This window comes from Kitasatospora sp. NPDC008050, from assembly GCF_042957465.1.
Lineage (GTDB): Bacteria > Actinomycetota > Actinomycetes > Streptomycetales > Streptomycetaceae > Kitasatospora.
Genome location: NZ_JBIBIJ010000010.1, coordinates 145774 through 202412, shown reverse-complemented (window position 1 = coordinate 202412; position 56639 = coordinate 145774). Strand labels below are relative to the sequence as shown.

Sequence of the window (56639 nt, the reverse complement as noted above, 5' to 3'; positions counted from 1 at the left end):
CTTCGAGGAGATCATGGCCCTCGGTCTGGAACTGGGCGGCACGATCACCGGTGAACACGGGGTCGGGCTGCTGAAGCGGGAGTGGCTGGCCCGGGAATTGGGACCGGTCGGACTGGAGCTGCAAAAGCAGATGAAAGGATTGTTCGACCCGCTGGGAATCCTCAATCCTGGCAAGCTGTTCTGAGTCATTCCTGGGGTGGCGCGGTGGGGTGGCGCAGCCTCAGAAAGCCGTGGAACGCCGCTGGTTGCCGGCCCGCGTGGCCGAGATCGACCTGTTGATATCGGCTCGTTCCAGGTTCGGGTTTAGCTTTCCGGAGTCACGCGATCGAGCGAATTGCCCGGTGGACTCTGGCGGATCGGTGCCCGGGTGCGGAGTCTTGATCTCGGCGTCGCAGCCCGCAGGAGTTCGTCTGGCCGCGAACTCCCGCAGAAATAAGTCCACTTCGGGTTCTCTGGAGGATTCCATGGCTCGCATCCGCACCGCCCGGCTGGTTGTCGCACTGGCCGCAGCACCACTCACCGCAGGCCTGCTGCTGGCCGGCGCCGGCGCCGCCTTCGCCGACAACGTGGCCGGCTCGGGCGACGGCTCGAACAGCAGCGTCGTCTCCGACACGGGCAGCGGCAACATCTTCGGTGGCGTCGACGGCAACTACAACGCCACCCAGCAGACGGCAACCGGCAACGGCGCCTCGAACCAGAACAACACCCTTGGCGTGAAGGGGAACTCCGGCCTGGTGCTGGCCGATCAGTCCAACAAGAACCTGCACATCGACTTCGCCCCCATCGGCGGGTGAGCCACTGAGCCAGTGAGCGCGCCCCACCGAGGGCGGGCGAGGGCGAGTCGGCCATCCGTGGGCGAGTCGGCCGTCGCCGGAGACGGAAAGGGTCACCGGGCTCCGGTTCGTGGGCGGTGTCGGCAACGGCACCGCCCACTGGCATGTCGTCGCTCAGGGCCCGGCGGGCTGCGCCGAGCGGGTGGCTTCGGTGCGCGCACCGGCGCGTCCGCCCCCGGCTCGGCCGAGGCGACCTCGGCGCGGCACAGGATCGGAGGATGGTCCGCTACCTGCGTCCGGCGGCGTTCTCGGCCGCCGCCCTCGTCCTGCTGCTGGCCACCGACACCAGCGCCGCGCCCGGCGGCCGCCCCGGCCTGGCGGGGGTGGCGGGCCGGCTGCCGCCGGCCGGGTGGGCGGCAGCCGCCACCGCGGCCCGTGCCGCACCGCCGGGCCCGACCCGGGCCGCGGCCCCGGCCGCGCCGCCCCCGCCGCCGACCGTGCTGCCCGATCCCGGCCGGGACAAGCTGGCCGATCCGACCCGCGGCGTCTTCACCGGCAGCGGCTTCGACGCGTGCAGCGCCCCGCCGCTGGACACCATGCGGGCCTGGCGCGGCGCTTCCCCCTACGGTGCGATCGGCATCTACTCCAGCGGCCGCCAGCGGGCCTGCGACCAGCCCCGGCTGACCGCCGACTGGGTCCGCCAGGTCCGGGCGCTCGGCTGGCGGCTGCTGCCCATCCACGCCGGCCGGCAGGCGCCGTGCGCCGCCCCGGGTGACCGGCAGTCGCAGCCGCCCAGCCGGCCGCAGCTGATCGACCCGGCGCACGCCGTCCAGCAGGGGCGGGAGGAGGCGGGCGAGGCGGTCAAGGGCGCCCGGCGGATCGGGATCGGCCAGGGCGCGCCGATCTACCTGGATCTGGAGGCCTACCCGCCGGGCAACGCCGGCTGTGCCAAGGCGGTGGTCGACTTCACCCTCGGCTGGACCCAGGCTCTGCACACCGCCGGATACTTCGCCGGCTTCTACTCCAGCCTCGACTCCAGCATCACCGACCTGGCCGCCGCCGCCCGGGCCGGGGCGGCGCCGCTGCCGGACGCCGTCTGGTACGCCCACTGGGACGACCGCGCCAGCACCGACGGCGGCGGGGTGCTGGGCGCCGACCAGTGGGCCCGGCACCGCCGCGCCCACCAGCAGCACGGCACCGTCCAGGAGACCCACGGCGGTGCCCGGCTGGAGATCGACCGGGACCAGCTGGACACCCTGGTGGCACGCTGAGCCGGACCCGGTTCGGCACGCCACCAGCCCGGTTCGGCTCGGCTCGGCTCGGCTCAGCCCAGCCCAGCCCAGCTCAGCCCAGCCCAGCAACGCGCCCAGGTAGCGCCCCGCTCGCCGTCGCCGCCCGCGACACCCTGCTCGCCCTCGGGGGCCTGCTGCCCGACGCCACCGTGGTCCGGGCCGCCGCCCCGATGCTCGACTGGCACCCGCCCACGGGCGCCGGTGCCGCGCGTGCCACTCGCGGCTTTTGAGCTGATCGTCTCATTCGGCCGGGAGCTGCTGACAGCCACCGCGCGCGGGGGCCAGAATCGGCAGCGGGCCACCCGGCTACCAGTGGGTAGCAAGCGCGGTGGCCGACAGCCAGGCAGCCCGGTCAAGGAGGACCCCGCGTGTTCAGCACCATGCAGGACGTACCGCTCACCGTCGCCCGGATCCTGAGCCATGGCGCGACGATCAACGGCCGGGCCACCGTGACCACCTGGACCGAGGCCGGGCCCGAGGCGCGGACCTTCGCCGAGGTCGGCGCCCGGGCGGCCCAGCTCGCCTACGCGCTGCGCGACGAGCTCGGCGTCACCCCGGACCGGCTGGTCGCGAGTCTGATGTGGAACAACGCCGACCACCTGGAGGCCTACCTCGCCGTCCCGGCCATGGGCTCGGTGCTGCACACCCTCAACCTGCGGCTCCCGGCAGCGCAGTTGGCCTTCATCATCAACCACGCCGCCGACCACGCGATCATCGTCAGCGGCAGTGTGCTCCCGCTGCTGGCCGGCGTGCTGCCGCAGCTGGCGCCCACCCTCAAGCACATCGTGGTCAGCGGCGCGGGCGACCGCTCACTGCTGGCGGGCTTCGCCGGCACGGTGCACGAGTACGAGGAGCTGATCGCGGGCCGCCCCACCGCGTACCCGTGGCAGGAGGAGCTGGACGAGCGCAGCCCGGCGATGATCTGCTACACCTCCGGCACCACCGGCGACCCCAAGGGCGTGGTCTACAGCCACCGTTCGATCTACCTGCACTGCCTGCAGGTCAACTCGGCGGCCACCTTCGCCCTCACCTCGCGGGACATCGCGCTGCCCGTGGTCCCGATGTTCCACGTCGGCGCCTGGGGCATCCCGCACGCCGCCTTCATGTCCGGCGCGAGCCTGCTGATGCCGGACCGCTTCCTGCAGCCGCAGCCGCTGGCCACCATGATCGACCGGATCCGACCCACCGTCAGCGCCGCCGTGCCGACCATCTGGAACGGCCTGCTGGATGAACTCGACCATCCGACCAACCGTCAGACGCCGTACCACACCGCCTCGTTGCGGCAGGTGGTGATCGGCGGTTCGGCCTGCCCGCCGGCCCTGATGCACGCCTTCCAGGAGCGGCACGGCATCCGGGTGGTGCACGCCTGGGGCATGACCGAGACCTCACCGCTGGGCACCTACGCCCTGCCGCCGGCCGGCCTGAGCGAGGGCGAGGAGTGGGCCTACCGGGTCACCCAGGGCGTCTTCCCGGCCTCCGTGCAGGCCCGGCTGACCGGCCCGGGCGGCGAGCGGATGCCGCACGACGGCGTCGCGGCCGGCGAACTGGAGGTGCGCGGCCCCTGGATCGCCGACGCCTACTACGGCGGCGCCGGCCGTGAACCCGAGCGCCCCGAGGACAAGTTCACCGAGGACGGCTGGCTGCGCACCGGCGACGTCGGCACCATCACCCCCGACGGCTTCCTCACCCTCACCGACCGGGCCAAGGACGTGATCAAGTCCGGCGGCGAGTGGATCTCCTCGGTGGAGCTGGAGAACCACCTGATGGCGCACCCGGAGGTGGCCGAGGCCGCCGTGGTCGCCGTCCCGGACGAGAAGTGGGGCGAGCGCCCGCTGGCCACCGTGGTGCTGCGCCCGGACGCCACCGTCGACGTGCGCGGCCTGCGGGCCTTTCTGGCCGAGCGGGTCGCCTCCTGGCAACTGCCCGAGCGCTGGGCGCTGGTGGCCTCGGTGCCGAAGACCTCGGTGGGCAAGTTCGACAAGAAGGTGATCCGCGCCTCCTACGCCGCCGGTGAGTTGACCGTCACGGTGGTCGGCAAGGAATGAGTCTGACGGTTCGTCAGTGATGCGCCGGGCCTCACAGGGCGCGGCGCATCGCCAGCCGCGGCCACCGGTCCAGGCCGTGCGCGGCCTCCCGGGCGCGGATCTCCCGCAGCCCGGGTCCGAGCGCCGCCTCCGCCAGCGGCAGGAACCCGCAGCGGGCGTAGTACGGCGCGTTCCACGGGACCTCGGCGAAGGTGGTCAGGGTCAGCGCGGGCGCACCCTGCGCGGCGGCCGACGCCGCCAGGTGGTCCAGCAGCGCACGCCCGATGCCGCGGCGGGCGTGGTCGGGGTGCACCGAGACCTGCTCGACGTGGAGGTTGCCGTCGACCTGCTCGGCGAGCAGATAGGCGACCGGTCCCCCGGTCGCGGGGTCGGCGGCGGCCCAGGCCAGCCCCGCCCGCTGGTAGCGGGCGAGTTCGTCCAGCGGCAGCGGCTCGTCCTCGGCGATCTCGGGCATGCCGACCTCGTGGAAGCAGCGCCCGGCGGCGCGTTCGAGCTCCTGAAGGGCGGTCAGTTCGTCCGGGTGAACCAGTCGGATGATCATCAGGCCATTCTCCCGCCGGTCAGCCGGCGGTGGTGACCTCGCCCAGTGAGCCGATCCGTCCGAGCAGGTCCACGATCCGCGCCTGCACGTCCGCGCTGGTCGAGCGCTCCGCCAGGAAGAGCACCGTCTCACCGGTGCGCAGCCGCGGCAGCTCGGCCGGATCGAGGTCCACCGAGGTGTAGACGACCAGCGGCGTGCGGTGCAGACGGTCGTTGGCGCGCAGCCAGTCGAGCAGCCCGAGCCGGCGGCGGCGGATCTGCAGCAGGTCCATCACCACCAGGTTCGGCTGGACGCTGCTGGCCTTGGAGACCGCGTCGTTCTCCGAGACCGCGTGCTCGACGTGCATCCCGCGCCGTTCCAGGCTGCTGGTCAGGGCGGCGGCGATGTCCGGGTCGCTCTCGACCAGCAGCACCCGGGCGGCGTGGTTCTCGCTGTCCCGCGGGGCCAGCGCCCGCAGCAGGACCGCCGGGTCGGCGCCGTACGCGGCGTCCCGGGTGGCCTGGCCGAGGCCGGCGGTGACCAGTACCGGCACCCGGCTGTTGAGCGCGGCGGTGCGCAGCGACTGCAGCGCGGTGCGGGTGATCGGCCCGGTCAGCGGGTCCACGAAGAGCGCGGCCGGGTAGGCGGCGACCTGGGCGTCCACCTCCTCGCGGGAGCGGACTATCACCGGTCGGTAGCCGCGCTCCTGGAGCGCCTGCTTGGTGGACGGGTCGGGCTCGGGCCAGACCAGCAGCCGGCGCGGGCGGCCGTCGACCGCCGGGCTGACCATGGTCGGGTAGTCCGGGTACTCGGGCACCCGCGGTGCGCCGCCGCCCGGCCCGGTGACCGGGTCGTCCTCGCCGGAGAGCCGGGGCAGGCTGCTGTCGACGTCCGGCCCGCCGGCCGACTCGCCGTGGGACGGCGCTGCGGCCATCGCCCGGGGCAGTTCGGCGATCGCCCGTGGCGCGGTCCGCGGCTCGGCCTGCGCCGGCACCGCCACCTCGCCGGACTGGGTCGGGAAGGCGGCCGGGAAAGCGCTCGCGAACCCGGAGGGACGCGGCGGCGCCAGCTCGCCCAGCCCGCTGCCCACCGGCACTTGCTGGGGCGCGGCCGGCTCACCACCGGTGGCCGGTGGCGCGCTCGGCACCGGCGGCACCGGGGCGGCGGCCTGCGGCAGCGCGAGTGCGCCGCCCGCGGACGGCGGCTGCTCGGCCGACCGCCCCGACTCCAGCGCGAACGGGCCGCCCTCGGGCTGCGGGTTCTGCGTCGTGCCGGGGATGCCGAGCCGGCGGCGGCGTCCGGTGGGCTGCTCGGCCGGCGGCGCGGGTTCGGCCGGCGGCTGGCCGGCCACGGCCGGCAGCGCGTGCTCCAGGCCGGGGTAGAGGGGAGTGCCGGGCTCGGGCACCCCCGGCAGAGCGAGCGCGGCCGACGGTTGCTCGCTCGGCGTGCCCTGCGCGGGCAGCGCCCGGCGCCGCCGGGACGGCTGCCCCTGGGCGGCGGGCCCGCTCTGGTCGGTGGGCTGCTCCTGGGGCATGGACCGGTCCTGGACGGCCTGCGGGGCGTCGCTGCCCGGGCCCAGCGCGATCGGGCCGCGCTCGGCTGCTCGGGGCGCCGATGACCCGCCGTCAGCCGACCCGCCCTGGCCGCCGGGCGAGCCCGCGCCCGCGCCCGCCCGCGCCTTGCCCTCGCCGCCGCCCGCCGCGCCGGTCGGGCGCTCCACCGGCTCGGGGCCGCCCGCCATGCCCGGCAGGTCCGGCAGCACGGCCGTGTCCGTCTCCCGCGGCACCTGACGCCCGCCGTTGGTCGCCGCGCGCGCGGCCGCGGCCTGCGCCGCCGCCGCGTCGAGCGGCAGTTCCACGACATAGGTGGTGCCCGCGTGGTTGGGCAGTTCGTGCGGCTGGAGCACCCCGCCGTGCCGCTCCACCAGGCCGCGGGCGATCGGCACATGGACCTTGCTGCCGCCCCGCCCGGGGCCGCGCACCTCGATCCGGGCCACGTCGCCGCGCTGCGCCGCCGCCAGCACCACCATCGGGGCCTGCCCGCCGCTGGTGCCGGGGCCGTCGCTCAGCGCCGTGCCGCTCACGTCGGCCACCAGGTGCGCGAGCGCCTGGGTCAGCCGCTCGTGGTCGGCGGTCACCGCCACGGGGGCGGCGTGCACCGAGAAGCGCAGCTTGCCGGGGCCGACCAGCTGCCCGGCGTACTCGACCGCGCCGGACACCAGCTTGTCGAGCGTGGTCTGCCCGCGGTTGAGCCCCTCCGCGTCCTCGCGTGCGTCCCGGCCCTCGGGTGCGTCCCGGTTGTCGCGTCCGTCCCGGTTCTCCCGGCCCTCGCGCGTCTCGGCACCGCCGGCCGCCTCGCGCTCGTAGCGCTGGTGGGTGAGCACGCCGTCGATCAGCAGGCCGAACCGCCGGCAGTCGTCGGACAGGGCGCGCAGCATCCAGTTGGCCTCGGGCCACAGCTGCCCCGCCGGGTCGCCGGCCAGTGCGTCGATCCGCTCGCGCAGCGCCGTGAGGGCGCCGCTGACCTCGGTCTCCAGGACCGCGGTCAGGTGGTCGGCGCGTGCGGTCAGCGCCAGCTCCCTGGTCCGGTCGGTGAAGGTCATCACCGCGCCGACCAGCTGGTCGCCGTCGCGCACCGGAGCCGTCGTCAGGTCGACGGTGACCGGGCGGCCGTCCTTGCGCCAGAGCGTGGCCCCGCGCACCCGGTGCTTGCGGCCCGAGGTGAGGGTGTCGAGCAGCGCGGACTCGTCGGCGGCCACCGGGGTGCCGTCCGCGCGCGAGTGCTGGACCAGCGGGTGCAGCTCGCGGCCGCCCAGCTCGCTGGCCCGGAAGTCCAGGATGTGCGCGGCGGCCGGATTGACCAGCACGACCCGGCCCTCCAGATCGACGCCGAGCACGCCCTCCGCCGCCGCCCGCAGGATCATCTCGGTCTGCTTGTGCTGGCGGCGCAGCTCCGCCTCCACGCCGAGCCGGCTGGAGAGGTCGCGGACCAGGAGCAGCAGCAGGTCGCTCGGGCTGGAGGCGCCGCGCGAGCCGCGGTCCCGGTACGGGTCGTACGGGACGACCGGGGCGAACGCGTAGCCGCGGCCCTCGCTGCCGTCCTCGTTGGCGAAGTCGTTGCCGGACACCTCGACCGGGAAGGTGCTGCCGTCGGTGCGGCGCGCGGTCATCCGCACCGGCTTGTCGGCGTCGTCCTGGTCGCGCGGGGCGGGCCGCATCGAACCGGGGATCCGGCTCGGATCGAAGTCGGGGAGCAGGTCGAGCACGCCCATCCCGACCAGGGAGGTGCCGGGGGTCTGCAGGCTCCGTACGGCGGCGTGGTTCGCGTCCACCACGGTGCCGTTGCTGTTCACCAGCAGCAGCGCGTCGGGGAGCGCGTCGAGTATCGCGGCGAGGCGAGCAGCGCCTCGGATCGGCCTGCTGCTCACGTCGACAGGTCTCCTCACGACTTACGACTTGCGGTTCGCGACTCACGCTCGCGGACCGGGCTGCCTCCCGGGGGTTGGAGTATCCCATTGTTTTTGCCGAGAGGACGACCTGCCTAGTAACGTAACCGGTGGTTGGTGCCGGAGCCCCGAGCTGTGGCATCATCACTGGCACGCGGACCGCATCGGCGACGATGAGGCCCGGGTGGATGGAGGCTTCGCCTAGTCCGGTCTATGGCGCCGCACTGCTAATGCGGTTTGGGTCTTAAAGCCCATCGAGGGTTCAAATCCCTCAGCCTCCGCCTGATCGAGAGCCCCGCCGACTTCGGTCGGCGGGGCTCTCGTCGTTCCGGCTCCCGCCCCGGGGCCTGCCCGAACCCACCGGGATCAATCGATTTCACCCCAGGTCGGCGTTCATGTAATGTTGTCCCCGCACCGCCCCGGAGGCCAAGCAGCCAGGGCGAGCGCTCATAGCTCAACGGATAGAGCACTTGACTACGGATCAAGAGGTTGCAGGTTCGAATCCTGCTGAGCGCACCGCGAAGACGAGGCCCCAGGCTCCGGCAGGGGGCCTCGTCGCTTGCGAAGTGCGCGATGGTCAAGCCGATACCTGGTATCGGGTAAGCTGTCGGAGTACACCACAGGGGAGTTCCGATTCCCCTGAGGGCGCTCATAGCTCAACGGATAGAGCACTTGACTACGGATCAAGAGGTTGCAGGTTCGAATCCTGCTGAGCGCACCACCTGATCGAAGGCCCCTCCTCGGAGGGGCCTTCGTCGTTGTGGGCCGGCTGCGGCTGTCCGGGTGGTTCCGGGGGTGCTGCGTGAGTCGCGGGGGTGACTGGGCGTTAGATCGTGATTCCTTTTTGTCACATCGTGTGCACAGGAGGGTCTCATGCCCGCGAGATCGCCACGGAGCAGCCGCCCCGGCCGTCCCCACCGGCACCGCAGCGCTCCCAACGCCCGTCACCGCTCCGTGGTGGTCGCGGCGGCCCTGGCCCTCGGACTCACCGTCGGCTGGCTGCCGACCGCATCGCAGGCCCAGCAGTCGCCGGACACCTGGTCGGGGGACCAGCGCGCGGTGCTGCGCTCCGGCCTGACCGTCGACCTCGATTTCGCCGCCGACCCCGGTGTCACCGCGCACCCCGCCGCCGGCCGGCTGGACGAGCGCACCGCGGCCTCCTACACCGACGGGGTCCGCCCCGGTGCGGCCGCCGAGACCGTCCGGTTCAGCCAGGACCGCCCCGCGCCGGACGGCAGCTGGCGCACCCTCGGCACGCTGCAGCTCAGCTTCTCCCGCCCGGTGCGCAACCCCCGGCTGCACATCAGCGGCCTGGCCGGAGTGGCGAGCGGACCGGGCGGGAGGACCAGCTCCGCCCTGCGGCTGAGCGTCACCGGCGGCAGCCCCGGCGGCCCGGCGCTCACCGCCCGCTCGCCCTGGGACGGCTGGACGGTGGGCGGCGGCGTGCTCGGTCCCGGCACCGCCGACGGATCGGGCGACGCGAGCGCCGACCCGGCCGGCAGCCTCGAACTCGACGGCACCTTCGACACCGCGGTCCTGCGGATCGAGCGGCGCGACACCGCCGCCCCCGGCAGCACCACCGCGCCCCCGGACCTGCGCCAGGCGTTCACCGTCACCCTGGACGAGACGCTGGGCAGCGCGCCGACCGGCTACGGCAACGCCTCGCACGTGGTCTCCGACCTCTTCCTGGGCAGCGACGCGCTGGGCGCCACGTCCGTGTCCGGGCCCGCCCGCCGCAGCAGCGGGCTCGAACCGCTGCCGCCCGAGCTCCAGCCGGGCCGGGTCGACCACGTGGCCAACGACCCCGCGATCAACTTCCCGCAGGAGGCGGCGATCGGCGGCTACTACGACCTGACGGTGCCGGTCAGCCCCGGGCCGAGCGGTGCGACGCTGGCCGGCTGGATCGACTTCGACCGCGACGGCCGGTTCGATGCCACCGAGCGGGCCCAGGTCGACGTCCAGGCCGGGGCGACCAGCGCCACCCTGGAGTGGGTCGTGCCGCCGGACGTGGCCGCCGGCGACACCTGGGCGCGGCTGCGTCTCGCCCGCGACCCGTCCCAGGTGGTGGCGGCCGACGGCTTCGCGGACGCCGGCGAGGTCGAGGACCAGGCGATCCAGCTCTCGGTCGGAGCGGCCACGCCCGAGATCACCAGCCCGCTCCCGGGCGCGGCGGTCAGCGAGGTGCGACCGCGGTTCGGCGGCGACCGCGGTGTGCCCGGCGCCACCGTGGCCGTCCAGGAGGACGGGGCGACGATCTGCCGGGCCACCGTGGACGAGAACGGCGGCTGGAGCTGCCGGGCCACCGGTGCGCTCGCCCCGGGCGCGCACACCGTGCGGCCGGCCGAGACCACCAGCGGCGGCGTGCTGCGGACCGGGGACCCGGTGCGGATCACCGTGAGCACCGCACCGCCCACGGCCCCGGTGTTCACGCTGCCCGAGTACACCAACGACCCCGAACTGCTGCTGACCGGGACGGGCGGGCCGGGCAGCACCGTCTCCGTGACGGAGGGGAGCCCGGCCACCGAGCTGTGCCGCACGGCGGTGAAGGCGGACCGGACCTGGTCCTGCCTGCCGGTGGAGGAGCTGGCGGAGGGCCCGCACGTGCTGACGGCCACCGCGCTGGACCCGGCGGGCAACCGCGCGGCCGGGCACCCGCGCACGCTGATCGTGCGCACCGTGCCGCCGGCCGAGCCGGTGATCACCTCGCCGGGGCCGGGCGAGGAACTGCACCTGGTCCGCCCGCGCCTGACGGGCCGGGGTGACCCGGGCGCCACGGTGACGGTGGTGGCGGGCCGGGACGGCGCGCTCTGCTCGGCGGTCGCGGCGGTGGACGGGAGCTGGGTCTGCCACGCGCTGCGGGACCTGCGGGAGGGGGAGCAGCTGCTGACGCCGACGGCGACGGACCGCGCGGGCAATGCGACGACGGGGGACCCGGTGCGGGTGCGGGTGGTGATCGCGGCGGTCGCGGGGAAACCTTCGCCGAGCGCGAGCGCGAGCGCGAGCCTGGGTGCCAGCCCGAGTGCGAGCCCGAGCCCGAGCCCGAGCGCGAGTGTCACCTCCAACCCCACCCCCGCGCATGTCGCCGCCCCGCAGAAGTCGACCTCTCCGACTTCTGCGCCCAGCCCCACCTCCCCGGTCGCGGGTTCGTCCTCTCCCACCCCGGTCACCCGACTGCTCGGACCGCCGCCCGCTGCCGAGGCGCCCGTCGTCCGGCACACCTCGCTCGGCGGTTGGCGGGCGGCGAGCTGCGGGGTACTGCTGATCCTCACCGGGCTGACCTTGATCACCAGGCGGATGCTGGCGCGCGGATCGGGCAGCCGGCGCCGCTGATGCGGTGCGCGACCTCGGCCGACGGCGTGTCAGGAAAAGCCGACACACCATCGGCTAAATGTCGCATTTGCAGACTTATGTACTTAACCTGACTCCGCGTGACACATCGACCTGAGGAATCCCGCATGGACGCCCCCCGCGATACCGCCCGCCGCACCCTCGCCGGGGCGACCCCTCTGCTGAAGAAAACGCCCACGGTCGGCCCCCCATCGGACCCGGCCACCGAGTCGCTGCCGCTCGCGCTCCCCGCGCCGAGCGCCCCTTCACCGGCCGCCCCGGCGACGGTCTCCGTGCAGACGATCCATCCACAGCCTGTGGACAGTCGCGCCGAGATCGCCGCCCGCCGCCCTCCGAAGGCGGATCCGGAGCTGCGTGAGCGGGAGGCGCTCGCGCTGGCGGGGTGGGTGGCGCTGGTCGCTCTGCTGCTGGCACTGGCCTCGATCGCCCTGGTGCTGGCCCAGGTGGGGCTGATCCCGCACCTCGCCGACGGGCTGCCCGACCTGCGCAGCGAGGCCGTCCGGGAGGCCGGCGGTCCGGTGGTGACCGGGTGGGCGCTGGCGGCGGTGACGGTCGGCGGCGGTGTGGCGCTGGTGGCGCTCGCGGGGCTGCTGGCCAACGCGGGCGGTGAGACCAGGGTGCTCAGCCGCTGGGGCCGCTACCGGGGGACGGTGCGCCGCACCGGGCTGCTCTGGGTCAACCCGCTGCTGCGCCGCCGCCGGGTGGACGTCCGGCTGCGGCACTGGCGCAGCGAGGCGGTCCAGGTGACGGACCGTACGGGGATGCCGATCGTGGTCCGGCTGCTGGTGGTCTGGCGGATCAAGGACACGGCACGGGCGTCGTTCGCGATCGGCGACCACGAGGAGTACCTGCGCGAGCAGATCCACGCCGTGCTCACCCGCACCGCGAGCACGCTGCCCTGCGACAGCAACGCGGCACCGGGACCGGCGCTGCGCGACGGTCAGTGGTTCGCCGACGAGCTCACCCGTTCGCTGGCGGCCGAGGCCGCGCCGGCCGGGCTGGAGGTGTTCTCGGCCCAGCCGCTCGCCCTGGAGTACGCGCCGGAGGTGGCCGACTCGATGCGCCGGCGCCGGCTGGCCGACCTCGACGCGGGGCTGCGCACGGTGCTGGTGGACGACGCGGTGGAGGCGGCGGCCCTCGCGGTGCGGCGCCTGGAGCGGGCCACCACCCATGAGCTGGACGTGGCGGCGCGCAGCGCCCTGATGGAGCAGCTCCTGGTGGCGTTCCTGGCCCCGGCCGGTGTGCCGAGCGGGCTGCCCGCCACCGTCCCGGCACCGGCCGGCGCCAACGCGATGACGAAGAGCGGCAAGGCCGGCCGGGAAGGCAATCGCGCATGAGGATAGCCACCGGTCCCGCCCTGATCCGCTTCGACGAGCAGCTCGGTGAGCCGCCGACGTCACTGGACTGCGCGTGCCCGCCCTGCACCGCCCGAGCCGGCTCGCGGGAGCTGCTGCGCCGCAGCCGGGCCGTCGCCCGGGCGGGTCGAATACCGCAGCTGAACCTGACCGTCCGGGGGGCCTGCCTGGCCACCACCGTCCTCGCCGGGGCCGGTGTGCTCGGGCTCAGTACGGCCGCCGGTACGGCCAGTGCCGAACCGGCACCGAGTGGCCCGGGGTGGGACGGTTCGAAGTACTGGTTCAGGAACGCGGCGGGGGAGTGGCGGTACACCAGCCACTACGACGTCTACCTGAGCCGCACCGGGGCCGGGAGCACCACGGATGCGGACGCCGACGGGATGCGGCAGGGGTGGGACGGTTCGAAGTACTGGTTCAGGAACGCGGCGGGGGAGTGGCGGTACACCAGCCACTACGACGTCTACCTGAGCCGCACCGGCGGCGGCGACACGGCCGGCACCCCGTCCTCGCCCGCCGGCGGCACCACCAGCACGAGCACCGGCACGAGCACCACCGCCGGCACCGAGCCCGCCGTCGCCTACGCGCTCGCCCAGCTCGGCAAGCCCTATGTCTGGGGCGGCAACGGCCCGGCCGGCTACGACTGCTCGGGCCTGGTGCAGCAGGCCTACCGCCGCGCGGGGATCGAACTGCCCCGGGTGGCCGACGACCAGTACGCGGCCACCACGCCGATCAGCTCGGGCCAGCTGCGGCGCGGCGACCTGATGTTCTGGTCGGACAGCGGCCGCCCCTCGGGCATCCACCATGTGGCGATCTACCTGGGCGACGGGCAGTACGTCGAGGCCCCGCGCCCGGGCAGGAACGTGCGCGTCTCGACCCTCAACGCCGGCTACTACCCGACGCAGCTGGGCCGCCCGTCCTGAGGGGCGGCCAAGCGCCGCGGCCGCCGTTGTCCACAGGCGGTGGACAACGGCGGCCGCGCGCGGCTCAGGCGGAGGCGGTGTCCAGCAGCGCCAGCTCCTCCGCGGTCAGCCGCAGGGTGGTGGCGGCCAGCAGCGGGGCGAGCTGCTCGACGGTGCGGGCGCTGGCGATGGGCGCGGCGACGGTGGGCTGGGCGGTGAGCCAGGCCAGCGCGATGGTGGCGGGCTCGACCTGGTGGGCGGCGGCGACGGTGTCCACCGCGGTGAGCACCCGCACGGCGCGCGGGTCCGCCAGGTAGCGGTTGGCGCCCTCGGCGCGGGCACTGGGCACGCTCGGGCCGCCCGGGCGGTACTTGCCGGTGAGGAACCCGGCGGCCAGCGCGAAGTAGGGGATGGCGGACAGGCCGTGCTCGGCCACCACGGCGGACAGCTCGCCCTCGTAGGTGCCGCGGGAGACCAGGTTGTAGTGCGGCTGGACGGCGACGTACCTGACCAGGCCCTCCTGCTCGGAGAAGGCGAGCGAGGCGGCCAGGCGTTCCGCGCTGAGGTTGGAGGCCGCGATCTCGCGGACCTTGCCCTCGCGCACCAGCTCGTCCAGCGCGCCGATGATCTCGGCGACCGGGGTCGCGGGGTCGTCGCGGTGGGTGTAGAGCAGGTCGATCCGCTCGACGCCGAGCCGGCGCAGCGAGGCCTCGGTGGCCGAGCGGATGTTCGCGGCGCGCAGGCCCTGCGCCTCGGGGTGCTGGCCGACCTTGGTGGCCACCACGATCTGCTCGCGGTTGCCGCGGGAGCGCAGCCAGTTGCCGAGGATGGTCTCGGACTCGCCGCCCTGGTTGCCCGGTGCCCAGGCCGAGTAGACGTCGGCGGTGTCGACGAAGTCGCCACCGGCGGCGGCGTAGGCGTCCAGGACGGCGAAGGACTGGGCCTCGTCCGCGGTCCAGCCGAAGACGTTGCCGCCGAGCGAGAACGGGAAGACGGTCAGCGAGGAGCGGCCGAGCGGAACGGCGGCGGCTACCTGGGAGAAGTCGGTCATGCTCTTGGACAACGAGCGGTGGGCGGCGGCCATTCCGGGGCGAGCGCCCTGCCGCGGGGGCGACGCGCTCGGCCGGCAGGGGTCCGGACTGTCCTGGGTGGGGCTGGATTGGTTAGAGTCCCATGCCATGGCTGAGAACTATGAAGACCCTGCCGGCAGCACCCAGATGTTCCGGGCCTTTGTGGAGACGCCGGCGGCCCAGGCCCCGAGCAACGTCTCCGTGCACCGCAGCGGCGGTGGCCGCGGCGGCATGATCGCCATCGGGGCGATCGTGGCGCTCGTGGTGGTCGTCGCGGTGGTCTGGCTCGCCGTCAAGTAACGCACGGACTGCGGTCACTCAGGTCGCGTGGCGCACCACGGCCGTCAGCACGGCTGGCGCCACGCGTCCAGTTCAAGGTGCTTCTCCATCGAGCTGAACCGCAGCCGGTCGGACTGCGCGCAGAACTGACTGGTCGGCACGGTGTACTCGACGTGCAGGACGGCCTTGTTCTGCTGGATGAACGGCGTCAGTTCGTCGCACTCCTGGTACTGGGCACATTGCTCGTCGACGGCGAAGTCGAAGGAGTCGACGAGCTGGGGCACCTGGTCGACGTCGTTCTTCAACGCCACGCCGAGGCCCAGGCCGTGGGCGAGCTGGGCGATCATCTTGTTGTAGGCGATCTGCTCGTCCGCGGTCAGCGGGAAGCCGGAGTTGTTCTGGTAGGCGTCCAGCAGGTCGGGTTCGATGGCGTCGAAGCCCTTGTCCTTGCACATCTGGAAGCGCTGGGCGAGCAACGGACGCAGCACGTCGATCTGGCGGATGTCGAACCAGTTCTCGCCCTTCCAGCCGTCGCCCGAGCCGCGTACCGAGCTGGGGAAGGCGGCGGCGTCGGGACGGAAGCTCTCCCAGGCGCCCGCGTTGACGTAGCAGATCACCTTGCGGCCCTTGGCGTGCAGCGAGGCGACCACGGAGGCGTCGTTCTCGAACCCGTCGATGTCGTACACCGGCACGTCGACGGACTGGTCGACGGTGCCGCTGAGCTGCCACTGCCAGGGGGTGCCGGGGGTCGGGTGCCAGTAGGCCTGGCTCGCGCCGCCGGTGGAGCCGGACGGCGAGGGGAAGCCGCTGGTTGAGGGGGAGCCGCTGGTCGAGGGGGACGCCGAGCCTGCCGGGGACGCCGCCGGGGCCGTCGGTGAACTCGCCGATCCGCTGGGCGAGTTGGCCGCCGAGCTGGCCGGACCCGGCTCCGGCTGGTCGGAGTCGTCGCCGCCGTCGCCGGCGCAGGCGCTCACCAGCATCGCGGTGGTCAGGGTCAGGGCTGCCAGCAGGGCGGTGGCACGACGGGTCACGTGGGGCACTCCGAGAGCTTCGGTGTCGACGGTGGAGTGGCGGGGTTTCCCGTGGCGGCGGGTGGTGCGGTGGCGAGCCCGTGCGGCAGCGTCGCCCAGGGGTTGTCGCCGCCCCCGGGCACCGTGCAGCCGACGCCGGCCCGGCGGGAGGCGATCAGCGCGCCCGCCGCCTCGGCCGCCCGGGCGGGGACCTGGTAGACCAGGTGGCAGAACCGCTCGGCCGGGTGGTGTCCGGTCCAGAGCGGCAGGGCCAGTGCGTCGTACTCGGCCCAGCTGCCCTCGAAGGTGACCAGTAGATCACCCAACTCCGGTTCGGCGAACGATGGTTCTGGGTGCGCTCCGTGGCCCAGGACGACCGTTGAACAACCGGCCGCGCGGGCCGCGGTGGTGAGTCTGCGGTAGTGCGCCAGGGCCGCCGGGTGACCGGCGGCCTGGTCGAAGTAGACCCCGGTGGTGCCGTACCACTGACGGAAGGTCAGCAGATCGGCCACCACCTCGCCATGTGGGCGGCCGCCGTAGGCGGTGTCCACATAGCCGAGCAGGGGGATGCCGGCCTCGGTCAGTTCGGCCGCCGCCTGTTCGAAGGCGGGTTCGGGCGCGGGGCCCGGCCCGTCCGCGATGTTGAGCACGACGGCGCGCACGGTGTCGGGGCCGGCGGCCGCGACCGCCTGCCAGGCCGCCGGGTCCACCGCGGGGTGGACGTACAGCGGCACCAGCAGGCGGGCGGCGGGGGTGCTGATCATCGGCTGCCGGCCACCAGCGGGTCGGCGCCACCCGGGTCGGGCACCGGGGCCTGGTCCTGCGCGTCCGACCAGAGGTCGCGCAGGCTCTGCTCCAGCGCGATCCGCGGCCGCCAGCCGAGCGCCCGCTCGGCGGCGCCGATGTCGGCCTGGTGCCAGGAGACGCCGGCCGAGCGGGCCGAGCCGGCCCCGCTCTCCTCGATCCGGCCGGTGAAGCCGGCGGCCGCGACCAGCCCCTCGGCGATCGCCCGCACCGGGCGGGCCCGGCCGCCGGCGATGTTGAGGATCCGGGGCAGTGGCGTGGCGGCCAGCGCGGCGGCCACCACCGCGGCGGCGACATCGCGGGCGTCCACGAAGTCACGGTACGCGGACAGGTCGCCGACCGTCACCACGCCGCCCGGGTTGGCCGCGAGTTCGGCGGCCAGCCGCCCGGGCAGCGAGGCGGCGGGGGAGCCGGGGCCGACCGGGTTGAAGATCCGCAGCACCACCGCGTCCAGCGCGGACTCGGCCACCGCCAGGGTGCCGGCCAGCTTGGTCACGCCGTAGATCCCGGTGGGGCTCGGCTGGTCCGTTTCGGCCAGCGAGCCGCCGTCCCGACCGGGACCGTACTCACCGCCCGACCCGAGGTGGATCAACCGCGCCGTGGGACAGGCGAGTTCGAGGGCCTCGGCGAGGACCGCCGGGCCCCGGGCGTTGACCTCGCTCTGGTGGCGGGCGCTGCCGGCCACCGCCCCGGCGCAGTTGACCACCACCGCGGGCGCCAGGCGCGCCAGATCGGCGGCCAGCGGCTCGACCTGACTGGACGTCAGATCGAGGCGCAGGTCGTGGTCCGGGCGTCGTCCCGCGGTCGCCAGCTCGGCCGCGGGCAGCGCCCGCAGCGCGGTGGCGGCGTGCCGGCCGAGGAAGCCGTCGCCGCCGAGCAGCAGGATCCTCACGCGGCCCGCCCTTCGGCGCCGACCCGGGCCGGTTCGGCCGCGGGCACCGGCTCGACGCCGGGTGGCGTCTGGACCGGCAGCTCGGGCAGTTGCTCGCCCAGCGCCCGCTCGGGGCGGTCGTCGCGCAGCAGCATCGAGCGGCGGGTGGCGAACTCGGCGTTCGCCCGGTCGTAGTCGTCGGGGCGGCCGATATCCAGCCAGTAGCCGTTGAACTCGTAGGCGGCCGGCGGGGTCTGGGCGGCCAGCAGATCGAGGACCAACTCGTCGAAGCCGAGCGGGAGTCCGGGCGTGTAGTTGGCCAGCGCGGCCCGCGAGACGCCGTAGACGCCCATCGAGACGCGGTAGTCCATGCTCGGCTTCTCGCGGAAGGCGGTGATGCTGCCCTGCTCGGTGGTCAGTACCCCAAAGTCGATCTTGACCTCGCGTGCGTAGGTCGCGATGGTCAGCGGTGCGCCGGCCTCCTCGTGGTGCCGCAGCACCCCGGCGAAGTCCAGGTCGGTGAGGATGTCACCGTTCATCACCAGGAAGTTCTCGGGCAGCCGGTCGAGCATGGTCAGAAGCGGACCCATGGTGCCGAGCGGGGTGTCCTCGACGGCGTAGCCGACCCGCAGGCCCCACTGCGAGCCGTTGCCGACGTAGGCGCGGATGATGTGCCCCAGGTGCCCGATGGCGAGGGTCACGGTCGTGAAGCCCGCGGCGGCCAGTTGCCGCATCACGATTTCCAGAATGGCGTGCTGGTCGCCGATCGGAACCAGCGGCTTGGGCAGGGCGGTGGTGTAGGGCCGAAGCCGAACGCCCTTGCCCCCGGCCAGAATCACTGCGTGCATGGTTGGTCTCCCCCAGGAAGTCGAGGTGGACGTGCTCAGACGGAGTTGACGTGGACGGGCTCAGACGTTGTAGATGTCGGTCTTGTAGCGGGCCAGGTTGGCCGGGTCGCGGAAGAACGCGATGGTCTTCTCCAGCCCCGCCTGCAGCGAGTGCGCGGGCGCCCAGCCGGTGGCGGCGCGCAGCCGGCTCGCGTCGGCGACCAGGCGCATCACCTCGGAGTTGGCCGGCCGCAGCCGCTGGGTGTCCTCCCGGACCGTCAGCTCGACCTCCATCAGCTTGCCGACCAGGGTGACCAGGTCGCCGACCGAGATCTCGCCGCCGGTACCGGCGTTGAAGGTGCGCCCGACCACGGCCTCGGCCGGCGCGGTGCCCGCCGCGTGGAACGCGGCGGCGGTGTCCTTGACGAACAGGAAGTCACGGGTGGGGCGCAGGTCGCCCAGGGTGATCTCACGGGCCCCGGCGGCGATCTGGGCGATCACGGTGGGGATCACCGCGCGCATCGACTGGCGCGGCCCGAAGGTGTTGAACGGCCGCAGGATCACCACCTGGGCGTCGAAGCTGGCGTGGTACGCGTCCGCCAGCCGGTCACCGCCGGCCTTCGAGGCCGAGTACGGGGACTGGGTGTTGATCGGGTGGTCCTCGGTGATCGGCACGGTCTGCGCGGTGCCGTAGGTCTCACTGGTGGAGGTGTGCACCATCCGCGGGATGTCCAGGTGGCGCACCGCCTCCAGCACGTTGAGGGTGCCGTTGACGTTGGTGTCGATGTAGGAGTGCGGGGCCTGGTAGGAGTACGGGATGGCGATCAGCGCGGCCAGGTGGTACACCGCCTCGGTGCCCTTGACCAGGCCGTTCACCGAGCCGGGGTCGCGGACGTCACCGAGCACGATCTCCACGGAGTCCAACACGTCCGCGTCCAGGGTCTCCAGCCAGCCGAAGGAGGAGAAGGAGTTGTACTGGACCATGGCCTTCACCCGGTGCCCGTGGGCGACCAGGTGCTCGACCAGGTGCGAGCCGATGAAACCCTCGGCCCCGGTGACTGCGACAGTGTTCATCTGGGAGAACTGCCCTCTCTGAGTGGTGGGATGGCGCGGTGGCGGTGCTGGTGCAGCGGTGCTGGTTCAGCGGTGCCGGGTGGTGCGGCCGAGGACGATCACGGCCAGCGGTATCAGCAGCACGGCGGCTGCTCCGCAGCCGTACAGCTGGAGTTCCTGCGGGTCGCCGCCGGTCAGCAGGGCGAGGACCTCGTACCCGGCCGCCGCGAGGCAGAGGCCGGCGGTGCGCCAGGTGACCGAGAGGGCCTGCAGCAGCAGAGCCGTCCACAAGGTGGCGGCGAGCAGCAGCAGGTCGGTCAGCTGGGTCGTACCGATCGGGGGTGTGTGCGCCCACAACGCGTCGGCGCCCAGGGCCAGCCCGGCCACGACGAGCAGGTAGCCGAGCAGGCAGCCGGCGAGCACCAGCGCGGTGCGCCGGCGGAAGGCCGCGGGGCTGGCACTGGTGCGCAGCGCCGCGGTGGCCAGGCTGCGGTAGCGGTAGAGCAGCCACTCGGCCAGGCCCAGGCTCAGGGTGAGCGCCACCAGGCAGGGCCCGGTGGCCGAGGGGGCCGGCGCGGGGCCGGTGGCCCGGACCGCGTGGTGCAGGGTGGGACCCAGCCCGGAGATCATGGTCAGCGTGCCGACCGCCAGCCCGAACAGCCCGGCGGCGCCGGTGACATGCCAGGCCGGGCCGCCGCGCCCGCTGCCGCCGGGCTCGGCCAGGCAGAGCCGGAGCTCCCAGCCGGCCAGCCCGAGCGTGCCGGCCAGGGTGGCGAGCAGGATCACGACCTTGACCCAGCTGGGCAGCTGGACTTCGAGGACCAGTCCGGCGCCGACCGCGGAGGGCGCCAGCGCCGCCAGCAGCAGCCGCTCCTTGCCGAGCACCAGCAGCGCGGTCGCCGCGCCCAGGTAGCCGGACTGGCCGATGGTGAAGAGCAGCGCCGCCAGCGGCCCGCCCAGCACCCAGCCGACGCCGGCCGCGAGCACGGCACCGACCGGGGCGCCCAGTGCCAGCGCCCGGGCGGCCGAGCGGCGCTCGCCCAGGCTCAGCCAGCCATAGGCGCGGTACGCCAGCGCCTGGTTGAAGGCCCAGCTGAGCAACGTGGCGGCGGCCAGGGCGGCCATGCCCGAGGGCATGCCGAAGCGCGTCCGGTGGGTGTTGAAGAAGTCGGCGCCGAGCAGGTAGCCGAGCCCGGGCAGCGCGAAGACCAGGCCGCGCACCAGGCACCGCCACGGGTCGGCCCGCCAGGGGTCGGCGCCGGCCGAAACCGGCCCCGGGTAGCGGCGGGCGACCTTGTCGAACAGGTCCTCGGCCAGGGTGAAGGAGTCGGGGCGGCCGTAGACCAGCGCGGCCTGCTCGTCGGTCAGACCGTCCGACTCCAGGAACGCGGCGATCTCGTAGGGGTGGACCGCGTCGGCGCACAACTCGGCCAGACGCTCGGCGAGTTCGTCCAGCGGGTCGGGTGAGATCTCGGGGGTCGGCTGGTCGGCGGGCCCAGGGCGGCGGCGCGGCACGGTGCGCAGCCGCATCGCCTCCTCGGCCCAGCCCGGGGTCCCCTCATCGGGAACGAGCCTGAGAGGCCCACTCATGTGCCCACCTCTCCCCCGGCCTCGGCGGCCGGGGGGTGCCCCCACCGCTCGGCGGCCGCTGAGTGGAACACGCCGCCCTTCATGATGAGCTCGCTTCGCTCGCTCATGCCGCACCCTCCGCGGCGGGCTGGAGCTTGGCCGACTGCCCGGCTGCGCCCAGCAGTTCGGCGTAGATGCCGCGGAAGCCGTCGATCGTCTGTCTCAGGGTGAACTGCTCGACCACTCGCACCCGGGCGCCGGCGCCCATGGTGGCGCGCAGCTCCGGGTCGCGCAGCAGGGTCAGCGCGGCCCGGGCCATCGGCTCCGGCTCGCGCGGCGGGACCACCAGACCGGTGTCACCCACCGCCTCGCGCACCCCGCCGACGTCGGTGGAGACCGTGGCCCTCCCTGAGGACATCGCCTCGATCAGGGTGAACGGGAAGCCCTCGCTGATGCTGCTGAGCATCACGATGCTGCCGGCCGCGTAGGCGTCCTTGATCTCCTCGACCCGGCCCTCGAAGACCACCGAGTCGCCCAGCCCCAGCTCGGCCGCGAGCTTGATGCAGCCGTCCCGGTAGCCCTCCGCGCCGCGCGCGGTGCCGCCGAACAGGCGCAGCCGGGCCTCCGGTATCTCGGCCCTGACCAGGGCGAAGCAGCGGATGAGGGTCTCCAGGTCCTTGATCGGGTCGACCCGCCCGGCCCAGCTCATGGTGGGCAGCTCCGGTTCGGGCCCGGCGGCGGGGAAGAGGTCGGGGTCCACGCCGTTGTAGACGGTGCGGATGTTGGCCGAGGGGGTGCCGCCGCGCTCCTCCCAGCGCCGGTTGTAGCGGTTGCCCGGGGTGACCAGGGCGGCCCGCGCGTAGCTCTCCTCGGCGAGCATCCGGTAGAAGCCGAGCAGCAGCGCCTTGACCGGCCAGCGATAGGGCCCGGTCCGGTAGCCGAGGTAACGTTCCCTCAGGTAGATCCCGTGCTCGGTGAGCAGGAACGGCACGTTGTGCTGCTGGGCCGCGATCAGCCCGGGCAGGGCGGCCAGCCCCCCGCTGACCGCGTGCGCCACCCCCTCGGTGGGCACCTCGACGGCCAGCGGGCGCAGCGCGTGCTCCAGCAGGTCGGTGGCGTGCAGCGCGTCGTGCAGGCTCGGTTCGGCCTCGGCGGTCGGCAGGTAGGGCCGCCGCCAGACCTCCTGCAGGGTGCGCAGCGCCCCTTCACCGCGCAGGGCCGGGCCGAGCAGGCCGCGCCGGGCGAAGTCGGCGAAGCCGTAGAGCTCGGTGCCGAAGTGCGCGGCGTAGACCGGGTCGAGGATCGAGTGCAGGAACCGCTCGTAGGCGTCCAGGAAGCGGCGCAGCTCGCGTCCGCGCGGCGCTCTTCCCGGGGCGGGCGGGCCCCAGAGCGGGGCGGTGGTGACGGAGCGGACCCAGGGGGGCAGCTCCCACGCCAGGGGTTCGCTGCCGGTACCGGTGACCGCGATGACGTCGAACTCCACGTCGGGCATGCCCTGGACGAGCTGGTCGCACCAGACACTGACGCCGCCGTGCGCGTGCGGATACGTCCCCTCGGTGAGCAAGGTGACACGCATCTTGCTTCCCTTCCCCCCAAATCGGCTGCGCCCGGTGGCGGCCGGGCGCAGCGCAGGTACGGGCTCGCGCGGGGTCGCCGCGGAACCCGTACCGCCGCGTTGTGGTGCCGGTGGTACGCGTGGTGCTGGTTGTTCTGGTCCTACCGGTGGTGCCGGTGGTGCCGGTCGCCGCTCACTTGCTGCTGGTCGGAACCAGCGACGGCGACTTGGTGCGCTGGGTGTTGCCCGGTGCGAGCGGGACGGCCTTGGCGGTGCCGGCCGGCACCGTGGTCCTCGGTGCCTTGGCGGTCTTCTGCGCCGCGGTGGCGGCCGCGGCGACCGTGGCGGCCGGCGCCTTGACCGAGCTCGGCGTGGCAGCGGTGGCCAGCTGGAGCGTCACCGAGCCCTGGAACGGACCCGGGGCGACCCAGCCGGAGAGCGTGCCGGCGTAGGCGGTGCCGAAGGCCGAGCTGCCGAGCAGCTGCTGCTGGGTGGTGCCGGCCGGCATGGTGGCCTCGACCTGCACCCCGGCGGGCGCCTGCACGGTGACCGTGTTGCCGATCCGGTAGGCGGTCACCTTCCCCGCCGCGACCGCCGCGCTCCAGGCGGAACGTTGCTGCAGCTCGGTGCCGATCTGGCTCTCCCGCATGTTCACCATGGGGGTGTTGGCCGCGTAGAGGCTCTTGTAGGTGCCGAGGATCGAGTTGAGCACCGGGTAGGCGATCTGGTCCTCGGCGAAGTTGGACTGGTGGATGAAGTTCGGCCGCGGGTCGTTGTTCGTCACGTAGCCGAGGTCGATCTTGGTCTGCATCGGCACGATGTACGAGGCGTAGCCGGTGGTGGTGTCCAGCGGGGCCGGCAGGCAGGTGGAGTTGCCCGAGGTCTCGCAGATGCCACTGCCGCCCTGGGCCTTGCTGGTGTAGATCCAGTTGTACTCGTCCACCTCCTCGTTGGTGTGGCCCGCGTTGTAGAACACGTTCATCGGGTACCGCGGCACGGTCAGCGTCGAGGAGCCCACCGCGCGCTGGTTCGGCTCGCGGGAGGCGTCCGAGGCGGTCCACCTGATGCCGTCGGCGGCCAGCGCCGGGGCGAGGTTCGGGTTGTCGGTGGGCTGCTGGGGCAGCGTCACCAGGCCGGAGTGCTCACCGGTGATCAGCTCGGTCGGGTCGGTCGGCAGGCCCTGCTGCCTGGCCCAGGCGGTGTTCTCCTGGACCTCGTTCTGGATGGTGGCCTGGTCGACCCAGACGTCGCTGCCACCGGCGTTCGTGGTGCACTGCCACGGCACCACGGTCACGTTCTGGACGCAGCCGAGGAACGGGTGGTCCCAGGTGTGGTTGATGAACCGGAACGAGCTGGAGTTGGCCTTGAAGGCGTTCAGCAGCGGGTCGGTGGTGGTGTTGTTGTCCTGCTCCCAGTCCGACACGCCGCCGCCGTTGAAGGCGAAGTCGACGGTGAAGTTGTTGGCCTTCTCCCACGCCACCAGGGAGTTGACGTCGGAGGGGGTCATCCGGATCGGGTCGGTGTCCGTGTTGTCGCTGCCCGGCGGGCAGGTGACGTCACCCGGGGTGCACTTGAGCGTGGTGTTCCAGCGGTCGTCGGAGAGGAAGAGGTCGTCCACGTGGACCGCGAAGTAGTTGCGGTCGTAGCCGAGGTGGACGCCCTGGGTCAGCCAGTCCACGAAACCGCGGGCCAGCAGCCGGTACTGCTGCTGGTACTGGTTGTAGACGAAGGTGACCACCAGCTCCTTGCGGCTGTCGTGGTCGTACTCGCCGACCAGCGAGCCGCGCTCGCTGGTGCCCGGGATCGGGGCGTCCACCAGCGGGGTGAAGGAGGCACCGGTCGGCAGCGAGGCCAGCGGGGTGGCCAGGTAGCCGTAGCTGGTGGAGACGCCAGGCTGGGGCTGCTCGAAGGGGACGCTACCGGTCAGGTAGTCGAAGGGGCCGCTCAGGCCGGCCTGGGTGACCGCGCCCCGGGTTCCGTCCAACGAGCCGATGTAGCCCGGGTTCTGAGCCCAGTTCAGCCCCACGTTGGGGTTGGCGTAGGTGTAGGCGTCGATCTGGCGGATGCCGAACGTGGCCTCGTAGGAGGCGAGCGTGGTCATCTCGGCTGAACCGGCGCCGAAGGGGTTCTCGTTAGGTAGTACGACACCCTGGAACTTCGCCCGCGGGGCACCGTTCACGGTGTCGCTGAGGAAGGCCGGGGTGATCGTCGCACGGTTGGGGTCGGACAGCTTGAGCACGGTGTACGGGGTGCCCTCGCCGGCCAGTTCGGCGGTGATCGCGGCGGTGGCGGGACCGCCGTCGTCGACCACCAGCACGGTGAGGTCGATTCGGTTCTGCGGTGCGGCGAAGGCAGTGGTGGTCTGCAGGCCTGCGGCCAGCAGACCGGCTGCCGCGCAGGCGGCAGCACGACGGGTCGCTCGACCCATGTTCGGTGTTCCTCCCTGAGAAGGGTGGACTGCCCCCGCGTCCACCCCTGTGACCTTGATCAACCCCCAGCGCCGGAGACGGTCGACCGTGCTCGGCGCTGCGGACCATGGTGCGGCAGAACTATCTGCTTTTTACGCCGGTTGGGTGAGAGTGCAGCGAATCTGTCAGAGACGTTCACTTCCGAGCCACGTTGGTCACCCGTTAGTCGTTAAGGTGGCTTTAAGGTGGCATAAAACGATCAGATCATGACAATTTTCGTTTTATGAAGATGTCTCACCTGTCGGAATATGTCGTATACGGTCACCGCACGGGTGCGCCCGGCTGCTCACCGGGGCCGCGAGCTTCGTACCCTTGGTCGGACCACGACCGTCAGCAGCGCAGGAGGAACCCGTGACCGAGCAGCCCGAGCGGACCGGCACGGCCGCCGCCGAGGAGTTGGCCGCGCGCAGCCTGGGCCTGACGGGCGCGGTCAACGCCCGTGACCTCGGTGGCTACCGGACCGTCGACGGGCGGGTGCTGCGCTCCGGCGTCGCGCTGCGCAGCGACGGGCTGAACCGGCTCGCCGAGCAGGACCTGCCGGCCTTCGCCGCACTCGGCGTGCGCCACGTGGTCGACCTGCGCAGCCTGGACGAGGTCCGCGAGGCCGGCCCGGACCGGCTGCCCGGCCTGCCGGTGGCCGACATATCGGCCGTGGAGCTGTCCGCCGAGCCGCTCCGCGTCAGCGCCGCGGACCCGGACGGCATCACCCTGCACCACCTGCCGGTCTTCGCCGCCGACTTCGACATCTACGTCGCGCTGCGCGACGCGCTGGCCGACCGCGACCCGGTCAAGCAGCACGCGCTGCTCGGCGACGGGCGGGCCGCGCAGATCATGGTCGGCCTCTACCGCTGGTTCGTCACCGATCCGGTGGCCCGGGAGCGGTTCGCCGCCGTGCTGCGGCTGCTGGCCGGCCCCGACAGCCCGCCGGTGCTCTTCCACTGCACCGCGGGCAAGGACCGCACCGGCTGGACCGCCGCCCTGCTGCTCACCGCGCTCGGCGTCGACCGGGAGACGGTCTACGAGGACTACCTGCTGACCAACGTGCGCTCCGCCGCGATCGTCGAGCACATCGTGGACAGCTTCGGCACCCGCGGCCTGATGGCGGACCCCTCGCTGCTGCTGCCGATGTTCACCGCCCACCGCGAGTACCTGGACGCCGCCTTCGCCGAGGTCGAGTCCGGCTGGGCGGGCTTCGCCGAGTTCTGGCGGCAGGGCCTGGGCCTGGACGAGGCCGTGCTGGCCGGGCTGCGCAAGAACCTGCTGGGCGACGAGGGCAACTGACCGCGCGGGGCGGCGCACGGTTCGGCCCGGCGCCACCCCTCACCGGGATCGGCGCTACCCCTCGCTGGTGAGGCCCTCGCGCAGCTGCGTGAGGGTCTTGGTCAGCAGCCGGGAGACGTGCATCTGCGAGATGCCGATCTCCTCGCCGATCTGGGACTGGGTCAGGTTGCCGAAGAAGCGCAGCATGATGATCCGCCGTTCCCGCGGCGGCAGCTTGGCCAGCAGCGGCTTGAGCGACTCGCGGTACTCCACGCCCTCCAGCGCCAGGTCCTCGTAGCCCAGGCGCTCGGCGAGCGGCCCGTCGCCGTCCTCCTCGCCGGGGGTGGAGTCCAGCGAGCTCGCGGTGTAGGCGTTGCCGACGGCCAGGCCCTCGACCACGTCCTCCTCGCTGACCCCCAGGCACACGGCCAGTTCGGCCACGGTGGGGGAGCGGTCCAGGCGCTGGGCGAGCTCGTCGCCCGCCTTGGTCAGGGCCAGGCGCAGCTCCTGCAGCCGTCTCGGCACCCGCACCGACCAGCTGGTGTCCCGGAAGAACCGTTTGATCTCGCCGACCACGGTGGGCATCGCGAAGGTGGGGAACTCCACCCCGCGGTCCGGGTCGAACCGGTCGATCGCCTTGATCAGGCCGATCGTGCCGACCTGGACGATGTCCTCCATCGGCTCGTTGCGGCTGCGGAAGCGGGCCGAGGCATAGCGCACCAGCGGCAGGTTCAGCTCGATCAGGGTGTCGCGCACGTACGCGTGCTCGGCGCTGTCAGCCGACAGGGTGGCCAGGCGCCGGAAGAGCGAGCGGGACAGGGTGCGGGTGTCCAGACCGGGCGATGTCGCCGCTGCCGCTGTCGCCGCTGCCACCGCTGCTCCAGCCTGCGGCGGCGCCGTGGCGGCCGCTGCGGGCACGGCCTGGTGCGGCAGCTGCGCCGACGGCTCCGGAGCGTGCTCGGCGACCGCCGTACCACCGTGGATCTCTGTGCTGCCCAGCTCTGCGGACATGCACCCACCCCCTCGTGACTGGTCCAACGGGAGCCTCCACTCGGCGGTTCCCGGTACGCGCCGAGTGATCGGCACCCCCCACCGCTTGCTTACCGGAACATCGCCCCCGGCAAACCCCGACATCGCGAGTTGTCACGCCGCGGTAACGCGCAGCGACCCGCGGCCGGGGCTCACTCCTCCCAGGAGTTACCGGTGCGCAGCCTGGTGAGGATGCGCGCCAGGAGGCGGGAGACGTGCATCTGGGACATGCCCAGTTCGGTGGAGATCTGGGACTGCGTCAGGTTGGCGAAGAAGCGCAGTATGACGATCCGGCGCTCCCGCTCGGGCAGCTGCACCAACAGGTGGCGCACCATGTCGCGGTGCTCGACGTCGGTCAGCGCGGAGTCCTCGTAGCCGAGCCGGTCGAGCAGGGCCAGGCCGCCCTCGTGCTCCTGGGCCGCCTCCAGGGAGGCGGCGTTGTAGGCCCGCCCGGCGTCCAGGCAGGCCCGTACGTCCTCCTCGGGGATGCGCAGGTTGGCGGCGATCTCCGGGACCTTCGGGGTGCGGCCGTGGGTGACGGTCAGCTCCTCCATGGCACCGCTGACCTGGACCCAGAGCTCCTGGAGCCGGCGCGGGACGTGCATGGTGCGCACGTTGTCGCGGAAGTAGCGCTTGATCTCGCCGAGGATGGTGGGCAGCGCGTAGGTGGGGAACTGCACGCCGCGGCTGGGGTCGAACCGGTCGATGGCGTTGATCAGGCCGATGGTGCCGACCTGGACCACGTCCTCCATCGGCTCGTTGCGGCTGCGGAAGCGGGTGGCGGCGTAGCGCACCAGCGGGATGTTGACCTCGATCAGCGCGGCCCGCACCTGCTCGCGCTCGGGCGCCTGGGCGGGCAGCTCGGCCAGCCGCTCGAAGAGCACCCGGGTCAGGGTCCGCACGTCGATCGGCCCGGTCCCGCCGAACGGCTCGGCGGGCTCGGGCGACTGGGAGGGCTGCGACGGCTCGGGCGGCTCGGGTGACTCGGGCGGCCCGGGTGGCTCGCCGGGTGGCTCGGGCTCGGGGCGCGAATCGGCACCGGGTCCGCCCGTGCCGGTGTCCGGCGTGTCGTCCTGGATCCGCACGGACGTGTCACCCTCCCTTGGTTCACCACCTCGGCCTGCCCGGCAAAATCGGTCATAGCATCACAAGACGGACGCCATCCGTTCAAGCACCCGCCGGACGCGTGTTGGTGGTCCGGCGCCGACAGCGACGCGGCCCCCCGCGCCGCGACGGGCTCGCCGGGAGCCGTTGCGATGCGGGGGGCCGTTGGATCGTGTGGATACGACCGAATTGGCGGCGGGTCGCTCAGACCTCGAAGTCCGCGACCACCAGGGTGGCGATCTGCCGCCACAGCTGAGCGGCCGCGACATGCTCCGGATGGGTGGCGTAGGCCTGCAGCGCGGCCTGGTCGGCGACCAGGCTGTTGATCGCGTAGTCGTAGGCGACGTCGCGCGGGCTGACGTTCCACCCGTGCTGCCACTCGCGCAGCTCGGGGATCTGCTGGTCGAGCCCCTCGAAGGCCTTGGCGGCGGCGAGCGCGCGGTCGTCGTCCTTGGCGATGCCTTCGTTGAGCTTGAACAGGACCAGGTGGCGGATCACCGGGCACTCCTATCTCTCGTCGGGGTCACTTCTCGGCGTGGCTATTTGATCAGACCGGTCATGAAGGCCCCGATCGACCTGGCGGCGTCCGAGATCCCGACGAACCCTGACTGGACCAGCTCGGCCGCGCGGGCGGGCGAGTGGATGATCGTGTACACCACGAAAATCAGCAGCAGATACATGCCGATCTTCCTTGCCTGTGCCATCGGAACCGCCCACCTCCGCCGTCTGCTCCGGCCCCGCACCCCGCCGTCCCCCGGCCGGGCGTCAGGTCCCCGACCTGACGCGGGGTCCGATGCGCAGCTTATCCACCGGATGGCGCAATAGGTGTGCAACGCGTTCACCCGGCGGGACGAAGGTCCCCGGGGCTGAGGTCCTTGTGCGGATGCCCGGGGCCCGGTCGCGCGGCAGGATGGGAGCTGTACCGACGATCTGGCAGGAATCTGCGGTACGTGGATCCGGAGTTCCCCGCTGTGGGACCGGGCGCCGTGGTATCCCCCGCGTGGCGCCGGTTGTGGGACCTCCGCCGGGGGAGCGGTCCGTCCCCCCGGGACCGCTCCCCCCACCTCATCCTTCGGAGATTCCCCCCTCGCAGACGCCCCCCTCAGATGTGCTGGGTGAAGCGCACCCCGGCCTCCGGGACCAGCCCCAGCTCCGCACCGGTCACGGTGCTGACCAGCTCGTGCGGCTCGCCGGCGACCGCGTGCTCGGCGCCGTCCTCCTGGAGCGGGGGCAGCCGCACGGGGGTCACGGCGCCTCCTGAACGGCCGGGCGGAACACGTGGGTGGCGGTGTCGCGGTCCAGCCGGTAGGCCGCCGCGACCAGTTCGAGGGTGGCCAGGCCGCCGTCCCGATGGCTGCCGGGGCGCTGCAGCGCGGTGCCGAAGGCGGTCAGGATGCCCTGGTACTCGTGCCAGAGCGAGGCCTTGAAGCCGGTGTGGCCGGCCAGCAGGTCGGCCCGCAGCACCCGTCCGTCGGCCAGGGTGACCTCGATGTCCTTCAACTCGCCCGGGTACGACCAGTCCAGCTCGACCTTGGCCCGGCGCGGCGAGGGGCCGTCGGTGATCAGGTCGATCACCGCCTGCCGGTCCAGGCCCGAGCCGTCGCGCTCGATGGCCGCCCGCACCACGCTCAGCCCGGTGTCCCGGAAGAGCAGCCGGACCAGGTCGAAGGCGTTCGGGCCGTTGTCGGCCACACAGCCGCCGCCGCAGCGGGCCGGGTCCAGGTACCAGCGGTCCGGGCCGACGTGCTCCTCGATCTTCTCCAGGTAGCGGACCCGGATGCTGCTGATCGGCGCGCCCGTGCAGGCCGCGGCCAGCTCCAGCGTCTGGGTGTTGTAGCGGCGGTGGAAGGCGGTGAAGAGCGGCACCGAGCGCTCGGCGGCCATCGCGGTCAGTGCCCGGGCCTCGGACACCTCGATGGCCAGCGGCTTCTCCACGCAGATCGGCAGACCGGCGGCCAGCAGGTCGCGGCAGAGCGCGGCGTGCGCGTCGTTGGGGACGGTGACGATCACCCCGGCCAGCTCCCGGTGGGCGGCGAGCAGCTCCCGGTGGTCGCGGTAGGCGGGGATGCCGGCCGCGCGCGATTCGGCCAGCGCGGCCTCGTCGCGGTCGCAGACGGCGGCCAGGGCGAAGGACGGGTCGGCCTCGATGGCGGCCAGGTAGAACTTGGCGATCACGCCAAGGCCGATCACGGCCAGCGGGCGGGGGCCGGTCATGGGGTTCCTCCGATCGGCTTGGGGGCGGTCAGGCCGGTGGCCTGGGCCAGGTCGGTCAGCTCGGCGAACCGGGCGGGCGAGAGCCGCACGCCCTCGTGCAGCTGACGTGCCGCCAGCTCGCCCTCCGGGTGGCCCGGGTAGCTCACCGGATGGGCGGGATCCAGCGGCGGGCAGTCCAGCAGGGAGCCGAAGAGCACGGCCGCCTGTCGGTTGAAGTCCGCCCCGTCGCGCAGCGCGCCGGGGTCGATGGCCAGTGCCAGGTAGCCGATGTCGTCGTCCCGGCCCACCGGGCCGCCGTCGCCGGCCAGCGCGGCCGGTTCCGGGCCGAGCCCCGCGCCGGCCAGCAGCGCGCCGAGCACCTCGACCACCAGGCCCAGCCCGTACCCCTTGAACGCGCCGGTCTCCGGACGGCTGCCGAGCCAGAGCAGGTGCGCCTCGCCCCGGTCGAAGGCGCCGGGGTCGGTCACCGGGGCGCCGTCCTGGTCGGCCAGCCAGCCCGGCGGGACCTGCTGTCCGGCCCGGGCGGCGGCCCGCACCCGCCCGGTGGGCACCGCCGTGGTGCTCATGTCCAGCACGAACGGGTGCGGCCCGCCGCTCGGGGCGGCCACCGAGAGCGGGTTGGTGCCGAGCATCGCCAGGCGTCCGCCCGGCGGCCGGGCGATCCGCTGCCGGCCGCAGTTGGCGGCCAGCAGCCCCACCAGGCCGCGCCTGGCGGCCCGCCGGGTGTGGAATCCGGCGCAGCCCAGGTGGGTGGCGCCGCGCACCGAGACCAGCCCGATGCCGTGGCCGGCGGCCCGCTCGATCGCCAGGTCCATCGCGGCGGAGGCCGACCAGAGGCCGAGCGCGCGGCGGTCGTCCAGCAGCACGGCGGCGCCCCGGTCGGCCAGCGGCTCGGGCTCGGCCGTGGCATCGGCCCGGCCCTCGTCCAGCAGCGGGAGGTAGAGGCGGGTGAGGTTGACCAGGCCGTGCGAGGTCAGCCCGGTCAGATCGCCGTAGCAGAGCGCCTCGGCGGCGGTGGTGGCCCGGGCGGCGGGCAGGCCGCGGCCGGTGAAGACCTCGGCGGTGAAGCGCAGCAACTCGGGATAGCGGACCAGGACGCCCGGAGCGGCGACGCGCGGTGCGCCGATCCGGGCGTCATCGCCTTCCAGATGCGTGGGGGGTGTGGCCAGTGGGGGCGTCAGCGGCATACGGGACGGGCCTCCTGGGCGGGACGGGGCAGCGGGGGTGCGGCGGCTTCGGTGGGCGTGGTGTCGGCGGGTGTGGTCTCCGTGGGCGTGGTCTCGGTGGTCTCGGTGGTCTCGGTGCTCTCGGTGGTCTCGACGGCGGAGTCGAAGGCGAGCAGCAGGCCGGCGACCGAGCGGGCGAAGGCGGTCAGCTCCTCGACGCGGACGAACTCGCGCGGGCGCGGCGTGGTGCAGCACCTCGAAGCCCAGCTCGGCGGCGGCCGCGGCGTAGGCGCGCTGCGCGTCCCAGAGCCGCGGCGGTTGCTCGGGGGCCTCCAGCGGTCCGGCGGTGGGCAGTTCGGGCAAGTCGAGCAGCAGCTGGTGGTCGGCCTCGGTCAGCACGGGGGAAGCTCCAGGCCCGCCGCGGTGCAGCGCCAGGGGGCCGCGTCCTCGCCCACGAGCCGTTCGGCCAGGGTGCGCAGCGCCTGCCCGGCGGCCGCGAAGGCGGAGCGGCACTCGGCGGGTTCGGCCCGGTAGTGCTCGTGCGGCCGGACGGCCAGGTGCGGCTCGATCGAGAAGTGGCCCGCGTAGCCGGTGTCCAGCAGCAGCCGCAGGCAGTCCGCGACGCCCGCCTCGCCCGCGCCGGGCAGCGTGTAGCTCGGCTGCTCCGGGCCGGCCACCGCATCCTTGATCTGCACGTGCTTCACGTAGGGTGCCAGGGTGCGGAGTTGGTCGAGCGGCCGGTAGTCGCGAGCCGCGCCGTTGCCGGTGTCGAAGAGCAGGCCGAAGGACTCGGCGCCGGCCGCCTCCAGCAGCCGCAGTGCCCGCCCGGCGTCGGTGCCCGCCCAGCCGGCGCAGTTCTCGTGCAGCAGGACCAGGCCCCGCTCACCGGCGTGCCTGGCCAGCACCCGGATACGGCGCAGCACTTCACGCTCCCAGTCGAGGTCGCTGAGGCCGTCGTTGGGGTAGGACATGATCCGCAGGTAGCGGGTGCCGAGGACGGCGCAGCGGTCGGCCAGCAGCGCGAGTTCGGCCAGCTCCTGGTCCAGGTCGCAGCTGATCGGGCGGGCCCAGCCGCCGATCCGGGAGGCGACCACCGGGACGGTCAGGCCGGCTTCGGCGATCCGGGCGGCGGTGCGGGCGAAGGCGGGGCCGTTCAGCAGGTCGATCGGCTGACCGTCGACGGTGCGCAGTTCGATGGCGCGCCAGCCCAGTTCGCGGGTGGCGGCGAGCTGGCCGGCCAGGTCGACGGCGGCCTCGTCGGTGATTCCGCAGTAGTCGATCCGGCGGGCCGGGGCGGTGCCGGCGGCCGTGGGGGGCGCGTGGCTGCTGGCGCGCAGCCCGCCGTGTTCCCGGGAGAGTTCATCGGAGAGTTCAGTGGACACAGGACAACTCCCGTTCAGTCGCGCTCGGTTGGGTCAGCAGGTCGGCGCCGCTGAGCCGCTGGGCCTCGGTCGGCAGGCGCACCGTCCGGACGTGTCCGTCGAACTCGGCCTCGGGCGGCAGTGGGCCGTGCGGGAAGCGGCGGTAGGTGCGGGCCGGGTAGCTGCTGAGCGCATCGTCGGCGAAGACCTCATGGCCGTTCAGCTGGCGTCCAGTCAGGCGGAGTTGGACGTAGCCGTCGTCGGCGCGGCCGAGGCCGACGATGAGCGTGCGGAGCATCGCGCGGTGTCCTCCTTGCTCGCGGCCTGCGGGCCGGCGGTCTTCGGGTCCAGCGATCCGGCGACAGAGTGCCGATCATGCTGACGGAAAGTCAATTCGCTTTGGGATGTTCTTTCACGAAAGAGTGGTTTACGCGCAATAAGCACTCTTTTGACGGTATGGCGATGGTCAGTTGACATAGCCTCGGGCCCTCGTGGTGCCCCACGCCGCCACCGCGCCGCCGCTGATCGCCCGGACCAGCACCCGAACCAGGGGGGAGCGTTGCCCAGTCCTGTCACTGCCGGCGACATGGACACGCCGGCCCGCCGGCTTGCCGAGCGCCTGCCGGTCACCACCGGGGCCACCCTGACCCAGGTCGTCGAAGGCCCCGACGCGGTCCTGCTGGAGTTCGCCGGCGGCCGCTCGGGTCAGCGCCCGGCCGGCGGTGCCGGCGATGCCCGCGCCGCAGGTGCCCGCCCTCGGCCCGGGCCTGCCCGAGGAGGAGCGCCCGTTCCTGACCGCCGGCAGCTACACCCCGGCTTCCTGACCCGCCCCCGCCGCCGGATCGACTACGCGGGCGACCGGCTGCCCCTGCGCCCCAACAGCGAGGCCGCCGGGGATCAGAACTGAGACGACGAAAAAGGCGGCACCCCAGGAAATTTCCTGGGGTGCCGCCTCTTTCCTGCTCTGGCGGTAGCGGTGGGATTCGAACCCACGGTGAAGTTGCCCCCACACACGCTTTCGAGGCGTGCTCCTTTGGCCGCTCGGACACGCTACCGAGAGAGACTCTACCGGACGCCTCGGGTCCAGACGAAATCCTTTGGGGCGGCTGGGCAGGCCGGGGGTGGTGGGTGGGTCAGCGGTGGGTGTCGAAGAAGGCGCGCAGCTGGGTGGCGCAGTCCTCGGCGAGGACGCCGGGGATCACCTCGGGGCGGTGGTTGAGGCGGCGGTCGCGCATGACGTCGAAGAGGGAGCCGGCGGCGCCGGCCTTCTCGTCGAGGGCGCCGTAGACCACGCGGTCGAGCCGGGAGAGCACGATGGCGCCCGCGCACATGGTGCAGGGCTCCAGGGTGACGATCATGGTGCAGCCGGTCAGTCGCCACTCGCCGACGGCTTGGGCGGCCTGACGGATGGCTTGGACCTCGGCGTGTGCGGTGGGGTCGCCCACGGCCTCGCGCTCGTTGTGGCCGCGGCCGAGGACGGTGCCGTCGGGGCCGAGGACCAGCGCGCCGACCGGGACGTCGCCGGTGTCGGTGGCGAGCGCGGCCTCGGCGATGGCCAGGCGCATCGCGGCCGTCCAGCGGTCGCGGACCGGGTCGGGGCGCACCGGGGCCGGCAGGGGGGCGATGCGGGGGGCGGCCGGGCGGTCCGCGAGGTCGGGGTGGGGCTGCATCCCACCAGTGTCCGACACCGGCAGCCCCACCCCCACCCCCGCCGTGGCCTCGGCGCGGCCGTACCCCGGGCCGGCCCTAGCGGACCGCCTCCAGGACCTCGGCGCAGCCCAGCGCATCGGCGATCTCGGAGAGTGCGTCACCGGGCTCGGCGCCCTCGCCGCTGAGGTCGAGCAGGTCCTTGGCGGCGACGCCGAACTCGCTGAGCAGTTCGGAGTCGCCGAGCGGGCCGACCGGGACGCCGCCGGGGCCGGTGGCCGGGGCCTCCTCCTCGTCCTCCTCGTCGTCGGACAGCTCGGCGTCCTCGCTGTCCTCCAGCTCGGTCACCAGGTTGTCCAGGTCGTCGAACTCGCTGTCGCCGGCCCGGCCGACCAGCTCCTCGGTGAGGACCACGTCCCCGTAGGAACTGCGCGCGGCGGCGGCGGCGTCGGAGACGAAGATCCGCGGATCCTCCTCGCCGTCCACCCGGACGACCGCGAACCACGCGTCCTCTTGTTCGATGAACACCAGCACAGTGTCGTCATCCAGTGCCGCTTCGCGTGCCAGGTCGGCAAGATCGGCAAGGGTTTCGACGTTGTCCAACTCGGTCTCGCTCACATCCCACCCGTCCTCGGTGCGAGCAAGCACTGCAGCGAAGTACGCCACCAGGGACACTCCCAAATGGTCTCGGCCGTAGGCGATCTCGGGCGAACGCGGTCTGGCCGCCCCCGCACCAGAGGCGGTCCGCTGTTCGGACCGTCCCACCGGAATCGTGACAGAAAGCCTGCCCTCTCGGGGAGTGTTCGGCAGCGCGTCTTCGCAGGTCGTGTCGGAAACCCGGGATCGACCCGTGAACGGTCGGCGAACAGGCGGCGAAACGCCCGGGTGCGGGGTGCGCGCACTGCCGGGCGGGTCCGCGGGAAACGTCGGCGCGGCCTCCGGGGCCCTGTCAGATCCGGAAGGTGCGCATGCGGAGTGCCTCGCGCATCCGGCGCTCCTTGGTCTTGCGCGGCTGTACCCGGGCCCGCAGCTCGCGGGCCTCGGTCAGCTCGCGCAGGAAGACGGCCCGGCGCCGGCGGCGCTCGGCCGGTGTCTCCCCGGGAGCCGGTGGGTTGCTCGGCTCGCCGGGGGTTGCCCGGGGCGCGGTGTTCGGATGCGCCGCAGGGTCCGCGGGGGGTCCGTCGACCGGGCCCGGGTTCCTGTTCATACGGTCTGACATTCCCAGAAGTCGGGTGTTGATACCACAGGAGTCCCACGGGACCGCTGGTGCCACGGCGGTCGTCGCTGCGCCCGATACGCCGTTAAGGTCGGGTTATGCGGATCCACGTCGTCGACCACCCCCTGGTGGCCCACAAGCTCTCCACGCTGCGCGATGAGCGCACCGACTCCCCGACCTTCCGTCGCCTCACCGACGAGCTGGTCACCCTGCTCGCCTACGAGGCGACCCGGGACGTGCGGACCGACGAGGTCGAGATCACCACCCCGGTCGCCGTCACCACCGGCACCCGGCTGAGCTACCCGCGCCCGCTGGTGGTGCCGATCCTGCGGGCCGGGCTCGGCATGCTGGACGGCATGACCCGGCTGCTGCCGACCGCCGAGGTGGGCTTCCTCGGCATGGTCCGCAACGAGGAGACCCTGGAGGCCTCCACCTACGCCACCCGGATGCCCGACGACCTGTCGGGCCGCCAGGTCTACGTGCTGGACCCGATGCTCGCCACCGGCGGCACGCTGGTCGCGGCGATCCGCCTGCTGATCGACCGCGGCGCCACCGATGTGACGGCCGTGGTGCTGCTGGCGGCGCCCGAGGGCGTCGCGGTGATGGAGAAGGAGCTGGCCGGCCTGCCGGTGACCGTGGTCACCGCCGCGCTGGACCAGCGCCTCAACGAGCACGGCTACATCGTCCCGGGCCTGGGCGACGCGGGCGACCGGCTGTACGGCACGGCCGGCTGAGCAAGCAGCAAGCGGCAAGCACGGCAGCAGACCACTGAGAGCGGCGCCCCCGATCGGGAGCGCCGCTCTCAGTCGTCCGGGTTCAGCAGCTGCCGGGCCCCGGCGAGGGGCTCGGCGAGGGCTTCAGCGCCGCGGCCAGCGCGGTCGCCGCGGCGTCCGGTTCGAGCAGCGTGGTGTAGCCGTCGCCGATCACGAAGTCGATGCTGCCGTCGGTGCGGGTGTCGGCCATCGTGGTCGCGCCGGTGACCTGGGCGCCGAGCAGCGTGGCCGCGCCGGCGCCGGCGGGGCCGGCCACCAGCTCGGCCGTGCCGGGCACCTTCTTCTCCAGCGCCGACGGAGCGTTGCCGACCTTGCCCACGGTGAAGCCGCGCTTCTTCAGGTCGTCGGCGGTGCGTGCCGCGAGACCGGCCTTGTCCGTGGCGTTCAGCACGTTGACCGTGACGGCCTGCGGCTGCGGCACCGCGGTGCTGGCCGGCAGCGGCGTGCCCGCGGCGGGACTGCCCGCGGCCGGGGAGCCGGCCGCGGGGGAGCCGGAGGCGCCTGCCGAGCCGGAGGCCTCGGGCGAACCGGGGGAGCCGGAGGCACCGGGCGAGCCCGAGGCGCCGGGGGCGGGCGCGGCCAGCGGCTTGCCGGAGAGCGAGGCGGCCGCCGACGGCCGCGGGCTGGCACAGGCCTGGGCGGTGGTGTGCTTGCCCTTGCCGGTGAAGATGTCGACCAGTTGCACCCCGCCCAGCGCGATCAGCGCCAGCGCGAGGGCCGAGGCCACGAGCATCAGGACGCGTCGGCCGCGCCGGGGTGGTGGGCCGAGCCGCGGATAGCTGGTTCCGGTGATCCGGAACTGCTTCCCCTTCAACCCCTGGGGGGTCAACATGCTCACAGTCTGTCTCCCCTGGGAGGAAGGGCAGCCATGCCGACGGGCGACGGAGGCAGCCGGCGAGGCAGCGGGGACGTCGAGTCCGCAGCGGGTGCGGCCGTGTTCAGCAGCCTAGTCCGCTTCCGTGATGAAGGTAATAAATGATCATCATTTGGCGCACCCCACTACTCGAAAGGGTGTACTGACGATCATTCGGCCGCCTTGTCCAAGGGGCGACCGGCGCCCTGACCCGACGGCTGAGCGGCCGTCAGTCGGGGTGGGCCGGTCGGGTGAGGCCCGGTCCGCCTCAGTCCATCTCGAGGACTCTGGCGTGCAGCACCTGGCGCTGCTGGAGGGCGGCGCGGACGGCGCGGTGCAGCCCGTCCTCCAGGTAGAGGTCGCCACGCCACTTGACCACGTGGGCGAAGAGATCGCCGTAGAAGGTGGAGTCCTCGGCCAGCAAGGTCTCAAGGTCCAACTGTCCCTTGGTGGTGACCAACTGGTCGAGTCGCACCGGACGAGGGGCGACGTCCGCCCACTGACGGGTGCTGGTCCGGCCGTGATCCGGGTACGGCCGCCCGTTGCCGATGCGCTTGAAGATCACACGGAAAGCCTACCGTTAGGGCGGCGCATGGCGCAGCAAGCGCGCTGCCTTCTCGCGCGCTGCTGACGGTACGTCTACAGATGAGGCAGGAAAGCGCCCAGTCGAGGGGCCCGAAGACCGGTCCGGCGAATTTTTGAAAAAGGCTCAACCGCGCAGCGCGGCGCCGATCCGGTCCATCGAGCTCAGTCGCATCAGCCCGTAGTTGTAGAACTCGACCTCGGGCACCCCGAGCTCGCGCAGCATCGTGATCTTCGCGGCGAGGTTGGCCGGGCCGTCGCAGTCCTGGGCCATCGGGCGCAGGATCACGGCCAGCTCGGCCGGTCGCACGCCGTGCAGGGCGAAGGCGGCGACCTTCTCGCGCACCGCCTCGGGCGTGGTGGCGTAGCCCAGCGTCTCGATGCCCACCCCGGCCCGGGTCAGCGCCGGCAGGTCGATGCCGGCCAGCCAGCCGGCCCCGGGGCCGTCGGCGTCCATGAAGCTCAGCCGCATCCCGTGGCGCCCGGCCCGCTCGGCCAGCTCGGCGGCGAGCGAGGTGACGGTGGCCGCGCTCGCGTCGACGTAGGCCGCGAGTGCCCCGTCCGCGAGCGCGTCCAGGGCGCCCGGCTCCTCGGCGGCCCGCTCGTCGGCCAGCCGGCGGCGGACCTCGGCGGCCACCACCTGGCGGACCTCCTCGGCCGGCACTCCGCGCCGCTGGGCCGCCGCCCGGCAGTGCGGGCAGAAGCAGAGGCCGAGCAGCGCCTCGGCGACTGCGCCGAGGCGCTCGAAGTAGCGCTCGTGGTGGTAGCCGTGCCGCAGGCCGTGGAAGTGCAGCGACTCGGCACGGATCGCGTCCACGCCGTACCGGGCCAGCTCGTCGACCAGGGTGTGCGCGTAGGCGCGGACCTCGGGGTTGGCGGGGCACAGCTCGGTGAGGAGGCGGTCGCCGAACGCGTTGGCCGGCGCGCAGTCGGGGTGCTGGAAGCCGAGCCGGTCGTTGTGGCAGAACACGGTCCAGGCGTGCAGCTTGAGCCCGCGCCGGCGGGTCTGCTCGGCGGCCTCGGCGAACGGGTCGCGATCGCCGATCGCGCCGGCCGCGAGCGGGGTGAGCCGCTGCCCGGCCCAGCGCGCCGGGTCCGGGCGGAAGTAGGCCGCGCCCGGCTCCAGGTAGCGCACCACCCGGGTCGGATGGTGCGGGAAGACGTCGCGGGCCTCGTGGTAGACCGAGGCGAGGGTCACGCCGCCGACCCCGGCCCGCTCGGTGAGGTTGCCGAAGAAGGTGTCCGCACCCTCGTCGATCAGGTCGGTGGCGAAGGCGAGGACGGACGACTGCACGGCGCGGCTCCGGGGCGGAAAGGGGAGGGGAGGCTCACGCTAGCCGCCGAGCCGAGTGATGGTCTAGACCTGAGGCGGAGTGGGCCCGGTCAGAGGCCGAGGTCCTTCAGCTCCTTGAGCAGGTCGGCCCGGGAGTCGGTGCCGGACCCGCCGGACCCGCTGCGCGCGGACTCGCCGCGCGGGGTGGGCCGGTCGGCGCCGCCCGCCCGCTCCTGGTGCCCGGCGCGGTCGCGCAGCAGCCAGGCGCCCGCGGCCCCGCCGAGCAGCCCGCCCAGGTGGGCCAGCCAGCTCACCCCGCCCGGCGCCCCCGGCACCGCCCCGGCCAGCTCGTAGGCGAAGGAGGCCGCCATCACCACGCCGATCAGGGTGTCGATCAGATGCCGGTCGAAGATCCCGCGCAGCACCACGTAGCCGAGGTAGCCGAAGATCAGCCCGCTGGCGCCGACCGAGACCGTGTTGCCGGCCTGGAAGATCCAGACGGCCAGGCCGCTGGTGAGGGTGATCAGCAGGGTCAGCAGCAGGAACTTCTTGACGCCCCGGTAGGCGGCCAGGAAGCCGAAGACGAAGAGCGGCCCGGAGTTGCCCTCCAGGTGCTGCCAGCTGAAGTGCAGCAGCGGCGCGGTGAAGACCTCCGGCAGCCGGGTGAGGTCGTGCGGCCGGATCCCGTACTGCAGCGCCAGTCCGTTCCGGTCCGCCCAGTTGCCGAGCTGGACCGTCCAGACCAGGCAGAGGAGGCCGAAGATCACGAAGAAGGCCTTGCGCGCCTCCGCGATCATCCGGGCCTCCGCGCTGCGCAGGTCGTGCTCCGCCATGTCCCTCTCCCCAGGCCGACGCGCGTTTTCCCCGATGGTAAGCCGATCGAGCGACACCCGGTCTGTCGCGACGGGCTCGGGCCGGGGACGAACCACACCATAACGAAATGACTGTTCGTCAGATGATCACCGTGGCACTGGCCACCGTGCTGCTCACCGGCGCGGGTGGCGCCCCGGCGGTGGCCACGGCCGCCCCGCCCCAGGCCGGGCAGCTGCCGGCCGCCAACGCGAAGCACCGGACCACAATCGACGACCCGGCCCAGTACGTCAATCCGTTCGTCGGCACGAAGCAGGGCGCCATCGACTTCGGCAACGGCGGCGGCGCGGGCAACACCTTTCCCGGGGCCAGCGCCCCGATGGGCATGGTCCAGTGGAGCCCGGACACCGTGACCTACCAGCACGGCGGCTACCTCTACAGCGACCAACGGATCCGCGGCTTCAGCCTGACCCACATCTCGGGCGCGGGCTGCGGCGACTACGGCAACATCCCGTTCCTGCCGATCGTCGGCGACACCCCGGTGGGCCACGAGACCTTCTCGCACGACCACGAGTCGGCCACGCCGGGCAGCTACGCGGTCACCTTCGACAACGGCCTGCGCACCGAGCTGACCGCCACTCAGCGCTCGGGGACGGCCCGGTTCAGCTACCCGGCCGGGCAGACCGCCTCGCTCACGGTGGACGCGGGCCGGGCCTTCAACAGCGCCAGCGGCTCGGTGACCATCGGGACCGACAGCATCTCCGGCTACACCGACGGCGGCGGCTTCTGCGGCTCGGACAACCGCTACCGGATCTACTTCACCGCCGTCTTCGACCACCCGTTCACCCGGGCCGGCATCGTGCAGGGCGGCCACCTGGACACCGGCCGGCGCACCGCGAGCGGGGAGAGCGACGGCATCGCCCCGCAGCCGCCGCGCACCGCCGCCGGCCAGGCCAAGCTCGCGGGCCACCGCGCGCCCGGGCAGGTCCTGCACCCCGACGCGCCGGACACCGGCTCCGGCGCGCAGGCGCTGGTCTCCTTCGACACCCGGGACAGCAGTACCGTCACCGCCCGGGTCGGCATCTCCTTCACCAGCGCCGAGGGCGCCCGGGCCAACCTGGACGCCGAGCAGGGGCAGCGCGGCTTCGACCAGATCAGGGACGCCACCCGCGCGGCCTGGAACGACCTGCTGGGCCGGATCGCGGTGGCCGGTGGCACCAGCACCCAGCTGCGCACCTTCTACACCGCGCTCTACCACTCGTTCCTGCACCCGAGCGTGCTCAGCGACGTGGACGGCCACTACCCGGGCTTCGACGGCAAGGTGCACAGCACCGATCCCGGGAGAGTCCAGTATGCCGACTTCTCGGGCTGGGACGTCTACCGCTCCGAGATGCAGCTGATCGCCCTGCTGGCCCCCAAGGAGGCCTCCGACATCGCCCAGTCCGTGGTCAACCAGGGCACCCAGGCCGGCTACTTCGACCGCTGGACGCTGGCCAACGGCGGCACCGGGGTGATGGTGGGCGACCCGCTGCCGGCGATCGCGGCCGGCATGTACGCCTTCGGCGCCACCGACTTCGACGCCGCCGGCCTGCTCCGGCGCGCGCTGGCCGGCCGCGGCGACGACCGCGAGCGCCCGGGCCACGGGGTCTACGACGGCCAGGGCTATCTGCCGGTGGGCACCCCGGGGGTCTGGGGCTCGGCCTCCAGCACCCTGGAGTACAGCAGCGCCGACTTCGCGCTCTCCCAGTTGGCCGGCAGCCTGGGCGACACCGCCGACCACGACGCGCTGCTGCACCGTGCGGCCGGCTGGCGCAACCTGCTCAACGCCGACAGCGGCTACCTCCAGCCGCGCGACGCCGACCACGGCTGGCCGAGCTTCCGGCCCACCCAGCAGGACGAGTACGTTGAGGGCGACGCGGCCCAGTACACCTGGCTGGTCCCGTTCAACCACCGCGGGCTGTTCGACGCGATGGGCGGGAACGAGGCGGTGGTCCCGCGGTTGGACAGCTTCTTCGAGCAGCTGAACGCCGGCCCGGACGCGGCGCACGCCTACCTGGGCAACGAGCCCTCGCTGAACAGCCCGTGGACCTACGACTACGCGGGCCGTCCCGACCGCACCGCCGACGTGGTGCGCCGCGCGGTGACCACGCTGTTCGGCGACACGCCCGAGGGCGAGGTGGGCAACGACGACCTGGGCGAGATGTCCTCCTGGGCGGTCTGGGGCATGCTCGGGCTCTACCCGCAGGCCCCCGGCCGGGCCGAACTCGTGCTGGCCAGCCCACTCTTCCCGCAGATCAGCGTCACCCGCGGCAACGGCCCCTCGATCGACATCAGCGCGCCCGGCGCCTCCGCGGACGTGCGGTACGTGCACGGGCTGCGGGTCGACGGCAACGCCTCCACCCGCCCCTGGATCGGCCCCGAGCTGATCACGAACGGCGGCACCATGGAGTACGAGCTGGCCGCCGACCCCGACCCGGCCTGGGGCCACGACCCGCGCGACGCGCCGCCCTCCTTCGACGTCGGCCCGGCGCAGCCGGTGACCGGCCAGGTGACCGGCCTGGCCGGCAAGTGCCTGGACGTCGACGGCGGCAAGGACGACTACGGCACGCCCGTCCAGATCCGGGGCTGCGACGGCACGGACGGCCAGCGCTGGACGCCGGCGGGCGACGGGACGGTGCGCGCGCTGGGCCGCTGCCTGGACGCGGACCACAGCGGGACCGCCGACGGCACCGTGATCCAGCTCTGGGGCTGCGACGGCACCGGCGCCCAGCAGTGGTGGGCGCGGCCGGACGGTTCGCTCTACAACCCGCCGGCCGGCCGCTGCCTGGACGTCCCGCACAGCCGCAGCGCCGACGGGACCAGGCTCCAGCTCTGGGACTGCAACGGCACCGGCGCGCAGCGCTGGACGATGCCGCACTGAGCGGCGCCCGGGACTGACGGGCCGCCGGGCCGGCGGATCACTTCGCCGGCCTGGCGGCCTTCGTGGTCCTGGTGGGGGTCTTGGTGGCGGGCTTGGCAGCGGGCTTGGCGGCCTTCGCGGCCTTGGCCGCCTGCTTCATCTGCTGCTTGTAGGCACGGACCTGGGCGAGCGAGTCCGGGCCGGTGATGTCCGCCACCGAGCGGTGGCAGCCGTCCTCCCCGTAGGGCCCGGCTGCCTCGCGCCAGCCGACCGGGCGCACGCCGAACTGCTTGCCCAGCAGGGCCAGGAAGATCTGCGACTTCTGGGTGCCGAAGCCCGGCAGCGCGGTCAGCCGCGCCAGCAGCTCGGCCCCGTCGGCCGCGTCCCGCCAGACGGCCGCGGCCTCCCCGTCGTAGTGCTCCACCAGGTACTGGCAGAGCTGCTGGATCCGCTTGGCCATCGAGCTCGGGTAGCGGTGCACCGCGGGTCTGGCGGAGAGCAGCGCGGCGAAGGCGTCCGGGTCGTAGACGGCGATCTGGTGAGCGTCCAGGTCCTCGGTGCCGAGCCGCTGAGTGATCGTCAGTGGCCCGGTGAACGCGAGCTCAAGGAGCACCTGCTGGTCCAGGAGCATGCCCACCAGGGCGGCGAGCGGGCTGCGGCTGAGCAGTGCGTCGGCGTCCGGCTGCTGGGCGAGGTGGAGGGAGACGGCCATGGGATCCATGGTGGTCGAGGCCGTGGTCCGGTCATCCGAGCAACACGCCGTCGTGCGGTGCGGTCTGCGCCCGCGGGATCACCGGCGGGTGGAAAAGAGGAAACGGGAAACCCGGCGGATCCGGTTTCCCTGCCGCTCGTGCGTGCCAGACTTCATGCCAGAGGCGCCGCGAGGCGCCTGTTGACCGGACGACCGGGTCGCCCGGGCGGCGGTAGGTGGCGGGAGGGGAGCCCGCCGGTCCGGCTTGACGGGGTGGCATCTGGAGAGGGGGTTGGCATGGGCATGCCCGAAAGCTTCGGCGCGGAACTGCGGCGGCTGCGCCTGGCCGCTGGTCTGACACTGACTCAGCTCGGTGCGGCGGTGAGTTACAGCAAGGGGCATCTCAGCAAGATCGAGTTGGGGCAGAAGGTCCCGCCGACCGACCTGGCCCGCCGCTGTGACGTGATGCTCCGGGCGGACGGACGCCTGCTGGCGCTGGCGCCCCCCGTCGAACCGCGCCGTGGCCGGCCCGCTCGCCGTCAGGTGCTCGTGGCCGGCGCGGGCTCGCTGCTGGCCATCGGGCTCGGCGGCCCGGCGGCGGGGGAGGCGGTGGCGGGGGCCGCGATGGGACCGGGCGCGGGCGGGGTGTTCGGGGTGCCGGTCGCGGAGTTCGCGGGCTCGCCGGGCACCCTTGCCGATCCGCACATCACCCTCGCCGTCTTCCGTGCCCAGTTCGACCAGATGCGGCGGCTGGGCCAGATCTGCGGCCCGGCGACCGTGCTGCCGCTGCTCGCCGCCCAGCTCGGTACCCTGCGCGAGCTGGCCGGGAGGGCAGCCGCGAGCGACCGACCGCTGCTGCTGGCGCTCGCGGCCCGGTACGCCGAGTTCGCCGGCTGGATGGCGCAGGAGGCCGGCAGTGACCGGGCCGCGTTGCACTGGACCGAGCAGGCCGTGGCCCTGGCCGAGGCCGGCGCGGACCGTCAGCTGGCCGGCTACGCCCAGGTCCGCCGGGCACTGATCACCTTCTACGCCGGCGACGCCGTCCAGACCGTCGAGCTGGCCCGCCTCGCCCAGCACCCGGCGCTGCCGCCCCGGATCCGCGGCCTGGCCGCCCAGCGCGAGGCGCAGGGGCACGCCCTGGCCGGGGACCGGACGGCCTGCCTGCGCTCGCTCGACCAGGCCCGGGCCCTGCTGGCCCGCGCGGCGGCCGAGACCCCGCAGGCCGCCGGGGAGAGCGGACCAACCCTGGGGACCACCCAACTGGCCGACCCGGCCGCGATGGTGACCGGCTGGTGCCTGCACGATCTGGGCCGTCCGGGCGAGGCGGCCGTGGTGCTCGATCAGGAGTACGCCCGGATCGCCCCGGAGGCGCTGCGCACCCGGGCCCGCTACGGGATGCGCCGGGCGCTGGCCCATGCCGCCGCCGGTGAGATCGAGCATGCCTGCGCGCTGGCCGGCGAGTTGCTGGCGCTGACCGGGACCGTGCCGTCCGCGACCATCGCCAGCGACGTCCGCCGACTCGCCCGTGAGCTCTCCCGGTTCCGGGCCAACCGCGCGGTGCGTGCGCTCCAGCCGGCGCTGGCCGCCGCGCTGCGGCCGGATTCCACGCCGGGATTCGCCGGCTGACCGCTGGTCAGCCGCTGCCCGGCCACATCTGTTCCGTCCGTTCCGTCCGTTCCTTCACGAGGGAGATCAGCCATGCCCGAAATCTTCGTCAACTACCGCACCGGCGACGGCGAGGAGAGCGCGACCACGATCGAACGGGAGCTGTCCCGCCGGTTCGGCACCGACCGGGTGTTCCGGGCCGGCAAGTCGATCCAGCCGGGGCGGCGCTTCCCCAAGGAGCTGATCACCGCCGTTCGGCGCAGCCGGGTACTGATCGCGGTGATCGGCGAGGGCTGGACGGCGGCGCGGACCGCGGCGGGCGGGCCGGCGCTGGACGACCCGGACGACTGGACCAGGCGGGAGATCCTGGAGGCCTTCGAGTCGGGGGCCCTGGTGGTGCCGGTGCTGGTCGGCCGCAACACCAGGCTCAGCCGGGCCGAACTGCCCGCCGAGCTGGCCGAGCTGGCCGACTGCCAGTACCGGCGGCTGGACATGCGCAACGCGGACGCCGACCTGGCCAGGATCGGCGACGACCTGGCCGAGGCGATCCCCGAACTGGCGGCCGTCGACGCGGACCGGGGGGCGGTGCCGGGGGCGCGCCGGGTGCCGCAGGGGCAGGCCGGCCAGGACGCGCAGTCCGGTCCGGACAGCGTGCGCAACCAGGCCGGTGACGTGCACGGCCGGGCGACGCAGGGCCGCGACCACCGCAACCGCCAGCGCGACGGGGTGGGCCAGGTGGAGGGGGACCTCGGCACGTTCATCAACCACGCCGGCGGGCCGGTGCACACGGGCAGCGGGGACCAGCACAACCCGCAGTTCCACGGCGACGGCGTCAACTACGCCGAGGGGGACCAGCGGATCAACCAGCGCTTCGGCAGCCGTCGCGAGCGCCGGGACGACGGCCGGTGACACCGGACGGCGGCACCCGGATCGGTCGGGTGGACGGCCAGACCCACACGGGCAGCGGTGACCAGTACACCAACAACTACTGGTTCGTTGACTCCGCTGGGCGGTTGCGTCGCCGGGGCCGGCCGTACGGGGTCACCCTGGACGACCGCCGGTGGCTGCTGGGCCGCTTCGTCGCGCCGGGTGGTTACGGGGCCGCGAGCGACCAGTTGGGGGAGCCCGGTTCGGTGGTGCTGCTCGATGGTGCTCCGGGCAGTGGGCGGCGGACGGCCGCGATGATGCTGCTGCACGAAGTCACCGGCGAGGACGGCCGGTTCGAGGTCCTGACCGCCGGGGACACGGATCAGGAGGCACTGGAGGACGACCTCGACGCCGAGCCGGGTGACGGCTTCCTGTTCGACCTGTCGGCCTGTGACGAGCAGGGCTATGGTGCTGCGCTGCGCGGTCTGGCCCGCTACCGCGAGGTGGTGTCGCGGGTCGGGGCGCGGTTGGTCGCGGTGTTGCCCAACCGGCTCGAACACCTGCTGCTGCCCGAGTTGCTTCCGCTGGTGTGCCCGATCAACCGGCCGGAGGGCCGGCGGGTCTTTCAGCGCCACCTGCGGGCCCAGAAGATCGCGGTGCCCCCGGCGGAGCTGGAGATCCCTGCCCTGATCGCCCGGTTCGACACTGATCCGCTGCACCAACTGGCGACACTGGCAAGGCAGATCAAGGAGGCCAGCCGGAGCGGGCAGGCTGGGGACGGCTTCGCGCAGTGGCTTGCGCGGGCCGCCAAGGTCTCCGCGAAGCAGGTGGCCGATGCGGTGGCGAAGTTGGAGAGCCCGGAACGGGTCCTGCTGCTGGCAGCGGCCATGCTCAGCGGCGCGCCGGCCGACGCGGTCTTCGAGGCGGCCAACCGGCTGACACGACAGCTGAAGCAGGAGGAGCCGGTGGGGGTCGGGCTGGCCCGGGACGGCCTGATCAAGCGCCTGGATCAGAGCGGTGTGACCGTGGACCGGGCCGGCCTGGTGCGTTTCGACACGCTGGGCTACGACGAGGTGGTGCGCAGCCACTTCTGGGTCAACTACCCGGATCTGCGCGGCGACTTCCACACGTGGGTGCGGGAGTGCGTGGACAGTCCCAGCTCCAGGGCCGCTGTGAGTGTCGACCTCGGCCCGGCCGAACGGCGCAAGGTGGTCGAGCGGTTGGCCGAGCAGTGCCTGGCCACCAGGCGGCCGGAGGACATCTGGCAGCTGGTCGACACCTGGACCAGGCCGCCGCATGACGGTCTGCTGGTGCCCGAGGCTGCGCAGGTGCTGGAACGCGGCCTGACCGACGAGTCGTTCGCTGGGCAGTTCCGGGAGCAGATGCGCGGCCGGGCCAAGGGCAAGGAGGCGCTGCCTGTTCCGCTCGCCCGGGTGTTCACCGGACTGTGCGTCAACGTCCTGGCCAGGACGCATCCCGACCAGGCCGTGGTCCGCCTGCACCACTTGGCCCGCCGGCCCGGGGGAGTGGAGGTGGACGAGGCCCGGCGAGCGCTGCGGGAGCTGGCCGGATCAGAACGTCGACTGCGCCGACTTCTGCTGCGCCGTGTGCTGAGAGGGCTGGGGCGGTCGACCCCGGCGCGCGAGGATCTGGAGCTCTTCGAGTGGCTGGCCGATCCCGACTGGCTGCTCGGCGAACCGCTGGTGCTCGCCACGGCCGTGCCCGGCTGGCGGACGGTGATGCGGGATCCGGCGTACCCGTGGACGCAGCTGGCGCATCGCTGGCTCGACGCCGCCACCCGCCGTCCTGCCGACGCCGATCAGCTGCTCGGCGTCCTGGTGGCGGCGGCCACGGGCGAGGGCGCGGTGCTCGACCGGCTCTATCTGCTCGCCTGCGGCTGGGGAGGGCCCACCGGGCACACACCGCGGGCCGCCGTCGCCGCCCGCCTGCGGCAGCGGATCGACCGGGTACAGGGGCTGCGGCCCTTCGGCGGGGCCGGGGCCGTGCCGAATCAGTCAGCTCATCGTCAGAACAAGGAGGCAGAGTGACTTCCAGGAGCAGGACGCGGATTGTGGCGCTGATGTTGGTCGGGGGACTGGCCCCGGTGCTCATCGGCTGGCGGACGGGTGGGCCGCTGTGGCCGTGGAGCGTGGCCGGCGTGTTGGTGGCGGGTGTGGTGCCGTTGCTGCTGGCGCGCTCGGGCGGGCCCGCACCGGTGGACGAGCCGATCGGCGGGGTCTACGCCGCCGCGGCGTCCGCGCCCTATGAACCGCACGCGGCTACGCCACCGCCGTACCTGGGCAGCCCGTACGCCGTTCAGCAGCCGCCACCGGAACTTCCGTTCACGGAAGTCCGATTGGAGAACGTGCCGCTGCCCAGTCTGGAGCCCGAGTACGACTTCCTGCTCTCCGGGACGATCTGGTGGCGGCAGGTGAGAAACGCCGAGGCGGCCACGCACGTGCACCCGGAGGGGCTGGCGGTCGAGTCGGTACTGGCCCGGGCGCGCGCGGTCACCGAACGGGAGATCCCGCGGCGGTGCGAGCTGGTGCAGCGCCAGCTCGCGGGGGCGCTCGGTACTCAGGTGCGCGATGCCTCGGCCCGGGTGGAGGCGGGGGCGGGACGCCTCACGGTGACGCTGGCCCGCACCGACCTGGACCATCTGGAGCGGCTGGCGCAGATCCGTCGCTCGATGGAGAGCTGGGACGCCGAGCGGCGGCACGAGCAGAGCCGGCGGGCCTATCTGGGCGAGGACGTGCTCAAGTCGCCGGGCAGCGCGGTGGTGTGGTGGCTGACCCGGCACGGCGAGCAGGGCGATCAGGTCGAGCGGGCGGTGGAGCTGATCGGTCCGTTGGCGCAGCTGGCGGCGGCCGCCAACAACGAGGCGGTGCCGGAGGTCTTCCGGCATCTGGTGGAGGAGCCGGAGGAGGGGCCCTCGGTGGATCAGGCCGCGCAGTTCGAGGACCTGCTGGACGGCGTGGTCGGCGGGCTGCGGGACGCGGTGCGGGACGGCCTGCTGGACGGTCTGGCGCCGACGGGTGGCAGCGGGGGCGAGGAGCCGGCGACCGGGGATCCGGTGCTCGCCGCGGTCGACGGCCTGCTGGACCTCTTCGCGCTGGCCCCCGACTCGGCGGCGCGCCAGGTGGCGGCGCTGCGGCTGGCCGAGCTGGCGCAGAGCCTGGGCCGAACGGACCTGGCGGCCCGCATCTGGTCGGCGTTCGGTCCCCCGGCACCGGCCGAGCCCGGCGGGCCGACGCAGGCCGGTGGGTCGGCGGAGAGTGGTGGGTCGACGCAGGCTGGTGGGCCTGCGGAGGCTGGTGGGTCGGCGGAGGCTGGTGGGTCGGCGGAGGACGGTGGGCTGACGGAGCCGGCCGGGGCGAGCGAGCCGGAGCCGGGGGAGGCGGTGACCTCGCTGGGCCTGCACCTCGATGGCGACGGCCCGCCGCAGGACGGGGTGGACGATGAGCAGGATCCGCCGCAGTGGCCCTGGTCGCACCCGGACACCGGGTGGGGCGGCGAGGGCTAGGAGCGCGGTCGGCGGTTGCGGGGCGGGGCGGTGATTACCGGTCGGTAGTGGTGGATGGGAGGGGGGAGAAGGGCGGATTCCCCTTTTATCGGAATCCTCAGATAATCCTCAATTAATGCATCGATCCGGCCTCAAAGGGTTACCAGAATTTCCGCTCCGGGTTACGTTGCCAGGCAACGCGCGGAGCATCCCCCCGCCGCGCAGGAGAGGTAGCGAAACACCTATGAGCACGGACATCCCCAAGCGCTCGAAGGCCGGATCGCCGGTCGCCGCACCCAGGGCGGCAGCCGACGGCGCCGCCCCGGCCGGTCCCGGCGGGCATGGCGGTCACGGCGGTGACGGGCACCTGCAGGCCGGTCTGAAGAACCGGCATCTGTCGATGATCGCGATCGGCGGTGTGATCGGCGCGGGCCTGTTCGTCGGCTCCGGCGCCGGGATCGCGGCGACCGGACCGGGCATCCTGCTCTCGTACCTGCTGGCCGGTGTGCTGGTGGTGATGGTGATGCGGATGCTCGGCGAGATGGCCGCGGCAGACCCGCAGAGCGGGTCGTTCTCGGCCTACGCGGACCGGGCGCTCGGGCGCTGGGCGGGCTTCACGATCGGGTGGCTCTACTGGTTCTTCTGGGTGGTGGTGCTGGGCGTCGAGGCCACCGCCGGTGCGAAGATCCTCAACGGCTGGCTGCCGAGCGTGCCGCAGTGGGCGTTCGCGCTGCTGGTGATGGCCGTGCTGACCTCGACCAACCTCTTCTCGGTCGCCTCCTACGGTGAGTTCGAATTCTGGTTCGCCGGGATCAAGGTCGTCGCGATCGCCGCGTTCATCGTGATCGGTCTGCTGGCGGTGTTCGGTGTGCTGCCCAACACCCACGCGGTCGGCACCACCAATCTGTTCGGCCACGGTGGTTTTCTTCCGCACGGTGTCGGAGCGGTCTTCAGCGGCATGCTGACGGTGGTCTTCGCCTTCATGGGCAGTGAGATCGTCACCCTGGCGGCAGGCGAGTCGAGCGACCCCGAGCGGGCGGTCAGCAAGGCGACCAACAGCGTGATCTGGCGGATCGGCATCTTCTACCTCGGCTCGATCGCGATCGTGGTGACCCTGCTGCCCTGGGACTCGGCCTCGGTCAAGGGCAGCCCGTACGTCGCGGTGCTGGAGCACGTCGGGATCCCCGGGGCGGGCCAGGTGATGAACGTCATCGTGCTGACCGCGGTGCTCTCCTGCCTCAACTCCGGCCTCTACACCGCCTCCCGGATGGCCTTCTCGCTCGGCCGGCGCGGCGACGCGCCGGCCGCCTTCGCCAAGGTGACCAGCCGGGGCGTGCCGCGCACCGCGATCCTGGCCTCGGTGGTCTTCGGGTTCGTGGCGGTCTTCTTCAACTACACCTCGCCGAACACCGTCTTCCAGTTCCTGCTGAACTCCTCCGGTGCGGTGGCGCTCTTCGTCTGGCTGGTGATCTGCGCCTCGCAGCTGCGGATGCGCCGGATCATCGAGCGCGAGTCGCCCGAGCGGCTGACCGTGCGGATGTGGCTCTTCCCGTACCTGACCTGGGCGACCATCGGGCTGATCGCCTTCGTGGTGATCTACATGTTCACCGACCACGACGGGCGCAACCAGATGATCCTCTCGCTGGCGGCGGCCGCGATCGTGCTGGCGGCGGCCAAGGTGGTGGACTCCCGCCGGAAGGCGGCGGCAGCGCCCGTCGACCAGGGCTTGTCGGACAAGCCCTAGTGAGCTGGTTCGGAGATGCGTGAGCAGTAGCGGCAGATCCGGTCGATGATCTGGTCGGCGGTCTTGGTCCACTTGAACGGCTTCGCGTTCTCGTTCCAGACCTTGATCCAGCCTTCGAGGCTGGCCCTGAGGTCGTCCAGCGAGCAGTGGACGCCCCGTTCGGGGCAGCGCCGTTGCAGTTCGGCGAACCACCGCTCGACCTGGTTGATCCACGACGAGTACGTCGGGGTGAAGTGCAGCTGGAAGCGGGGATGTGCCAGCAGCCGGCGGTGCACGACGGGGGCCTTGTGAGCCGAGAGGTTGTCGCAGATCACGTGGACCGCCAGACCGGGATCGGTCTGGCGGTCGATCTCGTCGAGGAAGTCACGGAAGTCCACCGCCCGATGCTGGGCCGACAGCTTCCCGATCACCTTCCCGGTCGCGATGTCCAGCGCCGCGAACAGGTCGACGGTGCCGTGCCCTACGTAGTCGAAGCTGCGGCGTTCGGGCACCCCGGGCAGCATCGGCAGCACCGGCACTGTCCGCTCCAGCGCCTGAATCTGCGGCTTCTCGTCGACAGCGAACACCGCCGCGTTCGCCGGCGGCGCCAGGTAGAGGCCCACCACGTCCCGGATCTTGTCGATCAGCAGTGGATCCGGGGAGACCCTGAACACCTCCGTGCGCCAGGGTTGCAGTCCGAACGCGTGCCAGATCCGCAGCACGCTGGACGGCGAGATGCCGACCCTCTCGGCCAACTCGCGCTTGGACCAGTGTGTGCCGCCCTGCGGGACCTCCTCCAGGGTTCGCACCACCACCTCCTCCACCTGGGCATCGGTGATGGTGCGCGGCACCCCGGGACGCGGCTCGTCGAACAGCCCGCCGAGCCGCTCGCGTAGGAAGCGGGCCCGCCACTTCGTCACGGTCGAGCGGTTCACTCTCAGCTGGGCAGCCACCGCGATGTTGCTGCCGCCCTCCGCGCACGCCAGGACGATCCGTGCCCGCAGAGCCAGACCCTGCGCGGTCGTCCGACGCTTCACCCAACCCTGCAACACCTGCCGCTCCGCCTCGGAGAGCAGCAACGGCTCCAGCCTGCTGTCACCCACCCACCCAGGACACCGCTCTCACGGCCCCGGTCACAGTCGTTTCCCAAAAGTCGGTACGGACGGCAACTCATGAGGCGACGGACCGACTCCGAACCAGCTCACTAGCCCCGGGCCGGCAGCACGTCCTGGATCCGGGAGAGCGCGAACTCCTCGTGGCCGTCGCTCAGATGGCACCAGCCGTAGAGGAACGGCGGGTCGAACTCCAGCTCGCTGAGGGTGCGCATGGTGCGGTCGCCCGAGGGGCTCTGGTAGGCGATGGTGACCGCCCGCTCGAAGCGGATCGCGCTGGCCAACCGGCGGACCGCCGAGGGTGTCAGCTGCTGGGCGCGCACGGCCAGCGCCTCGGCGGTCTCCTCGGTCCGCTCGTCCACCTCGCAGTCGGCGGGGTCCGGCGCGCTCGGGGCGGTCAGCAGCCGGTGGGCGAGCGCGCGCAGTTCCTCGGCGGCGGGGGCGCCGCGGGCCGGCCGCCCCGGCGCCCTGCGCTGGGCGGGCAGCGGCAGGGCCCGTTCGGCGGGGGCCCGCTCGACCTGGACCGTGCCGTCGTGGCCCTCCGCCACCGGCGCGTAGCCCTCGGCGCGCAGCGCGGCCAGGGTGCTCTCCGGGCCGGCCGCGCTGAGCAGCACGGTAGGAGCCAGCAGGCGCAGCCGCAGCGTGGTGAGTCTGCGGTGCGCGGCGAGTTCGGCGAGCAGCCCGGGGTCGGTGCCGTGCAGCACGCAGCCCGGCTCCAGCACCCGGATCCGGCCGTGCCGGCGCGCGGTGTCGCTGATCAGGTAGGCCAGCGGCTGCGGGAGCTGTGCCACGCCGCCGCCGGTGACGCTGATCGCGGCCAGCTCCTCGGCCAGGGCCTGCGGGGTGCGCCCGGCGTCCAGCGCGCGGCGGACGCCGGCGGGGGTGAAGCGCCAGACCGAGGCGGTGCCCCGGGACTCCCGTTCGGCGGCGGCGTCCAGCAGGGCGGCCAGCGCGGCGGTCGGCGGTCCGGTCACCACGGCGGTCAGGTCGGTGCCGAGCCGGGCCCGGTCGGCGGCCGCCGGGAGCAACCGACCTGCACGGTCGAGCAGCGCGTCCGGCTGCTCGGCGGACTGCGCGGCCAGTGCCGTGCCCAGCGGCGAGAGGGTGCCGCGGGCCACCAGGCCGAGCAGCTCGGCCTCGTGGATCACCAGCGCGAACGGCGTGCTGTCCTGCGGGAGCTGGTCGACCAGCGGGCGGTGCCAGCCGGCCAGCCGGCCCAGGCCCGCCGAGCGCGCCGCACCGTACCCGTCCGGCAGGCGGCCGGCCGCGGTGAGCACGCCGCGCCTGGCGTGCCGGCAGCCCGGGCTCGTCGGACGGCTGATCAGCGCGGGCCAGGATTTGCCGTCGCGGTCCTGGGTGGCGGTCGGGGTGAAGGGCAGTGTCCACCAGGCGAGCGTCAGCTCGACCAGCTGCCCGGCCGGATCGCGCTCGGCCCAGGCGTCGTAGGCGGGAGTGACGGCGAGCAGTCCGCCGCCCGCCTCCGGATCGGGGGCGCGCTTGCTCGGGGCGACCACCCGGCGCGGGCCGCCCTTGACGCCCGTCCTGGTCGGCGCCGAATCGCCCGCGCCGACCAGCAGACCGGCCGCGAAGGCGCTCTCCAGCACCAGCCGCACCACCGCCTCCGAGCACTGGGTCTGCTTGCCGAGCCGGCCCAGCTCGCGCGGCCCCACCCCGCCGGTCTTCAGCAGCACCGGTGGCCGGGCCGCGCACTCGGCCAGCACCGAGGCCGCCTGGGCGCCGAACGCGGTGGCGGCCGAGACCGTCTCGCGCTCCACCTCGGCCGCGCTGATGCCGACCAGCTCGGGCTCGGGAGGCTTCGGGTCGAACGGGGCGTGCCAGTTCGGGCCGCGCAGCGCCAGGGTGACCTCGGCGGGCATCCGGGCCGGTCCGTAGCCGTGGTGGGCGCGGACCAGCAGCCCGCGCTCGCGCGCCCAGCGCGCGGCCCGGCCCGTCTCGCCGGAGGCCGAGACCGCCAGTGCCCGCAGCGCCACCCCGGACTGCGAGCTCTCCGCCAGCAGCGGCCCGACCCCGGGCGGCGCGCCGGCCACCACGGCGGTCAGCCAGGCCCGATCGGCGAACCGCTCGGTCAGCACCTCCAGGCGCTGCCGCTTGGCCACCGGTACCCGCAGCCGCAGCAGGGCCAGCATGGACCGCAGCTCCTCGGAGGTGGCGTCGGCCAGCAGTTCGGCGACCGGCGGCTCCAGGCCCAGGGCGCTGGGCCAGACCTGGCGCAGCGCGGGGACCCAGTGCAGCAGACCCTGCTCGCCGGGCCAGACCAGCGCCTGGCCGGCCAGCGCCTGCAGCGCGGTGTCCAGCCCGGCCGCGCGCTCGCCGGTGGCGGCGTCCAGCAGCTGCGCCAACTCGGCGCGGGAGCCCGGGGATCCGATCGCGACCAGGGCCTCGGCCGTCTGCAGGCAGGGCAGCGGGAGACGGCGCAGCACCGCGGTGACCGAGGCCGGGCGGGCCAGCCGCTCGGCCAGCTCGGCCAGGCCGCGCGGGGCGGGCTCGGCCGCGCTGTCGGGGCGGGCCCGCAGCAGCCGGAAGAGCCGATCCTCGTCGAGAGCGCGCAGCCAGGCGCTCAGCTCGGGGTGGGAGGACTCGGTGATGACGGCTCACCTCGCTCGGTGCAGGTGGTCGGCGGCCCGCGCCGGCGCTCCCGTCCGTTGACCCCGGGGATCCGTCTCGGGCTGCGATGACTCTGTAACGGAGCGTCAGTCTAGTGGGCCGTGCGGCCGCGGGGGCCGGTTCGGCGGGATCCGCCGGGCCGGTGGGCGCGCGCGGCGCGGGCCGCGCACCACGCGGGAGCGTGCGCCCTAGCGCGGCTTCTGCGCCTCGATCAGGAAACGCTTGGTGTGTGCCACGAACGGGCCCTGGCGGCGGATGAGTTCGTCCAGCTCGCGCAGCTTGTCCCGGTACTGGTCGACGGTGAACCCCGGCACCATCCAGATCACCTTGCGCAGGAAGTAGACCACCGCGCCCACGTCGTGGAACTCGGTGCGCAGCGACTCGGCCCGCAGGTCGACCACGGTCAGCCCGGCCGCCTCGGCCGCCCGCCGGGCCTGCTCGGGGTGGCGGGCGCCGCAGACCTGCTCCGGCTGCGGGCCGAGGAAGAACTCGACCAGCTCGAACACGCTGGCCGGGCCGACCTGCTGGGAGAAGTAGCTGCCGCCGGGACGCAGCACCCGGGCGATCTCGTCCCACCACACCGTCACCGGGTGCCGGCTGACCACCAGGTCGAAGGCTGCGTCCCCGAACGGCAGCGGCGGCTCGTCCTGGTCCGCCACGACGGCCACGCCCAGCGGGTGCAGCAGGCGGGTGGCCTTGGCGACGTTGGGCGGCCACCCCTCGGTCGCCACCGTCAGCGGCGCCCGGTGCGAGGCGCCGGCCAGCACCTCGCCGCCGCCGGTCTGCACGTCCAGGGCGGAGTGGGCCTGCGCCATCCGCTCGCCGAGCAGCCGCTGGTAGCCCCAGGACGGCCGCTGTTCGGTGGCCCGGCCGTCCAGCCAGGAGAAGTCCCAGCCGGCCACCGGGACGCTCTCGGCCTCGGCCACCAGCTCGTCGAACGTCCGCATGTCCTCGCCCATGGGGCGATCATCGCAGCCCGGGGTGGGACGGGCCACCGCTTTTCCGTACAAGTCGGGGGGCCCCCCGGGGGGGGGGCCCCCCGGGGGGGGGGGGGGCGCGGGGGGGGGGGGGGGGGGGGCCGCGGCCCCCGACCCCCCCGGGGGGTTGACCCCCCGCGGGGACGCGGCGGGGGAGGGGCAGTGGG

At 73.4% G+C, this 56639-nt stretch carries 47 protein-coding genes, 4 tRNA genes and 1 pseudogene (1 of these 52 running past the window's edge); 20 read left to right on the top strand and 32 right to left on the bottom strand.

What is annotated here, in order from left to right; all coding sequences use genetic code 11:
- The 4 genes from ACFZB9_RS21400 to ACFZB9_RS21385 form a co-directional block, all read left to right on the top strand.
- Positions 1–184 carry the end of an FAD-binding oxidoreductase gene (locus tag ACFZB9_RS21400; RefSeq protein WP_391449338.1) on the top strand. The gene continues 1193 nt to the left of window position 1, outside the view, so 184 of the gene's 1377 nt are visible here — the last part of the coding sequence; its start codon lies off the left edge, out of view; it ends in the stop codon at positions 182–184.
- Between the two features lie 280 nt (positions 185–464).
- On the top strand, positions 465–794 hold the full coding sequence (locus ACFZB9_RS21395; RefSeq protein ID WP_391449336.1) for a hypothetical protein: 330 nt from the start codon (positions 465–467) through the stop codon (positions 792–794).
- A gap of 257 nt (positions 795–1051) precedes the next feature.
- On the top strand, positions 1052–2044 hold the full coding sequence (locus ACFZB9_RS21390) for a glycoside hydrolase domain-containing protein (protein ID WP_391449334.1): 993 nt from the start codon (positions 1052–1054) through the stop codon (positions 2042–2044).
- Between the two features lie 389 nt (positions 2045–2433).
- Positions 2434–4110 (top strand): long-chain fatty acid--CoA ligase, encoded by a 1677-nt coding sequence (locus ACFZB9_RS21385; RefSeq protein ID WP_391449332.1) that lies wholly within the window; start codon positions 2434–2436, stop codon positions 4108–4110.
- Between the two features lie 31 nt (positions 4111–4141).
- Here ACFZB9_RS21385 and ACFZB9_RS21380 read toward each other — a convergent pair whose 3' ends face one another.
- Positions 4142–4651 carry a GNAT family N-acetyltransferase gene (locus ACFZB9_RS21380; RefSeq protein WP_391449330.1) on the bottom strand — a complete coding sequence of 170 codons (510 nt, stop codon included), beginning with the start codon at positions 4649–4651 and terminating at the stop codon, positions 4142–4144.
- Between the two features lie 19 nt (positions 4652–4670).
- Positions 4671–8057, bottom strand: coding sequence for a PAS domain-containing protein (locus ACFZB9_RS21375; RefSeq protein WP_391449328.1), 3387 nt, complete (start codon positions 8055–8057; stop codon positions 4671–4673).
- 208 nt (positions 8058–8265) lie between these two features.
- Here ACFZB9_RS21375 and ACFZB9_RS21370 point away from each other — a divergent pair.
- The 6 genes from ACFZB9_RS21370 (at position 8266) to ACFZB9_RS21345 (ending at position 13698) form a co-directional block, all read left to right on the top strand.
- Positions 8266–8356, top strand: a tRNA-Ser gene (locus tag ACFZB9_RS21370).
- A gap of 162 nt (positions 8357–8518) precedes the next feature.
- Positions 8519–8591: transfer RNA gene (locus ACFZB9_RS21365), tRNA-Arg, on the top strand.
- Positions 8592–8720: 129 nt separating this feature from the next.
- Positions 8721–8796, top strand: a tRNA-Arg gene (locus tag ACFZB9_RS21360).
- A 152-nt stretch (positions 8797–8948) separates the two neighbouring features.
- Positions 8949–11405 (top strand): Ig-like domain-containing protein, encoded by a 2457-nt coding sequence (locus tag ACFZB9_RS21355; RefSeq protein WP_391449326.1) that lies wholly within the window; start codon positions 8949–8951, stop codon positions 11403–11405.
- A 125-nt stretch (positions 11406–11530) separates the two neighbouring features.
- Complete coding sequence (locus ACFZB9_RS21350; RefSeq protein ID WP_391449324.1) at positions 11531–12760, top strand: SPFH domain-containing protein; 1230 nt, start codon at positions 11531–11533, stop codon at positions 12758–12760.
- Positions 12757–13698 (top strand): C40 family peptidase, encoded by a 942-nt coding sequence (locus ACFZB9_RS21345; protein WP_391449322.1) that lies wholly within the window; start codon positions 12757–12759, stop codon positions 13696–13698. Before ACFZB9_RS21350 ends, ACFZB9_RS21345 begins: the two co-directional genes overlap by 4 nt.
- A 64-nt stretch (positions 13699–13762) precedes the next feature.
- Here the strand turns inward: ACFZB9_RS21345 and ACFZB9_RS21340 are convergent, their stop codons facing one another.
- Positions 13763–14728 carry an aldo/keto reductase gene (locus tag ACFZB9_RS21340; protein WP_391449530.1) on the bottom strand — a complete coding sequence of 322 codons (966 nt, stop codon included), beginning with the start codon at positions 14726–14728 and terminating at the stop codon, positions 13763–13765.
- Positions 14729–14855: 127 nt separating this feature from the next.
- On the opposite strand from ACFZB9_RS21340, the gene ACFZB9_RS21335 reads away from it, so the two are divergent.
- Entirely contained in the window at positions 14856–15047 is a 192-nt protein-coding gene (locus tag ACFZB9_RS21335; RefSeq protein WP_391449320.1) for a hypothetical protein, read from the top strand.
- A gap of 44 nt (positions 15048–15091) precedes the next feature.
- Here ACFZB9_RS21335 and ACFZB9_RS21330 read toward each other — a convergent pair whose 3' ends face one another.
- From ACFZB9_RS21330 to ACFZB9_RS21295, 8 genes and pseudogenes are all read right to left on the bottom strand, one after another.
- Positions 15092–16057, bottom strand: coding sequence for an endo alpha-1,4 polygalactosaminidase (locus ACFZB9_RS21330; RefSeq protein ID WP_391449318.1), 966 nt, complete (start codon positions 16055–16057; stop codon positions 15092–15094).
- On the bottom strand, positions 16054–16800 hold the full coding sequence (locus ACFZB9_RS21325) for a spherulation-specific family 4 protein (RefSeq protein ID WP_391449316.1): 747 nt from the start codon (positions 16798–16800) through the stop codon (positions 16054–16056). Before ACFZB9_RS21325 ends, ACFZB9_RS21330 begins: the two co-directional genes overlap by 4 nt.
- Positions 16797–17732 (bottom strand): NAD-dependent epimerase/dehydratase family protein, encoded by a 936-nt coding sequence (locus tag ACFZB9_RS21320; protein ID WP_391449314.1) that lies wholly within the window; start codon positions 17730–17732, stop codon positions 16797–16799. Before ACFZB9_RS21320 ends, ACFZB9_RS21325 begins: the two co-directional genes overlap by 4 nt.
- Before the next feature lie 122 nt (positions 17733–17854).
- Positions 17855–18559: pseudogene (locus ACFZB9_RS21315) on the bottom strand (NDP-sugar synthase); the annotation flags it as partial.
- Between the two features lie 60 nt (positions 18560–18619).
- The gene (locus ACFZB9_RS21310) at positions 18620–19612 is read right to left on the bottom strand and encodes an SDR family NAD(P)-dependent oxidoreductase (protein WP_391449312.1); all 993 of its coding nucleotides are present in this window, start codon (positions 19610–19612) and stop codon (positions 18620–18622) included.
- Between the two features lie 66 nt (positions 19613–19678).
- The gene (locus ACFZB9_RS21305) at positions 19679–21181 is read right to left on the bottom strand and encodes a hypothetical protein (RefSeq protein WP_391449310.1); all 1503 of its coding nucleotides are present in this window, start codon (positions 21179–21181) and stop codon (positions 19679–19681) included.
- Between the two features lie 103 nt (positions 21182–21284).
- Positions 21285–22736: a GT4 family glycosyltransferase PelF gene (pelF, locus tag ACFZB9_RS21300; RefSeq protein WP_391449308.1), complete on the bottom strand. Its 1452-nt coding sequence runs from the start codon at positions 22734–22736 to the stop codon at positions 21285–21287.
- 172 nt (positions 22737–22908) lie between these two features.
- Entirely contained in the window at positions 22909–25143 is a 2235-nt protein-coding gene (locus ACFZB9_RS21295) for a hypothetical protein (RefSeq protein WP_391449306.1), read from the bottom strand.
- 391 nt (positions 25144–25534) lie between these two features.
- On the opposite strand from ACFZB9_RS21295, the gene ACFZB9_RS21290 reads away from it, so the two are divergent.
- Positions 25535–26464: a tyrosine-protein phosphatase gene (locus ACFZB9_RS21290; protein WP_391449304.1), complete on the top strand. Its 930-nt coding sequence runs from the start codon at positions 25535–25537 to the stop codon at positions 26462–26464.
- A gap of 54 nt (positions 26465–26518) precedes the next feature.
- Here ACFZB9_RS21290 and ACFZB9_RS21285 read toward each other — a convergent pair whose 3' ends face one another.
- The 9 genes from ACFZB9_RS21285 to ACFZB9_RS21245 form a co-directional block, all read right to left on the bottom strand.
- Positions 26519–27454, bottom strand: coding sequence for an RNA polymerase sigma factor SigF (locus tag ACFZB9_RS21285; RefSeq protein ID WP_391449302.1), 936 nt, complete (start codon positions 27452–27454; stop codon positions 26519–26521).
- 170 nt (positions 27455–27624) lie between these two features.
- On the bottom strand, positions 27625–28551 hold the full coding sequence (locus tag ACFZB9_RS21280) for an RNA polymerase sigma factor SigF (protein ID WP_391449528.1): 927 nt from the start codon (positions 28549–28551) through the stop codon (positions 27625–27627).
- A gap of 229 nt (positions 28552–28780) precedes the next feature.
- On the bottom strand, positions 28781–29074 hold the full coding sequence (locus tag ACFZB9_RS21275) for a Dabb family protein (protein ID WP_391449300.1): 294 nt from the start codon (positions 29072–29074) through the stop codon (positions 28781–28783).
- A 41-nt stretch (positions 29075–29115) separates the two neighbouring features.
- Positions 29116–29280 (bottom strand): hypothetical protein, encoded by a 165-nt coding sequence (locus tag ACFZB9_RS21270; RefSeq protein ID WP_391449299.1) that lies wholly within the window; start codon positions 29278–29280, stop codon positions 29116–29118.
- A 398-nt stretch (positions 29281–29678) separates the two neighbouring features.
- Positions 29679–29825, bottom strand: coding sequence for a hypothetical protein (locus tag ACFZB9_RS21265; RefSeq protein ID WP_391449298.1), 147 nt, complete (start codon positions 29823–29825; stop codon positions 29679–29681).
- Entirely contained in the window at positions 29822–30790 is a 969-nt protein-coding gene (locus tag ACFZB9_RS21260) for a Gfo/Idh/MocA family protein (protein WP_391449297.1), read from the bottom strand. The genes ACFZB9_RS21265 and ACFZB9_RS21260 overlap by 4 nt, the downstream gene beginning before the upstream one ends.
- Positions 30787–31977 carry an Ldh family oxidoreductase gene (locus ACFZB9_RS21255; RefSeq protein ID WP_391449296.1) on the bottom strand — a complete coding sequence of 397 codons (1191 nt, stop codon included), beginning with the start codon at positions 31975–31977 and terminating at the stop codon, positions 30787–30789. The genes ACFZB9_RS21260 and ACFZB9_RS21255 overlap by 4 nt, the downstream gene beginning before the upstream one ends.
- A gap of 371 nt (positions 31978–32348) precedes the next feature.
- On the bottom strand, positions 32349–33338 hold the full coding sequence (locus tag ACFZB9_RS21250) for a sugar phosphate isomerase/epimerase family protein (RefSeq protein WP_391449294.1): 990 nt from the start codon (positions 33336–33338) through the stop codon (positions 32349–32351).
- On the bottom strand, positions 33328–33615 hold the full coding sequence (locus tag ACFZB9_RS21245; RefSeq protein WP_391449293.1) for a hypothetical protein: 288 nt from the start codon (positions 33613–33615) through the stop codon (positions 33328–33330). Before ACFZB9_RS21245 ends, ACFZB9_RS21250 begins: the two co-directional genes overlap by 11 nt.
- Before the next feature lie 288 nt (positions 33616–33903).
- Between ACFZB9_RS21245 and ACFZB9_RS21240 the strand changes: the two genes are divergently transcribed.
- Positions 33904–34224, top strand: a complete 321-nt coding sequence (locus ACFZB9_RS21240; protein ID WP_391449291.1) for a hypothetical protein — start codon at positions 33904–33906, stop codon at positions 34222–34224.
- Positions 34225–34282: 58 nt separating this feature from the next.
- Here the strand turns inward: ACFZB9_RS21240 and ACFZB9_RS21235 are convergent.
- The 4 genes from ACFZB9_RS21235 to ACFZB9_RS21220 form a co-directional block, all read right to left on the bottom strand.
- Positions 34283–34372: transfer RNA gene (locus tag ACFZB9_RS21235), tRNA-Ser, on the bottom strand.
- 78 nt (positions 34373–34450) lie between these two features.
- Entirely contained in the window at positions 34451–34987 is a 537-nt protein-coding gene (gene tadA, locus ACFZB9_RS21230; RefSeq protein WP_391449289.1) for a tRNA adenosine(34) deaminase TadA, read from the bottom strand.
- 76 nt (positions 34988–35063) lie between these two features.
- The gene (locus ACFZB9_RS21225; protein WP_391449287.1) at positions 35064–35582 is read right to left on the bottom strand and encodes a hypothetical protein; all 519 of its coding nucleotides are present in this window, start codon (positions 35580–35582) and stop codon (positions 35064–35066) included.
- A 331-nt stretch (positions 35583–35913) separates the two neighbouring features.
- Positions 35914–36171, bottom strand: a complete 258-nt coding sequence (locus ACFZB9_RS21220; protein WP_391449285.1) for a hypothetical protein — start codon at positions 36169–36171, stop codon at positions 35914–35916.
- Positions 36172–36278: 107 nt separating this feature from the next.
- On the opposite strand from ACFZB9_RS21220, the gene upp reads away from it, so the two are divergent.
- Positions 36279–36914 carry a uracil phosphoribosyltransferase gene (gene upp / locus ACFZB9_RS21215; protein ID WP_035847466.1) on the top strand — a complete coding sequence of 212 codons (636 nt, stop codon included), beginning with the start codon at positions 36279–36281 and terminating at the stop codon, positions 36912–36914.
- A gap of 82 nt (positions 36915–36996) precedes the next feature.
- Here the strand turns inward: upp and ACFZB9_RS21210 are convergent, their stop codons facing one another.
- The 4 genes from ACFZB9_RS21210 to ACFZB9_RS21195 form a co-directional block, all read right to left on the bottom strand.
- Positions 36997–37785, bottom strand: coding sequence for a LytR C-terminal domain-containing protein (locus ACFZB9_RS21210; protein WP_391449283.1), 789 nt, complete (start codon positions 37783–37785; stop codon positions 36997–36999).
- Between the two features lie 289 nt (positions 37786–38074).
- Positions 38075–38371, bottom strand: a complete 297-nt coding sequence (locus ACFZB9_RS21205) for a type II toxin-antitoxin system VapB family antitoxin (protein ID WP_014136828.1) — start codon at positions 38369–38371, stop codon at positions 38075–38077.
- A 144-nt stretch (positions 38372–38515) separates the two neighbouring features.
- Positions 38516–39682 (bottom strand): hypothetical protein, encoded by a 1167-nt coding sequence (locus tag ACFZB9_RS21200; protein ID WP_391449280.1) that lies wholly within the window; start codon positions 39680–39682, stop codon positions 38516–38518.
- A gap of 89 nt (positions 39683–39771) precedes the next feature.
- Positions 39772–40494: a rhomboid family intramembrane serine protease gene (locus tag ACFZB9_RS21195; protein WP_391449278.1), complete on the bottom strand. Its 723-nt coding sequence runs from the start codon at positions 40492–40494 to the stop codon at positions 39772–39774.
- A gap of 107 nt (positions 40495–40601) precedes the next feature.
- On the opposite strand from ACFZB9_RS21195, the gene ACFZB9_RS21190 reads away from it, so the two are divergent.
- Entirely contained in the window at positions 40602–43391 is a 2790-nt protein-coding gene (locus ACFZB9_RS21190) for a lectin (protein ID WP_391449276.1), read from the top strand.
- Between the two features lie 37 nt (positions 43392–43428).
- On the opposite strand, the gene ACFZB9_RS21185 is transcribed toward ACFZB9_RS21190, so the two are convergent.
- Positions 43429–44082 carry an HhH-GPD-type base excision DNA repair protein gene (locus ACFZB9_RS21185; protein WP_391449274.1) on the bottom strand — a complete coding sequence of 218 codons (654 nt, stop codon included), beginning with the start codon at positions 44080–44082 and terminating at the stop codon, positions 43429–43431.
- Positions 44083–44358: 276 nt separating this feature from the next.
- Here ACFZB9_RS21185 and ACFZB9_RS21180 point away from each other — a divergent pair, with 276 nt between their 5' ends.
- From ACFZB9_RS21180 to ACFZB9_RS21160, 5 genes are all read left to right on the top strand, one after another.
- Positions 44359–45687, top strand: a complete 1329-nt coding sequence (locus tag ACFZB9_RS21180; RefSeq protein WP_391449273.1) for a helix-turn-helix domain-containing protein — start codon at positions 44359–44361, stop codon at positions 45685–45687.
- Positions 45688–45759: 72 nt separating this feature from the next.
- Positions 45760–46575 carry a TIR domain-containing protein gene (locus ACFZB9_RS21175; RefSeq protein WP_391449270.1) on the top strand — a complete coding sequence of 272 codons (816 nt, stop codon included), beginning with the start codon at positions 45760–45762 and terminating at the stop codon, positions 46573–46575.
- Entirely contained in the window at positions 46572–48581 is a 2010-nt protein-coding gene (locus tag ACFZB9_RS21170) for a hypothetical protein (RefSeq protein WP_391449269.1), read from the top strand. Before ACFZB9_RS21175 ends, ACFZB9_RS21170 begins: the two co-directional genes overlap by 4 nt.
- Before the next feature lie 32 nt (positions 48582–48613).
- Positions 48614–50056, top strand: coding sequence for a hypothetical protein (locus ACFZB9_RS21165; RefSeq protein WP_391449267.1), 1443 nt, complete (start codon positions 48614–48616; stop codon positions 50054–50056).
- A 223-nt stretch (positions 50057–50279) separates the two neighbouring features.
- On the top strand, positions 50280–51779 hold the full coding sequence (locus ACFZB9_RS21160) for an amino acid permease (RefSeq protein WP_391449265.1): 1500 nt from the start codon (positions 50280–50282) through the stop codon (positions 51777–51779).
- Here ACFZB9_RS21160 and ACFZB9_RS21155 read toward each other — a convergent pair.
- From ACFZB9_RS21155 to ACFZB9_RS21145, 3 genes are all read right to left on the bottom strand, one after another.
- Entirely contained in the window at positions 51776–52861 is a 1086-nt protein-coding gene (locus ACFZB9_RS21155; protein ID WP_391449264.1) for an IS630 family transposase, read from the bottom strand. The genes ACFZB9_RS21160 and ACFZB9_RS21155 overlap by 4 nt on opposite strands.
- A gap of 101 nt (positions 52862–52962) precedes the next feature.
- Complete coding sequence (locus ACFZB9_RS21150; RefSeq protein ID WP_391449262.1) at positions 52963–55311, bottom strand: helicase-associated domain-containing protein; 2349 nt, start codon at positions 55309–55311, stop codon at positions 52963–52965.
- A gap of 372 nt (positions 55312–55683) precedes the next feature.
- Entirely contained in the window at positions 55684–56454 is a 771-nt protein-coding gene (locus tag ACFZB9_RS21145; RefSeq protein ID WP_391449260.1) for a methyltransferase domain-containing protein, read from the bottom strand.
- Positions 56455–56639: the final 185 nt, after the last annotated feature.

What these genes read in the sequence shown, in the direction of transcription:
- ACFZB9_RS21395 (WP_391449336.1), top strand. Translation starts at nt 465, where the DNA reads ATGGCTCGCATCCGCACCGCCCGGCTGGTTGTCGCACTGGCCGCAGCA.
- ACFZB9_RS21390 (WP_391449334.1), top strand. Translation starts at nt 1,052, where the DNA reads ATGGTCCGCTACCTGCGTCCGGCGGCGTTCTCGGCCGCCGCCCTCGTC.
- ACFZB9_RS21380 (WP_391449330.1), bottom strand. Translation starts at nt 4,651, where the DNA reads ATGATCATCCGACTGGTTCACCCGGACGAACTGACCGCCCTTCAGGAG.
- ACFZB9_RS21355 (WP_391449326.1), top strand. Translation starts at nt 8,949, where the DNA reads ATGCCCGCGAGATCGCCACGGAGCAGCCGCCCCGGCCGTCCCCACCGG.
- ACFZB9_RS21350 (WP_391449324.1), top strand. Translation starts at nt 11,531, where the DNA reads ATGGACGCCCCCCGCGATACCGCCCGCCGCACCCTCGCCGGGGCGACC.
- ACFZB9_RS21345 (WP_391449322.1), top strand. Translation starts at nt 12,757, where the DNA reads ATGAGGATAGCCACCGGTCCCGCCCTGATCCGCTTCGACGAGCAGCTC.
- ACFZB9_RS21340 (WP_391449530.1), bottom strand. Translation starts at nt 14,728, where the DNA reads ATGACCGACTTCTCCCAGGTAGCCGCCGCCGTTCCGCTCGGCCGCTCC.
- ACFZB9_RS21335 (WP_391449320.1), top strand. Translation starts at nt 14,856, where the DNA reads ATGGCTGAGAACTATGAAGACCCTGCCGGCAGCACCCAGATGTTCCGG.
- ACFZB9_RS21325 (WP_391449316.1), bottom strand. Translation starts at nt 16,800, where the DNA reads ATGATCAGCACCCCCGCCGCCCGCCTGCTGGTGCCGCTGTACGTCCAC.
- ACFZB9_RS21310 (WP_391449312.1), bottom strand. Translation starts at nt 19,612, where the DNA reads ATGAACACTGTCGCAGTCACCGGGGCCGAGGGTTTCATCGGCTCGCAC.
- ACFZB9_RS21305 (WP_391449310.1), bottom strand. Translation starts at nt 21,181, where the DNA reads ATGAGTGGGCCTCTCAGGCTCGTTCCCGATGAGGGGACCCCGGGCTGG.
- pelF (WP_391449308.1), bottom strand. Translation starts at nt 22,736, where the DNA reads ATGCGTGTCACCTTGCTCACCGAGGGGACGTATCCGCACGCGCACGGC.
- ACFZB9_RS21295 (WP_391449306.1), bottom strand. Translation starts at nt 25,143, where the DNA reads ATGGGTCGAGCGACCCGTCGTGCTGCCGCCTGCGCGGCAGCCGGTCTG.
- ACFZB9_RS21285 (WP_391449302.1), bottom strand. Translation starts at nt 27,454, where the DNA reads ATGTCCGCAGAGCTGGGCAGCACAGAGATCCACGGTGGTACGGCGGTC.
- ACFZB9_RS21270 (WP_391449299.1), bottom strand. Translation starts at nt 29,280, where the DNA reads ATGGCACAGGCAAGGAAGATCGGCATGTATCTGCTGCTGATTTTCGTG.
- ACFZB9_RS21260 (WP_391449297.1), bottom strand. Translation starts at nt 30,790, where the DNA reads ATGACCGGCCCCCGCCCGCTGGCCGTGATCGGCCTTGGCGTGATCGCC.
- ACFZB9_RS21255 (WP_391449296.1), bottom strand. Translation starts at nt 31,977, where the DNA reads ATGCCGCTGACGCCCCCACTGGCCACACCCCCCACGCATCTGGAAGGC.
- ACFZB9_RS21245 (WP_391449293.1), bottom strand. Translation starts at nt 33,615, where the DNA reads ATGCTCCGCACGCTCATCGTCGGCCTCGGCCGCGCCGACGACGGCTAC.
- ACFZB9_RS21240 (WP_391449291.1), top strand. Translation starts at nt 33,904, where the DNA reads ATGGACACGCCGGCCCGCCGGCTTGCCGAGCGCCTGCCGGTCACCACC.
- tadA (WP_391449289.1), bottom strand. Translation starts at nt 34,987, where the DNA reads ATGCAGCCCCACCCCGACCTCGCGGACCGCCCGGCCGCCCCCCGCATC.
- ACFZB9_RS21220 (WP_391449285.1), bottom strand. Translation starts at nt 36,171, where the DNA reads ATGAACAGGAACCCGGGCCCGGTCGACGGACCCCCCGCGGACCCTGCG.
- upp (WP_035847466.1), top strand. Translation starts at nt 36,279, where the DNA reads ATGCGGATCCACGTCGTCGACCACCCCCTGGTGGCCCACAAGCTCTCC.
- ACFZB9_RS21210 (WP_391449283.1), bottom strand. Translation starts at nt 37,785, where the DNA reads ATGTTGACCCCCCAGGGGTTGAAGGGGAAGCAGTTCCGGATCACCGGA.
- ACFZB9_RS21195 (WP_391449278.1), bottom strand. Translation starts at nt 40,494, where the DNA reads ATGGCGGAGCACGACCTGCGCAGCGCGGAGGCCCGGATGATCGCGGAG.
- ACFZB9_RS21190 (WP_391449276.1), top strand. Translation starts at nt 40,602, where the DNA reads ATGACTGTTCGTCAGATGATCACCGTGGCACTGGCCACCGTGCTGCTC.
- ACFZB9_RS21185 (WP_391449274.1), bottom strand. Translation starts at nt 44,082, where the DNA reads ATGGCCGTCTCCCTCCACCTCGCCCAGCAGCCGGACGCCGACGCACTG.
- ACFZB9_RS21180 (WP_391449273.1), top strand. Translation starts at nt 44,359, where the DNA reads ATGGGCATGCCCGAAAGCTTCGGCGCGGAACTGCGGCGGCTGCGCCTG.
- ACFZB9_RS21175 (WP_391449270.1), top strand. Translation starts at nt 45,760, where the DNA reads ATGCCCGAAATCTTCGTCAACTACCGCACCGGCGACGGCGAGGAGAGC.
- ACFZB9_RS21165 (WP_391449267.1), top strand. Translation starts at nt 48,614, where the DNA reads ATGTTGGTCGGGGGACTGGCCCCGGTGCTCATCGGCTGGCGGACGGGT.
- ACFZB9_RS21160 (WP_391449265.1), top strand. Translation starts at nt 50,280, where the DNA reads ATGAGCACGGACATCCCCAAGCGCTCGAAGGCCGGATCGCCGGTCGCC.
- ACFZB9_RS21145 (WP_391449260.1), bottom strand. Translation starts at nt 56,454, where the DNA reads ATGGGCGAGGACATGCGGACGTTCGACGAGCTGGTGGCCGAGGCCGAG.